At 51.3% G+C, this 57,671-nt stretch carries 48 protein-coding genes and 1 tRNA gene (1 of these 49 running past the window's edge); 23 read left to right on the plus strand and 26 right to left on the minus strand.

The features are described from left to right. The 7 genes from SH678x_RS08300 to SH678x_RS08330 form a co-directional block, all read left to right on the plus strand. Window positions 1–441 carry the 3' portion of a MotA/TolQ/ExbB proton channel family protein gene (locus SH678x_RS08300; protein WP_496922429.1) on the plus strand. Its footprint begins 369 nt before the window's first position, so only the last 441 of its 810 coding nucleotides appear in the window; its start codon lies beyond the left edge, outside the window; its stop codon occupies window positions 439–441. 17 nt (window positions 442–458) lie between these two features. After that, entirely contained in the window at window positions 459–890 is a 432-nt protein-coding gene (locus tag SH678x_RS08305; protein ID WP_496922430.1) for an ExbD/TolR family protein, read from the plus strand. 15 nt (window positions 891–905) lie between these two features. Continuing rightward, window positions 906–2,753 (plus strand): hypothetical protein, encoded by a 1,848-nt coding sequence (locus SH678x_RS08310; protein WP_496922431.1) that lies wholly within the window; start codon window positions 906–908, stop codon window positions 2,751–2,753. Window positions 2,754–2,930: 177 nt separating this feature from the next. After that, window positions 2,931–3,116 (plus strand): twin-arginine translocase TatA/TatE family subunit, encoded by a 186-nt coding sequence (locus SH678x_RS08315; protein ID WP_496922432.1) that lies wholly within the window; start codon window positions 2,931–2,933, stop codon window positions 3,114–3,116. A gap of 53 nt (window positions 3,117–3,169) precedes the next feature. Continuing rightward, complete coding sequence (locus tag SH678x_RS08320) at window positions 3,170–3,562, plus strand: Sec-independent protein translocase subunit TatA/TatB (RefSeq protein WP_496922433.1); 393 nt, start codon at window positions 3,170–3,172, stop codon at window positions 3,560–3,562. A gap of 37 nt (window positions 3,563–3,599) precedes the next feature. After that, a tRNA-Val gene (locus tag SH678x_RS08325) sits at window positions 3,600–3,673 on the plus strand. Window positions 3,674–3,752: 79 nt separating this feature from the next. Next, entirely contained in the window at window positions 3,753–3,908 is a 156-nt protein-coding gene (locus SH678x_RS08330; protein WP_496922434.1) for a hypothetical protein, read from the plus strand. A 771-nt stretch (window positions 3,909–4,679) separates the two neighbouring features. Here SH678x_RS08330 and SH678x_RS08335 read toward each other — a convergent pair. The 4 genes from SH678x_RS08335 to SH678x_RS08350 form a co-directional block, all read right to left on the minus strand. Continuing rightward, the gene (locus SH678x_RS08335) at window positions 4,680–5,039 is read right to left on the minus strand and encodes a hypothetical protein (RefSeq protein WP_496922435.1); all 360 of its coding nucleotides are present in this window, start codon (window positions 5,037–5,039) and stop codon (window positions 4,680–4,682) included. A 560-nt stretch (window positions 5,040–5,599) separates the two neighbouring features. Beyond that, window positions 5,600–8,722 (minus strand): error-prone DNA polymerase, encoded by a 3,123-nt coding sequence (locus tag SH678x_RS08340; RefSeq protein WP_496922436.1) that lies wholly within the window; start codon window positions 8,720–8,722, stop codon window positions 5,600–5,602. After that, complete coding sequence (locus SH678x_RS08345; protein ID WP_496922437.1) at window positions 8,723–10,240, minus strand: Y-family DNA polymerase; 1,518 nt, start codon at window positions 10,238–10,240, stop codon at window positions 8,723–8,725. Beyond that, the gene (locus SH678x_RS08350; protein ID WP_496922438.1) at window positions 10,149–10,859 is read right to left on the minus strand and encodes an ImuA family protein; all 711 of its coding nucleotides are present in this window, start codon (window positions 10,857–10,859) and stop codon (window positions 10,149–10,151) included. Before SH678x_RS08350 ends, SH678x_RS08345 begins: the two co-directional genes overlap by 92 nt. Window positions 10,860–11,000: 141 nt before the next feature. Here SH678x_RS08350 and SH678x_RS08355 point away from each other — a divergent pair, with 141 nt between their 5' ends. Continuing rightward, a complete protein-coding gene (locus SH678x_RS08355; RefSeq protein ID WP_496922439.1) occupies window positions 11,001–11,720 on the plus strand; it encodes an SOS response-associated peptidase in 720 nt (239 codons plus the stop codon). Window positions 11,721–12,678: 958 nt separating this feature from the next. Here the strand turns inward: SH678x_RS08355 and SH678x_RS08360 are convergent. Together SH678x_RS08360 and SH678x_RS08365 are read right to left on the minus strand one after the other, a co-directional pair. After that, window positions 12,679–13,119 (minus strand): hypothetical protein, encoded by a 441-nt coding sequence (locus SH678x_RS08360; RefSeq protein ID WP_496922440.1) that lies wholly within the window; start codon window positions 13,117–13,119, stop codon window positions 12,679–12,681. Between the two features lie 12 nt (window positions 13,120–13,131). After that, the gene (locus tag SH678x_RS08365) at window positions 13,132–14,292 is read right to left on the minus strand and encodes a DUF1559 family PulG-like putative transporter (protein ID WP_496922441.1); all 1,161 of its coding nucleotides are present in this window, start codon (window positions 14,290–14,292) and stop codon (window positions 13,132–13,134) included. Between the two features lie 361 nt (window positions 14,293–14,653). Between SH678x_RS08365 and SH678x_RS08370 the strand changes: the two genes are divergently transcribed. The 11 genes from SH678x_RS08370 (at window position 14,654) to SH678x_RS08420 (ending at window position 28,076) form a co-directional block, all read left to right on the plus strand. Then, window positions 14,654–15,460 carry a PEP-CTERM sorting domain-containing protein gene (locus SH678x_RS08370; RefSeq protein ID WP_496922442.1) on the plus strand — a complete coding sequence of 269 codons (807 nt, stop codon included), beginning with the start codon at window positions 14,654–14,656 and terminating at the stop codon, window positions 15,458–15,460. Between the two features lie 73 nt (window positions 15,461–15,533). Next, on the plus strand, window positions 15,534–17,216 hold the full coding sequence (locus SH678x_RS08375; RefSeq protein ID WP_496922443.1) for a gamma-glutamyltransferase family protein: 1,683 nt from the start codon (window positions 15,534–15,536) through the stop codon (window positions 17,214–17,216). Between the two features lie 59 nt (window positions 17,217–17,275). Then, a complete protein-coding gene (locus SH678x_RS08380; protein WP_496922444.1) occupies window positions 17,276–18,811 on the plus strand; it encodes a M14-type cytosolic carboxypeptidase in 1,536 nt (511 codons plus the stop codon). Beyond that, the gene (locus SH678x_RS08385) at window positions 18,808–21,720 is read left to right on the plus strand and encodes a PEP-CTERM sorting domain-containing protein (protein WP_496922445.1); all 2,913 of its coding nucleotides are present in this window, start codon (window positions 18,808–18,810) and stop codon (window positions 21,718–21,720) included. The genes SH678x_RS08380 and SH678x_RS08385 overlap by 4 nt, the downstream gene beginning before the upstream one ends. 411 nt (window positions 21,721–22,131) lie before the next feature. Next, entirely contained in the window at window positions 22,132–22,551 is a 420-nt protein-coding gene (locus tag SH678x_RS08390) for a cobalamin B12-binding domain-containing protein (RefSeq protein WP_496922446.1), read from the plus strand. 8 nt (window positions 22,552–22,559) lie between these two features. Continuing rightward, window positions 22,560–23,636 (plus strand): methylmalonyl Co-A mutase-associated GTPase MeaB, encoded by a 1,077-nt coding sequence (meaB, locus tag SH678x_RS08395; protein WP_496922447.1) that lies wholly within the window; start codon window positions 22,560–22,562, stop codon window positions 23,634–23,636. Then, window positions 23,614–25,287: an acyl-CoA mutase large subunit family protein gene (locus SH678x_RS08400; protein WP_496922448.1), complete on the plus strand. Its 1,674-nt coding sequence runs from the start codon at window positions 23,614–23,616 to the stop codon at window positions 25,285–25,287. The genes meaB (SH678x_RS08395) and SH678x_RS08400 overlap by 23 nt, the downstream gene beginning before the upstream one ends. 15 nt (window positions 25,288–25,302) lie before the next feature. Beyond that, entirely contained in the window at window positions 25,303–25,722 is a 420-nt protein-coding gene (gene mce, locus SH678x_RS08405; RefSeq protein ID WP_496922449.1) for a methylmalonyl-CoA epimerase, read from the plus strand. 14 nt (window positions 25,723–25,736) lie between these two features. Beyond that, on the plus strand, window positions 25,737–27,338 hold the full coding sequence (locus SH678x_RS08410) for an acyl-CoA carboxylase subunit beta (RefSeq protein ID WP_496922450.1): 1,602 nt from the start codon (window positions 25,737–25,739) through the stop codon (window positions 27,336–27,338). A 7-nt stretch (window positions 27,339–27,345) separates the two neighbouring features. Then, complete coding sequence (locus SH678x_RS08415; RefSeq protein ID WP_496922451.1) at window positions 27,346–27,690, plus strand: hypothetical protein; 345 nt, start codon at window positions 27,346–27,348, stop codon at window positions 27,688–27,690. 2 nt (window positions 27,691–27,692) lie between these two features. Continuing rightward, window positions 27,693–28,076, plus strand: coding sequence for a biotin/lipoyl-containing protein (locus tag SH678x_RS08420; protein ID WP_496922452.1), 384 nt, complete (start codon window positions 27,693–27,695; stop codon window positions 28,074–28,076). A gap of 201 nt (window positions 28,077–28,277) precedes the next feature. On the opposite strand, the gene SH678x_RS08425 is transcribed toward SH678x_RS08420, so the two are convergent. The 3 genes from SH678x_RS08425 to SH678x_RS08435 form a co-directional block, all read right to left on the minus strand. Further along, on the minus strand, window positions 28,278–28,823 hold the full coding sequence (locus SH678x_RS08425) for a polyhydroxyalkanoate synthesis regulator DNA-binding domain-containing protein (RefSeq protein WP_496922453.1): 546 nt from the start codon (window positions 28,821–28,823) through the stop codon (window positions 28,278–28,280). A gap of 167 nt (window positions 28,824–28,990) precedes the next feature. Beyond that, a complete protein-coding gene (locus tag SH678x_RS08430) occupies window positions 28,991–29,851 on the minus strand; it encodes an SDR family NAD(P)-dependent oxidoreductase (protein ID WP_496922454.1) in 861 nt (286 codons plus the stop codon). 63 nt (window positions 29,852–29,914) lie between these two features. After that, complete coding sequence (locus SH678x_RS08435) at window positions 29,915–30,349, minus strand: hypothetical protein (RefSeq protein ID WP_496922455.1); 435 nt, start codon at window positions 30,347–30,349, stop codon at window positions 29,915–29,917. A 485-nt stretch (window positions 30,350–30,834) separates the two neighbouring features. Between SH678x_RS08435 and SH678x_RS08440 the strand changes: the two genes are divergently transcribed. Together SH678x_RS08440 and SH678x_RS08445 are read left to right on the plus strand one after the other, a co-directional pair. Continuing rightward, entirely contained in the window at window positions 30,835–32,367 is a 1,533-nt protein-coding gene (locus SH678x_RS08440) for an acyl-CoA carboxylase subunit beta (RefSeq protein ID WP_496922456.1), read from the plus strand. A gap of 104 nt (window positions 32,368–32,471) precedes the next feature. Further along, window positions 32,472–34,457: an acetyl-CoA carboxylase biotin carboxylase subunit gene (locus SH678x_RS08445; RefSeq protein ID WP_496922457.1), complete on the plus strand. Its 1,986-nt coding sequence runs from the start codon at window positions 32,472–32,474 to the stop codon at window positions 34,455–34,457. A 49-nt stretch (window positions 34,458–34,506) separates the two neighbouring features. On the opposite strand, the gene meaB (SH678x_RS08450) is transcribed toward SH678x_RS08445, so the two are convergent. The 10 genes from meaB (SH678x_RS08450) to SH678x_RS08495 all read right to left on the minus strand — a co-directional run bounded on the left by meaB (SH678x_RS08450) (window position 34,507) and on the right by SH678x_RS08495 (window position 47,040). Continuing rightward, window positions 34,507–35,502 carry a methylmalonyl Co-A mutase-associated GTPase MeaB gene (gene meaB, locus SH678x_RS08450; protein WP_496922458.1) on the minus strand — a complete coding sequence of 332 codons (996 nt, stop codon included), beginning with the start codon at window positions 35,500–35,502 and terminating at the stop codon, window positions 34,507–34,509. 40 nt (window positions 35,503–35,542) lie between these two features. Next, on the minus strand, window positions 35,543–37,744 hold the full coding sequence (scpA, locus tag SH678x_RS08455) for a methylmalonyl-CoA mutase (protein ID WP_496922459.1): 2,202 nt from the start codon (window positions 37,742–37,744) through the stop codon (window positions 35,543–35,545). Beyond that, the gene (locus SH678x_RS08460; RefSeq protein ID WP_496922460.1) at window positions 37,741–39,852 is read right to left on the minus strand and encodes a methylmalonyl-CoA mutase family protein; all 2,112 of its coding nucleotides are present in this window, start codon (window positions 39,850–39,852) and stop codon (window positions 37,741–37,743) included. The genes scpA and SH678x_RS08460 overlap by 4 nt, the downstream gene beginning before the upstream one ends. Before the next feature lie 18 nt (window positions 39,853–39,870). After that, on the minus strand, window positions 39,871–41,358 hold the full coding sequence (gene scpC / locus SH678x_RS08465) for a succinyl-CoA:acetate CoA-transferase ScpC (RefSeq protein WP_496922461.1): 1,488 nt from the start codon (window positions 41,356–41,358) through the stop codon (window positions 39,871–39,873). A 73-nt stretch (window positions 41,359–41,431) separates the two neighbouring features. Next, a complete protein-coding gene (gene mce, locus SH678x_RS08470; protein ID WP_496922462.1) occupies window positions 41,432–41,857 on the minus strand; it encodes a methylmalonyl-CoA epimerase in 426 nt (141 codons plus the stop codon). A 31-nt stretch (window positions 41,858–41,888) separates the two neighbouring features. Beyond that, window positions 41,889–43,391, minus strand: coding sequence for an AarF/UbiB family protein (locus SH678x_RS08475; protein ID WP_496922463.1), 1,503 nt, complete (start codon window positions 43,389–43,391; stop codon window positions 41,889–41,891). A 113-nt stretch (window positions 43,392–43,504) separates the two neighbouring features. Beyond that, window positions 43,505–44,614: an alpha/beta fold hydrolase gene (locus SH678x_RS08480; protein WP_496922464.1), complete on the minus strand. Its 1,110-nt coding sequence runs from the start codon at window positions 44,612–44,614 to the stop codon at window positions 43,505–43,507. 5 nt (window positions 44,615–44,619) lie between these two features. Further along, the gene (locus SH678x_RS08485; RefSeq protein ID WP_496922465.1) at window positions 44,620–44,970 is read right to left on the minus strand and encodes an SNARE domain-containing protein; all 351 of its coding nucleotides are present in this window, start codon (window positions 44,968–44,970) and stop codon (window positions 44,620–44,622) included. A 100-nt stretch (window positions 44,971–45,070) separates the two neighbouring features. Then, the gene (locus SH678x_RS08490; RefSeq protein ID WP_496922466.1) at window positions 45,071–45,814 is read right to left on the minus strand and encodes a 3-oxoacyl-ACP reductase family protein; all 744 of its coding nucleotides are present in this window, start codon (window positions 45,812–45,814) and stop codon (window positions 45,071–45,073) included. A gap of 44 nt (window positions 45,815–45,858) precedes the next feature. Beyond that, the gene (locus tag SH678x_RS08495; protein WP_496922467.1) at window positions 45,859–47,040 is read right to left on the minus strand and encodes an acetyl-CoA C-acyltransferase family protein; all 1,182 of its coding nucleotides are present in this window, start codon (window positions 47,038–47,040) and stop codon (window positions 45,859–45,861) included. Window positions 47,041–47,497: 457 nt separating this feature from the next. On the opposite strand from SH678x_RS08495, the gene SH678x_RS08500 reads away from it, so the two are divergent. Both SH678x_RS08500 and glpX read left to right on the plus strand, forming a co-directional pair. After that, window positions 47,498–47,731: a hypothetical protein gene (locus tag SH678x_RS08500; RefSeq protein WP_496922468.1), complete on the plus strand. Its 234-nt coding sequence runs from the start codon at window positions 47,498–47,500 to the stop codon at window positions 47,729–47,731. Window positions 47,732–48,484: 753 nt separating this feature from the next. Continuing rightward, complete coding sequence (gene glpX, locus SH678x_RS08505) at window positions 48,485–49,591, plus strand: class II fructose-bisphosphatase (protein WP_496922469.1); 1,107 nt, start codon at window positions 48,485–48,487, stop codon at window positions 49,589–49,591. 192 nt (window positions 49,592–49,783) lie between these two features. Here glpX and SH678x_RS08510 read toward each other — a convergent pair whose 3' ends face one another. The 7 genes from SH678x_RS08510 to SH678x_RS08540 all read right to left on the minus strand — a co-directional run bounded on the left by SH678x_RS08510 (window position 49,784) and on the right by SH678x_RS08540 (window position 57,644). Next, a complete protein-coding gene (locus tag SH678x_RS08510) occupies window positions 49,784–50,281 on the minus strand; it encodes a Crp/Fnr family transcriptional regulator (protein ID WP_496922470.1) in 498 nt (165 codons plus the stop codon). A gap of 74 nt (window positions 50,282–50,355) precedes the next feature. Continuing rightward, window positions 50,356–50,844: a CBS domain-containing protein gene (locus SH678x_RS08515; protein ID WP_496922471.1), complete on the minus strand. Its 489-nt coding sequence runs from the start codon at window positions 50,842–50,844 to the stop codon at window positions 50,356–50,358. A 2-nt stretch (window positions 50,845–50,846) separates the two neighbouring features. Then, window positions 50,847–51,317 carry a CBS domain-containing protein gene (locus tag SH678x_RS08520; RefSeq protein ID WP_496922472.1) on the minus strand — a complete coding sequence of 157 codons (471 nt, stop codon included), beginning with the start codon at window positions 51,315–51,317 and terminating at the stop codon, window positions 50,847–50,849. Between the two features lie 51 nt (window positions 51,318–51,368). Beyond that, the gene (locus SH678x_RS08525; protein ID WP_496922473.1) at window positions 51,369–52,382 is read right to left on the minus strand and encodes a dihydroorotate dehydrogenase-like protein; all 1,014 of its coding nucleotides are present in this window, start codon (window positions 52,380–52,382) and stop codon (window positions 51,369–51,371) included. A gap of 48 nt (window positions 52,383–52,430) precedes the next feature. After that, a complete protein-coding gene (gene nifJ / locus SH678x_RS08530) occupies window positions 52,431–56,003 on the minus strand; it encodes a pyruvate:ferredoxin (flavodoxin) oxidoreductase (protein WP_496922474.1) in 3,573 nt (1,190 codons plus the stop codon). 802 nt (window positions 56,004–56,805) lie between these two features. Continuing rightward, window positions 56,806–57,252, minus strand: a complete 447-nt coding sequence (locus tag SH678x_RS08535; RefSeq protein ID WP_496922475.1) for a DUF4405 domain-containing protein — start codon at window positions 57,250–57,252, stop codon at window positions 56,806–56,808. Between the two features lie 20 nt (window positions 57,253–57,272). Continuing rightward, the gene (locus SH678x_RS08540) at window positions 57,273–57,644 is read right to left on the minus strand and encodes a hypothetical protein (protein WP_496922476.1); all 372 of its coding nucleotides are present in this window, start codon (window positions 57,642–57,644) and stop codon (window positions 57,273–57,275) included. Between the last annotated feature and the right edge of the window lie 27 nt (window positions 57,645–57,671).

Genomic DNA, 57,671 nt, shown 5'->3' on the forward strand with positions numbered 1-57,671 from the left:
GAAGCGGCCGTATGGAAGTGGGGCAAGCCGGCCGTGGAAATCGAGCAGGCCGTGCTTGATGAAGGAGAACGCGTTGCCAGCGAAATGCGGCGTTATTTGCGCGTGATCAACGGCGTATCAACCGTTTGTCCTTTGTTCGGATTGTTGGGCACGGTGCTCGGCATGATGGAATCGTTTGAAGTGATTTCCAAAAGTGCCGCGATGGGGCGTGCGGAATTATTGGCGGGAGGGATTGGGCATGCCCTGATGTCGACCGCGGCCGGACTCACCGTAGCGATTCCCGCTTTGATTCTTTATTTGTGGCTCACGGGGCGTGTCGACAGCTTGGTCATGGAAATCGACCGCCTGGGCCAGAATGTTGTTCACCTGATTTCCGCCGAAGGGATCGAAGAACGCCGTAATCGACCGAAACCAACACCCAAGCCCAAAAAGGTGGCATAGCATTGCCGTGAGAAATCATGCCACTCAAAACGCAAACCGATGAACTTCCAGCGTTGAATCTTACGCCGATGATCGACGTTGTGTTCTTGTTGATCATCTTCTTCATGGCGGCAAGCAAGTTCGCCGAAGTCGAAGCCGACATCGATCTGCAGCTTCCCGAAGTCGCTGCCGCGACGCCTCTGACCTCAGCGCCCAAGCAACGCACTGTCAGTGTTGAAAAAGATGGCCAGGTGCAACTCGACGGCGAAGCAGTGTCACTTGCCGAACTAACCAGCAAGCTGGCCGTCGCGCAGCGCGAGTTTGCGCATCTGAGCGTCGTGATCCGTGGTGATGCCGCCTGTGCGTTCCAACACGTCGCCGCGGCACTTTCAGCATGTAAAGATGCCAACATCTCGGAACTGGGCATCACCGTCAAACTCGCGCAGGGCAACGCGAATGTAACCCGTTAGCGAGTCCTCAAGGCCATGCAAAATCAGCTGCTCATTCTGCTGGCCTTTTGGGGGCTTACGACTCCGACTTGGATCGCCATGTGGTCGGTCCTGATAGTGCTCACGATCGCACTTGTCGTTTTACTGCGAGCCCGTTGGTCGAGAGAGCGCACTTGGCGAATGTGTGCGGTGCTTTCGTTATGGGTGCATGTGTTGATTGTGGTGTTCTCCATGACCGTGCGAATCGTTACGGGACCACCTGGACCTGGCAGCGGCGGACCCATCCGCGTGGCGGTCCTTCCTGCTGAACCAATCACAGCCAGTGAGTCCAACAGTGAAGCGAAAAAAATTCAACCCATTCTGGACGAGTTAGCCGCTCCTTCGCTGGTCGCTCCCACTGCTGAGCCGCTTGTGGAAGCGAAAGCTAAGACCGATGAGCAGCCCACGCCGGATGCCTTCGTCATGGAAGAGCTCACCGAGAGCTTGGCGGCAGCGGAACCCTTGCCCCCTGCCCCACTGGAAGCGCCGTCATTGATGCCGGCTCCCGTTGTTGAAGAACCAAAGCCCAAGGAAAAATCCAAAACCAAGGGGGCAGACAAGCTCGCCAGCGAAGACAAACCTCTGCCCAAGAAAGCTGAAAAGGAAACCGAGGCACCTACTCCGACAGACAAGTTGGCGGAAAGTGCTGAAACCACCCGAGAAACTTCGGCGCCAAAAATTGCTTCGAATGCTGAGACATTGCCAAGCATTGACGCCGCAATTCCTAATCTCTATGCGGATCGTTTTGCCGATGATCTGACGGAATTGGCGAGCGAACGTGGTGGCAGTTCACAAACTCAGGCGGCAGTCAATGCCGCGCTGGCATGGCTCGCGGCCAACCAATCGGCCAACGGCGGTTGGGATGCTTCTAAATTCGGTGCCGGTGTTGAACGTGCGGTGATGGGACACAATCGACAAGGCGCCGGTGCGAACGCGGATACTGGAGTGACTGGACTCGCGATCTTGGCGTTTCTAGGGGCGGGGCATTCACACACGCACGGGGACTATCGCAACGAAGTAGCCAGGGCTCTCGAATATTTGCGGCAACGCCAACGCTCCGACGGCTCGCTTTTTGGCGAAGCGGAATTGTTTGCTCGCACCTATTGTCATTCAATGGCGACTCTTGCCGTGTGTGAAACCTATGCCATGACACGCGACAAGCGGCTCGACCCTCTCTGCCGAGCGGCCGTATCCTATTCTCTGGCGATGCAGCATCCGACTGATGGCGGTTGGCGTTATCGCCGTGGCGACATGGGCGACACCAGCCAACATGGTTGGCAATTGATGGCACTCAAGAGCGCTCAACTCGCGGGGATCGAAGTTCCCGATATGACTTGGGCTCGCGCCGAGCGCTTTTTGCGTCGTGTGAAACGCGGCAATCACGGTGGCCTCGCGGCTTATCGTCCCGACGGCCCACCGTCGCGCACGATGACAGCCGAAGCCTGGTTCTGTCATCAGCTTTTGCAGGCGGATCGTGGTGGTTCGCTCAATCCGTCGGCGATCCGCGAGGCGGTCGAGTCGCTTGAGCAGGAACTGCCAAGTCCGTCCAACCGCAATTTGTATTACTGGTATTACGCGACTTTGGCTTTGCAACAGAATCATCACCACTCGCCGGAAGACAGCTCAAGCTGGGAGGCCTGGAATCACGCTCTCACGACGGCGTTGATTGCCACTCAAGAAAGCGACGGCAGCTGGGATGCCGACTCCGTCTGGGGCGGCTACGGCGGCAAAGTCTACACAACGTCGCTCTCCGCCCTTTGTTTGGAAGTGTATTACCGCTACAACCCGGCGCAAGGACCGAGCGAACTTGCGGATCGCGAGGGTTGGCAGTCGCTCCAGCGGTAAATTTGACATTGCATTTCCGACAGCCAGTCACGCGCAAAGTGGCAATTTTACGGGGTAAACTTGAGGGGGCCGAGCTTGGCGGTTTGACTTACCCTTGCACCCCTGTAAAATTAGAGTCATCTGGGCCGGGAGTTTGTAACCTCTGGCCGGTCCCTCTTTTATGGTGGCATGTATACAATGTTCGCATTTTTTCCGACGACCAGTGGAATGCTTATTTTGGGGTTAGTGGTCTTGTTGCTGTTTGGCAATCGGCTCCCCTCGGTCATGCGCTCCTTGGGCGAAGGGATCACCGAGTTTAAGAAAGGGATGAACGGCGAAGGTGCCTCCGATCCCAATCACCGAATCGAAGATCGCCGCGATTGATCGCAACTGCTTGATCGAATCCCTAGGCGAGACCTTTTCTGGAGTTTGTGACAGTGACGGGCCCCGATCTTTTAGTTGGCTACGATTTTTTTGTAGGCTACTTTGGCATTAGCCCGACCGAAATGCTGCTCGTTATGTTCGTGGCACTCATGCTCTATGGCGGTGAGTTGCCCAAGGTTGCCCGTTCGTGGGGCAAGAGCCTCGCTGAGTTTAAGAAGGGCATCAACGGAATTCAAAACGAATTCAACACGGTTTTCCAAGACGAGCCACCACGAATTCCCTACCATGATCCTGTTTACAGCCATAATGCCGGTACGATCGACGGCCATCTGGCTGATGAATCGCACCACTCTTCCGAAGAGGTGCATGAAGCCGAGATTTCTACTCAAGCTTCAGTTGCACCTCAGCCCGAGAGTCCCGTGGCATCCGAGCGTGAGAGCATCTAGGCAATGGCCCTTTCGGCCATTAAAATGCCAAATCCCCGGGCGGCTAGCTCAGTTGGTTAGAGCGCTACGTTCACACCGTAGAGGTCACAAGTTCGAGTCTTGTGTCGCCCACTCGATTTCTTCGCACTATCACGCAATCAGCGGTAATTTCAGCCGTTTCAGCGTCTTTGATTGCACGAGTTACAACGTCTTGCAACTGGTTGCCGGTCTTTTCTGCATCACTTTTTGGGGCTTCGACCGCTGCGGCGAAATGTTCGTTGGTCGTTTGCAGATAGTGCATGCGGGCGACGGCGGCGGAGTTGCCGATCCACTCACAAACAACGTGGATAGGGAAGCGATCCGCTAATTCAGTCTCGCGTGTCGATCTTAAGTTTTGGAATAGCTTAGGCCACGGCTTTACGCCTGCCCTTTCGATGATCCGCGTCAGTTGCGTTCCAAGATTCGCGGCACCGTGGCGATAGCGACCGATTGCGAATTCATCACCCTCCCCGGCCTGTTGGAATGCTTCGGAGAGAACGGACTGTAGCTCGGGGAAGATCGGGACGAATCGAGTCTCATGGACCGCGTGGTGTTCGGTCTTCACACAGCGAACTTTGAATTTCTGTTGTTCCCAAAGCACGTCTGACCAACGCAATGCGAAAAGCTCACTCGGAATTCGCAATCCGCCCCATCGGGCTAGTGCGAAAATCAATCACCATCCCGCGTCGGGACAAGCGGCTAACACTTTACCGGATACTACCGGCGAATCGTGTATCAATCGACGTTTCGTTGAACCGCCTAGACGAACATGGGCAAAAGTTTGTGGGAGCGATTCGAGACGCGGTGGAAACGATCAAAGGTAGCCGATCCAAAGGCGCTGTCTCTCCGTTCGCAAAACTTGAGGCCGAACCTACATCGTTTTCGTTTGGTCGTTCCCCTTAGACGGTGTTTCGGGAATGCGAGAAGGCTTCGGGCTAATCGTCCAACTTGTCCGGGGAATTTATTTTCTAGGTGTTTTTTTGGGGGCATTACTATGGAGAAATGTCTAATCCCTCACAAAGCGACACCGCGAAATCATTCGGCTTGCTTCTCTTGGCTGCACGATATATATGAAATCGGTGCAATTCTGAGCCTGTCGTCATCTACGGTTGATAATCATAAATTTGATGCGAGCGACACCTGCGAGACCGATGATCGCGGCGGCGAGCAAGATCGAGGGTGGCTCCGGAATAAATGTGAACTGAGTTATTAGACCGATGCCATCCAAGCCCTTTGGCAAGCTTCGATCTTCTCTATACACCCGATTCACCGAGCCGCTGGCTATATCGGCATCCATTACGGCTATATCTGTATAAACGAGCGACATCGAAAAATCGACCAGTAAGTTGCCGCCACTGTAAAAGAATGGAGATTCAAACCCAAAGCGAAGATCAAAAGGATTCAAGGGCAACGAAGTGCCTTCAAGGGCCCGAACGACGTACTCTCCAGCGCGGACCATTGTACGATTCAAACCGTGGTTAGCTTCAAAATCGCTAGTTATTGAATCGACCTCGTGAGGCGTCACTGACATTGAGATATCCAACTTAGGGTAGACGTAACTCCACACAAGGTCTTCGCCATATTGTTCGTCAAGACGAAATGCGATAGCAGTTATCTGTTTCCCGACTAATCAAAAAAGATCAGTAGCATTATAGATTTGCTGATACCGGGAAGTCTTGAATCTAAATGGAATGGCGTTGTTGACTGGGCCAGGCGCTTTGTCAAACCCGGCCGGAGCAACAAGCGTTCCAGCCGACAAGAATAACGATGAAAGAGCCCAAATGGACATACTCAGACAGATCAAGCACTTTCTTTGCACAACACCACTCCATCCGAAGTTGCGAATCCCACCTTGCGTCTTATAGGGGATCGGTTGCGAGCCTGTAAATACACGTTTGCCTAGATGCGAACAGCTTCGCCAACAGGGCCGTGACATACGGGGGCTATCAGCCACATCCAATTTGCCTCCATTGCTCGCTTTTCCGGAAAATCCGTGCAGGCAAAATGCGACGCTTGAGGTCAGTGGAAGTCCCGCGAATGTAACTGGACAAAGCTAATCGCGTGAGGTAAATCCTCCAACTTTGAAACGAGCACATGGATAACGCCTTTATGATTTTGCAAGCGACCGTGGGCAACGTATCCCGATGCGGTTCGTGCAATCTTGTAGAACTTGTTCCAAACATCCATTTTGATAATGAGATTGATTGGCCCGGTTTCATCTTCAATTGTGACGAACGTGATGCCCTTGGCGGTTCCGGGACGTTGACGAACCAGCACGATACCCGCCACCCGAACATACTTGCCGTTTGGTATATCTGGCAGTTGGTTGGCGGGAACAACCTTCAACTTGTCTAGCTGATCGCGAAAGAACTTAATCGGATGATCTTTGAGGGATAGCCCTGCCGCACGGTAATCGGCAAACACTTCCTGCTGGGGCGACATAGTTGGCAAGGCCGTTGTGTTGATTGGCTCATCCAAGCCGTCGAATAATGGACGTGCTTTGCCCGACTTCTCCTGTTGCAGCGTCTGCCAAAGCGAAGCACGGCGGCTGAGTTGCAACGAACCGAACGCATCGGCCCTAGCGAGTCGTGTCAGAGTTGCAGCAGCTACGCAGCTACGGCGAGTGAAATCGTCAATTGATTGGTAATGCTCTGCTTTGCGGTTAGCAACGATCAATTCGGCTTCGCTTGCTCGCAAGCCGCCGATCATTCTCATGCCGAGTCTCACAGCACCGCCTTCGATGGTTGAATCCCAATTGCTATGGTTTACATCCACGGGTCGAACTTCTACAAAGTGTTGCCGAGCATCCCAGACAAGTTGTGCAGGTGCATAAAAGCCCATCGGCTGGCTATTCAACAAAGCAACACAGAACTCTGCCGGATAATAATGCTTTAGCCATGCCGACACGTAGGCGATCAGAGCGAACGACGCGGCGTGCGATTCTGGAAAGCCGTATTCACCGAAGCCGCGAATCTGTTTGAACACTTGCTCCGCAAACTCCGTGGAGTAACCAGTCCGTTGCATTCCAGCAATCAACTTATTGCGGAACTCATCGATGATGCCGGGGGCACGCCAAGCGGTCATTGCTCGCCGAAGTTGATCGGCCTCGCCGGGAGTAAAGCCAGCGGCCACAATCGCCAGTTTCATGGCCTGCTCTTGAAATAGCGGAACACCCATAGTTCTTTCAAGCACCCCCTTTATCTCATCGTTGGGGTAGTCCGGCTGTTCTTCACCGCAGCGACGTTTCAAATACGGGTGAACCATTTCGCCTTGGATTGGCCCCGGTCGAACGATGGCAATTTCGATAGCTAGATCGTAGAAGCAACGCGGCTTGAGGCGTGGCAACATGCTGAGTTGGGCACGCGACTCGATTTGAAATACGCCCAAGCAATCAGCGGCGCAGATCATGTCATAAACTTTCTCATCACCTTCCGGGATATTGGCCGTCGTGAGCAATTTGCCGTGATGCTTCTCGACAAGGTCAAAGCACTTGTGAATCGCCGTGAGCATGCCCAGTGCGAGACAATCGACTTTCAGAATTCCTAATTCATCTAGGTCGTCCTTGTTCCATTCAATCACCGTGCGATCTTCCATCGCGGCGTTCTCGATGGGGACTAATTCGCAGAGTGGGCCTTGGGTTATCACCATGCCGCCAACGTGCTGGCCCAAATGTCGTGGAAAGCCGAGTAGCTGATCGACCAACAGAATTAGCTCTTTGGTTTGGCGAGCGTCGGAATTGATGCCTACCATTTTGCAATGCTCACCCATTTGTTTGGGATGACGGTCGATTGTCTTTGCGAGCGCATCGATCTTATCAAGTGAGAATCCCAACGCCTTGCCCACGTCACGAATCGCGGAGCGTGGCCGATAGGTGATGACTTCGGCTGTCATAGCCGAACGTTCTCTACCGTATTTGTCATAGATGTATTGCAGCACTTCCTCACGGCGTTCGTGCTCGAAATCCACGTCAATGTCAGGCGGTTCGTTGCGTTCCTTGGAAATGAACCGTTCAAAGAGCATGTCCAGGCGGTCGGGATCGACGGCAGTAATACCCAGGCAATAGCAAACGACGGAATTGGCCGACGAACCACGACCTTGGCAAAGTATGTTGCGTGATCGAGCGAAGCGTACCAAATCCCAAACCGTGAGAAAGTAGGCTTCGTATCCAAGTTCGCCGATCAATGCGAGTTCGTGTTCAATCAGAGAGTAAACTTCATCAGGTACGCCATCGGGATAACGTGTCGCTGCACCCTGCCACGTCAGTTGAATCAGATACGCCAGTGGCGTCATCCCGCGTGGGGCGAGTTCTTCGGGATAGTCGTACCGCAGTTCGTCTAAATTGAAATGACAACGATCTGCGATTTCGACTGTTCGACGTATGGCATCAGGACACTCAGCGAATAGCTCACGCATTGAATCCGGTGATTTCAAATATCGTTCGGCATTGGGCAATAGCAAATCACCCGCCTCTGAAACTGTGCAACCTTCACGGATTGCCGTGAGCACGTCGGCCAGCGGCTTACGCGCAGGATGATGAAAGCGAACGTGATTGCTGGCGACGAGCGGGACGAGAGTTCGTTTGGCAAGTTGCTTTAGTGATTCCAATTCGCTCACGTCGTCAGGACCGTAGAACATCTTTCCAAACAGGTAACAGCGTTCTCGAAACACTTCGCGGTATCGGCACAGTTCGTCGGCTGTAGCAGGACCGACAACGGCGGCAATCAAACCTTCCGAGTGGCCTGCTACGTCTTCCAACAAAATGTGGCACTCGCCCTTGGGGGCTTTGATCTTGCCAGCGGTGAGCAGTCGTGACAAACGGCCATAGGCTTTGCGATCCGTGGCTAGCAACACGAGAGGCGGTGCATCTTGCGGGGTAATCTCAGTACCGATGAGAAGTTTGAGGCCCGTTTTCTTTGCTTGACCGTGAGCACGGACAACACCGGCTAAGCTGTTGTGATCTGTAATCGCTAAGGCACGATAGCCGAGCTTCCCTGCCCTGTTGACCAATTCGTCGGGGTGCGATGCCCCTTGTAAGAAAGAGAAGTTGGTTTTGCAATTGAGTTCGGCATACGCAACCGTGGCTTGCTGTGCCATCGATATGGCCGGAATGTCGCGTGGCTTGTAAACGGGTGGATCGGGCATTTAATCAAATATTCCATGTAAGAACCAAGCACCGTCGCCACGCCGAAAGAGCCAGAAGCGGTTGCCGTTATCTGTTTCAACTTGGTAATAATCCCGACGCTCATAGCGAACACGCCACCAACCCGCCTGGATGCGTTCTGGCCCCCACGATTCTTTCACATCGAACTTTTCACCACGCCAATGAAAGATCTTGGGCGGACCTTCAACCACGCCTAGCACTTGAAGCGGGACGATCTTGGGTAGCAGATAAGTCGGTCGCTGCAACGGGCCACAAGACTTTGCCAGCTTCCGGCTAGAGGCTCCTTGTCGATCCGTTAGTGGCACATAACGAAAGGAAAACTCAGCCTGCGAGTCAGCCACCAGATACGGGCGAACTACCGCCGATTGCCCCAGGCGGCTACTGAGTCGATTGATGAGCGATGCCAGTTGGCGGTTCTGTTCCGCTACGTTGCCCTCACTGAAGAATTCGAGTTGAGACGTCTGCGTTCTTGCCGTTCCACAAATGAGCAATCGAACCTTGCTGATCGGTCCCGTGAATCGAAGGGTTTCCAATTGCAGCAAGGTAAGTTCGCTCAAGTGTTTGAGACTTGTAGTCGGTTGAAATAGCGCAACGATCATGCGAACGGTCGTTTCATGCTCGCAAGCGTAGTCACAGACAAACTTGGTTATTCCCCTTTGTTGGTGCTGCACCAGGGGCATGAGTCGCGTAAGAAGTTCGATTGTTACCGTGCCGATGGCTTCACGATTTGACAACGGGGCTTCAAATTCCAACGCTCGTGTGAGTTCTGGCGGTGCGTAGTACGGCTCAATGTGCTCGGGCTGAATGCCCGTTGCTTGGTCGAGGCGATTGATTAGCGTGGCGTCGAATCCTGATGCGAGTTCATCGCGCGGAATAGCCGCGAGTTGTCCAATCGTTTCAACTCCCAATTCGTTCAGCGTCGTTTCGATCTGTTCGCCGAGATTCAGGCCAGCAACAGACAGTGGCGATATTGCTTCGCACACCTTGCCGGGAGGAACGATGGCAACATGCTCTCCGCTGCAATGCGACAAGGCCCACGCCCCAACGTAGGTATCTGTGATCGCCAATTGCATGATTAAACTTCGTTCATGGAATGCCCGTCGCATTTGAGTGGCGAGTGCCTGTTCACTGCCGAATATTGGAACCAGCCCCGATACATCCATGTACAGGCAATCCGGTTCTTCGACGGCAATGGCCGGGCTGAATTGCTCGCACCACGCGGCGAGCTTTAGTAAAGCGTTACGATCCGACTGCGGATTAAACTTCTCAAGGTGGGGGTTAGCTAACGCCGTCGCTTCGGTGAGCGGCATCAAGGGTCGCACGCCTTGCCGCAGCGCGAGCGGGCAACAATCAACAACGCGGAACGTACCGGGTCGGTATTCTTCATAGACGACCAACGGCGAACGCCTAAGCTCCGGTTGAACGCTGTAGAGTCGCTGAATCGACCAATGTGGAAGCCAGAGGCAGAGGGCACGCTTTTTGAAGTCTGCCGTTATCATCGTTCATTTCCAACTCAATGCTGTCGTTACGGAGCGATCCCAAGATTGTCATTTTCCAGCGGCGTGTTTTGACGTCTGTGCGTTGTGCTTCAATCAGTAGCCTGACCTGCGCCCACGTCGGTTCCTGCAAAGCCGTGGGTGGTCGTATTAGAAACCCCATAGTTTTGCCGTGTTCTGCGGCAAGCTGCCATCGACGTAGCATCTTTTCGTTCGCCTTGTCGGGCCAGCACACAACCGCAGAGATCCCGCCTGACCGAAGGATTTGCAACAAGGTCCATTGATAGTCTCGGGTATTGACGGATTGGACGACGATTGTTCGATCTAAAGCGATGCCAAGCGCGTCGGCAGCCGGGGGATAGAACTTGCAACCACTATCGAGCACGACAAGTATGCGGTTTTCACATACGGCTTGAGCAGTCTTTAAGGCAATGGTGGTTGCTCCGCTGCCTGCTGATCCGATCCATTCCACAAGCGAGCCACGTTCAATCCCCCGCTTGCCTAGCAAGCCGTCGAGCTCATCGCACCCGGTTGAAACCACGTCACCCCGTGTGTGGCAATCTGTTTCCAGTTCGCGCACACGCCTGCGAAGTGTTTCGAGAGTTTGATTTCGATTTGACATGCTAGCACCACCGAGATAATATACTAACGTACACTATATCGTCAACTGAATGCATCTAAATTGAGTTGCTAATTGTTGCAAGCTCCACAAAATGAGGGGAGTTCACAACATCAACCTGAAAATTATGGAACAGTAATCTCAATGTGCGGAAGGTACACTCTCCATGCGCGGCTGAATGCGTTGCTTCAACAATTTGGCGCTGAAATGGCTCAGGAATGGGCGGTCGTACCGCGATACAACATCGCCCCGACTCAGCAAGTGCCAATAATTCGTTTTGTCGATGGGCACCGCGAGTTGAGTATGGTGAGATGGGGACTAGTCCCACCGTGGGCCGATCCCCAAAAGCCACTGCCGATGATGAACAACGCCCGCTCGGAAGAAGTCACCGAGAAGCCCACCTTCAAGTCAATCATCAGAACGAAACGCTGTTTGGTTCTTGCCGATGGCTTCTATGAATGGGAAAGAATCGGCAAGAAGAAACAACCCCACTATTTCGGAATCAAAGATTTCCGACCGTTCGCGTTTGCAGGACTCTGGCAAACCTGGAAGGGCGACAGTAAGCCTGTCGATTCCTGTACGATCATGACCACAAGCGCCAATGAACTCGTCGGCGAAATCCATGATCGAATGCCTGTGATCTTGTCACCTGAAAATTACGATCTGTGGCTCGATCCCGAGATGCAGGATCCTATCAAACTGAAACGACTTTACACTCCATTCCCTGCCCATGAGATGGAGAGCTATCTCGTGGATCCCGAAGTCAACAAAGCCAGCAACGAAGGGGCTGATTTAATTGAGAGGGTGGAAGCACCTGCAAGACAAAGTGACTTGTTTGGCGATAATCCGCCGAACTCCAAATAAATGCAAGTTTGGTTTTGATTACAGTGACGGAATCCAGAGGGTTTCAGTCATCGGCATATATCCATACAGTTTAGTCCCGCGCGAATCGAACATTTAGGAAAGGGTGGGAGTGGCGAACCTTCGCAATATATTGGAAATTCTTCTTCCACTGTCCTTGGTAAGACGCTGAACTTCATGGGTAAATACTTGGTTGGTAGCGTAAGGAATGACGATCACACTCCCATCACTAGCGGCAAAATCCTGGTAACCTTGCCTTCCAAGGGCGCATGCGGAACGTTCGAGTACTATCCCGCGAGATCGTGACAATCGGTCAATCTTGCTCCATATTTTTCTTGCTATCGCGGTGCTTGCCAAATGTTTGCTACTGACGGTTTTCAACGAGGAAATAATCTTTTGGTCTAAGATGTTATTCTTTTCAGCTATTCTTAAACAATCTTTGAGAAGATTACCGAGGCGGCATTAAGAATACTTTCCGACAGCCTGGGTGAATTGGAGGCGGCAGATAATTTTTAAAAGATCTGCGGAGAATATCTTCGTTATATTGCCATATATGGCGCGACTATCCGTTCGCTTTCATCAAGCGTAGCTTCCGCACTCGTGCGGTGGTAGAGTTTTGCCGTGAGGGGTGACTCATGTCCACTGAGGCAACAAGCTTATGCGAAGGTTGCAGTCAATTGGTTTATTTGCTCTGAACCAGTGCTGGATTTTTGAACTCCGACTTTTGCGAAAAAAAACATGTCTTGCAATAGTTGAAACTTGTGACTCACTGGTGTTTATCGCGTTAGGCGGTTTCGGTAAAATGTCACAGTACTTGCATACCATAGAGGTCACAAGTTCGATTCTTGTTGCCCTCACTAGAAAAACAAGTGGTTTTGAGCTTGTGGAATCTGTATTGACGATCACGTGACATGTTTGGGATCGTCGATTTTCTTACACGACCTCGGCCCTGCTTCCAGGTTCAAAGTTTGCCACTCACAGGTGGAATCCTTTCTAAGGAGAAATCGAGATTGTGTTTATCGTCGCCGATTTCAACTTCAAATTTACTGTCGTCATTGTAGGCCGAGGGAATATATTGCTCCATCAAGTCAGCGGGTGGGGTCGTACCCTCCCCGGCATTCTTCTTGCCGCTGGGACGCATCGCGATGATCTCGACGCGATATTTTCCTGCGGTGGGTCCTTCGTGGCTGGCAATGGAATAGCGGCCAGCAACGATTGGTCCACCCGAAGCTTTACCCGTGGCCGAATCGAGCGGTGAGAAAATGATGTCGCCGTTTTCGACAGGCTGGCCGTCGTACGAGATCGCGCCACTCAGTTCATAGCGTTCAGGTCCGCCCCTGCCGCAACCGAGCAGGGTTAAAAACATGAGCGCAGACCAGCATCGAAACTTCTGAAAGTTCATGCGATAAATCTTTTAGAGCGTCGATGAGTTCACGACTTCACCACCGTCAGCAGTACCCATCGCTCGCCAGATGATAACGTCCACGTCGTCAGAAACAAACCGAACGGCTGCATCGGCCATTGCGACATTCACACCAGCCGTATGATAACCGCGAGCGAATTGCTGCCATTTCCCTTCCCAGGTTCCGGGCGATGATGCATTGCATGGCGAGATCTCACGAGGCAGGCCGAGTCGATCACACCAACGGGTGTAATCAATGATTAGGCGATCGCCGTTATCAGGGTTGCGTGCGTCGAAAGCCACGTTGGGTTGCCAATCGTGCATGTAGAGGGCAGCCGGGCCAAAGTGCATGGCTCCGCGAGTATCGGGTTGTGCGCCGTTGGGTACCAGTCTTAGCTCACTGACCGCTGCGGTGTTGCTCGTGCCATCGGTGATCGATTCAAAGCGGCGACCCTCAAAGCTGCCTTTTACAGGCACATTATCGGGCAGGTTCGTACGCGGGATGCTGCCAACTACAAATGTTCCCAGCGCAGTCATGTTGACTGGGTCACCGATTCGAAGTGATAAAGGGTTCGCATTGGGATTACTATTGCGGTAGTTTTCCCAATCTTTAAGAGCAAGATTAGGCGTCAGATCCTCCGCCCAATAAAATCCCATTCCTGCGTTGCCTACGTAGTTGCCGCGTGCTCCATAGAAACTATTGACGATTCCAATTGAAGAAGGCTGATTGATTTCTGAGGGGCATGTAAACAATGAAAGTGGTTGATGGTGCGAGGTATCGCCATTGGCGTCGCGTGCTTCAAGACGTATGTTCCAATTGGTCTGGCCGAAAGCATTATTCTCTTCGATATAGGGCATGATGAGCGTCACCCAGCTAAACAAAGTTTTGATCTGTTGGCTGGTAGGCGGGATTGAGGGATCTCCTTCGCGAACCTCGGCAGGGGGCAGAGTCTTCCGCGCACTGGCATAATTATGAATCGCCAAGCCGATATTGTGCAGGTTATTCACGCACTGGCTGCGGCGGGCAGCTTCGCGGGCTGCTTGGATGGCCGGTAGCAACAACGCGACCAGCACGCCGATAATGGCGATCACGACCAGCAGTTCGACCAGAGTAAATGCTCGCCCAGAGGAAAATGAGCTACAGGAAAACGAGCCAATAGACCGACGGCGCATCACATGTCTCCTGAGAAACTGTGGAGGGATGTTTAGACGAATTGTTGTCTCCCTCTGACCGCCAGGAGTCGATTGTAGACAGTGGACAGGCTCCCTGCCAAGCCGATTTCAATGTTGTTCTTAAGTTCTGATGTCTTTGCTGCTGGCTAAGAATCGCTAGCGACGGCCAATTGCGGAAAATGGCAGAAAAAATTTCCTTAAATGTTGGGAGATTCCTTCGCGGTTCTGGCGTCCTTTGGCTACACTGCATGGTGATTCAGAGAGCGGCACTCGGAGAATCCACAGGGATTCTCTACTCCCGGGCAAGAGTTGTAAGAGAAGAAGGCATCGATCTTTCTCGTACATCTGTGGAGAGTGTCTAATGAAGTACAGCATGTTTTGTCTCGCACTCGCGACTGCGCTCGCGAGCGCTTCTTTGTCCCCGGCGGGGATTCTCGAAGATTTTCAATTTGAAGATGCCGACGGCACGTTGCTCAAAGATGCTGCCAACAGTATCAATTTTGCGAACAAATGGGCCGCCACGGATGCCGACATCACTCAGTCGTCGGTCCAAAGTGGCAGTTACTACATCCAGAAGCAGAACCAGGAACTTGGCGATGCCTTCTTGCAGATCGCCAATGTCACCAGCGGCAAGGCTTGGATCGTGACCGAGTTTGGCGGTTGGAATTTTAGCTCCGTTGTCGGAACCCACGACTACAACTCCGCGGAGCCTGAAGAAATTCGTCTCGCCTTTTTGGACAACGACACCGGCACGAGCGGCAGCACGATCACCGGGCAGGCTCAAATCCAGCGTAACGCCGCAGGGGGCATCGAATTGGTAGGCCAATTGCTGACCTCGGGCATTGATATTGGTCCCTTGGCATTGCCTTTGTCGCATCCTGATCCGTTCAAGATGATCTTGGAAATTGACGAAGACGCCAATACGTTTTCGGTGTGGTACAAGGACGCGGCAGGGCCTTACACGCTGTTAGGCACCGCACCCCACGTGGCAACACGCAACGGCAATTCGGTTCGCTTCCGCATGAACAATAGCTTCGGCGGTAGTGGCGAGTACGTCGATATCGATCGAATCTATATCAGCAACACTAGCCCAATTCCTGAGCCGTCGACAGTATCTCTGGTTCTCTTGTCGTTGGTGGCGATGAGTGCCACGCGACGTCGCGGTTAATCTTGCCCCCTTCAGTTTGTTTTCGGAACCTCGCCCGCGCGGCGAGGTTCCGCTTTGATTTTCCGAGCTGTTCATGATCACGCGAGCAATCATTGGGCTGGTGCTGTTGGCATTGTTTCAGACGCTGTCAGTTGTCGGACAGCAGCAGATTGAAGCCAGCAAGTACGCCGTGGCGAGTGGCCATCCCACCGCGACGACGATTGGGCTCGAAGTTTTGCGCGACGGCGGCAACGTGATCGACGCGGCGATTGCCACCTCGCTTGCCGTGGGTGTGGCGGAACCTTACGGCTCGGGCCTCGGTGGCAAGATTATCTTGCTCTATCGCGAGGCATCGACCGGCAAAGTGTATTCCATCGTCGGATTATGCACTTCGCCCGCGGAGATGGATGCTGAAGAGTTTGCCGACCTGCCGACTTCGCAGCGTGAATTGGGTTACATGGCCGTGGGAATTCCCGGGCTTGTGGCGGGCTTGGATGAAGCCTACCAGCGGTGGGGTTCCAAACCTTGGAAGGAACTGGTCGAACCCGCCGCGGAACTGGCCGAGGCGGGGATCATCATCGATGAGACGATGCAAGGTCTCTACAAAAGCCACGTTCGCGATTTGCAGGCCGATGAAGAAGCGGCAGCGTTATATCTTTACCAAAACGCACTCCCCCCAGTTGGCGCTCGACTGAAAAATGCTGACTTGGCGGCGACGCTGCTTGATATCGCCGAGAACGGAGCGCGTTCGTTTTACACGGGTCCCACTGCACGACAAATAGTCAAGGCGGCTCGCGCTGATGGTTCAGCGATGACGATGGCGGATTGGGAATCGTATAAAGCGGAAGTCGGTGAGGCGCTCGCCATCGATTACCGAGGAAATCGTGTTTATTCGTGCCCGCCACCGCTCACGGGTGGCACCACTGTACTCGCGACGCTTAAAGCCTTCGAGCAAATGCCTCGCCTTGATGCTTCGGCCACACCCGTGCAATATGCCAACCAAATGGGGCGCGTGATGCTCGGTTTGTATCCGCTGGTCCAGGCCAGGATTGGCGACGGGCCCAATTCGCTCACCGATGCACAAGAAATGATCGGCCAAGGCGCAGCCAAGCAGATGGTGGCTGTTGCTGAAAAGATTGATCCTCGAAAACCCTATCCTCGCAAGCAAGTTGAAGCTGCTGCCGATGGACTGCCCACCGCAAGCACGACCCATTTAGTAGTTGCCGACGCGGCAGGGAACATGGTCAGCCTCACGCAGTCGTTGAGTTTGCATTTTGGCGCTGCGGTGGTCGCACCCGGTACGGGATTTTTGCTGAACGATAGCTTGAGTAACTTCTCGGTCCACGATCCTGAGAATATCAATTACGTGGCGCCTAACAAACGGGCTCGCAGCACGATCGCGCCGATTATCGTCACGCGTGACGAAAAGCCATTGCTGACGCTCGGCATTCCCGGTGGGCAGCGGATCCCTACGACAACGATTCAATTACTATGGCAGCTTTTCGATCAAGAGAAGAGTTTGCACGATACGTTCGCTGCGTCGCGATTCCATTTGATGCGCCCGGTGACTTCCAAGCAGCCGTTCAATCGCCTGGAATTTGAAGCCGACGCCCCCGCGGCGTGGGATGACGAACTGAAATCTCTCAATTGGCGAGTGAAACGCTATCCGCGCAACGGCACCTATTTTGGCGGCGGGAATGGCATTCAGTATTCCGCCGACGGATCGTTGATTGGCGTGGCCGACCCCCGCCGTACCAACTTTGTTGCTGGTGACTAGCAGGATTGATAACAATAAGATTTGACACCACGATGCTAAGTTTGTGTTTTATTTTTAAGATGACGAAAAGTCTGCAAATCGCGGTCGTGGTTTGCTGCGCTTACGTGCTATGCATTTCCAGTACTTGGGGCGCGATCGTCCTCGACGGCGATTTCGATTCCGGCAGTCTCGACGAAGCCAATTCTTCGGTGTCCGGCAATTTGGTGATGCTTGCCGGCCGCGATAACTACAACACGGGCGATTGGAAGTGGCTTTACTTCAGCGCGGATGGCGTGAGTGGTCAGCAAGTCACTTTCCGTATCGGCGATAACTTCGATACCGGTGGGGCGAGTTTGCTGGGCCACAAGATGGTTTACAGCTACGATCAAGAGAATTGGTTTTTCTTCGAGAATAACGCCCGCAATGCCGCGCTCGATCGCTTCACGTTTTCTAACAACAATCCCTTTGCTCAAGATCGCGTGTATGTGGCGTATGGCTTGCCGTATCCGGAAAGCCGTGTTGATTCGCACACCGCGAGTTTGGTAGGCAGCCCCTGGGTCAGCCCAACTTTATCGGGTGATGCCAATCTGGTGATTGGTCAATCGCCAGGGGGTGTGGATGATCTGGGGCGCGTGATTGCTCCCCAAGATATGTATGGCTACAAAATCACCGATCCCAACGGCGGTGCCATCGAGAAAAAGAAAGTTGTGCTCTTAGGCGGCGTCCACGCGAACGAAACTTTGGGCAACTTCACTCTCGAAGGTTTGGTCGACTTTCTTGTCAGCGATGATGCTGAAGCTGCGATCTTGCGCAAGTATGCTGAATTCTATGTCTACCCAATGGCCAATCCCGATGGACGTCTCGCGGGTTACAATCGCAGCACGGTGCAACACGAGGATCTCGACCCTAACCGGTATTGGATTCCTCCCAATTACAACAACTTAGACGATATTGAGGTCGTGGGTGACTCGGTTCGCGCGGATACAGGTGTGGACGTGGATTATTTGGTCGACTTTCATTCGACCGTCAACGGCAAGACGGGTCACTACGGCTTTATCCTGCCGGAGTATCAGGCCGATCCGTTTTGGCAGAATGTTATTCAAGTGGAACCAAGCATTGATACCAATAATGCGTCGCTCGTAGACGATACGGGGGCAAAATTTGGGAGGGATTATCTCAATGCTGAGTTCTCCGCGACATTTGAAACGCAGTTTTTGCCTGACGAGAATATCGACCGCTTTTTGACGTTGGGACGAAACTTCGGCTTGGCGTTTCAACAAACTTTCTATGAATTCTCCGACTTGAATTTTGACGGCGTGCTCGATCCTTTGGATTGGCAAGCATTTCTTCTCGGAGCGGAAGCCGATTTGTCGGCACTTTCGCCCATCGATGCCTACGAAGCTGGTGACCTCAACGGCGACGGCACGAATGACCTGGAAGACTTTGGATTGTTCAAAGACAACTACATCCAAGTCAACGGCTTGCTAGCCTTTCAATCGCTCTTTGTTGCCGTGCCCGAGCCAAGTTCAGCCACATTGCTGTTGGTCACAGGTATTTTGATTTCCACACGCTATTATCGCTCAACATCTAATTGTTTGACGGGGACTTACTCATGACAAGGAACATTTCCTATTTGGCGGTCGTTTTGGCGATGCTCGCCCAAGTTGTATTCGATAAGCAATCATCCTTTGGCGTTGATTTTCATGCGTTTGAATTTAACGAAGGGAGCGGTTTGTTCCTCTCGGAAACTTTCGACACGGGTAATCCCGGTGGACAGGCGTGGGTGGAATCTAATCTGCTAACCGACTCAGAAACCAACGGCAGCGGTAGCTTCCGTATCACCAAATTTAACGACGACCAAGCCGACAACTATTTGCAGATTGATAATATCACTTCTTCAACCGTAGGTAGCCGCTATATCGTCGTTCGCATGTCGGGCTGGAATTTTGTGGATAGCGTCGTTGGCCAGGGGGAAGAAATCCGCTTTGACTTCTTGGACAGCGACACGGGTACGAGTGGTACCGCCGTCACTTCACAAGTTCGCATCGACCGCAATACTGACAACGGCAATATCGAACTACGCGGCACGGCCATCGGCGTAGGATCGACCGATATCGCAAGTCGAGCAACACTCAATACAACACAATCCGCCCCGTTTACGATGGTGCTCGAACTCGATAAGAAGTCGAACACGTACGAAATCTTTTACAAAGATGGAACAAATCCAGCACAAGCCTTGGGTGCCGCGCCGATTTCAGCGGCTCGCAATGGCAACAGCATTCGCTTTACGGTCAACAATAACTTTGGCAGCGATATCACCGAGTTTTTTGCCATCGACCGCTTCGCCTTGACCGACACGAATCCGCTGACCGATTTGATGACTCTTGAAGTGAATCGGATCACTGGCGAGATGAAGCTCAAGAATACGACCGGTTCCGCTTTAAGTGGTTTGCGTTCTTACTCACTGACTTCCGCATCAGGGGCGCTCACGGCTGCGAACTGGCGGTCGGTGACAGATTTCTACGATCAAGCTCCCGGCAATGGCAGCGTCGACGTTGATGGTGCGTGGTCTAAGACTTCGACCACCGCAACCGATTTAAGTGAAGGCGTGGTGGGTGGCAATGGCGGCAATCTGGCCATCAATCAAGAAGTCGTTCTTAGTTCGGGCACGGGTCCCTGGCTGCGTGGCATCTACGAAGATTTAGAAATGGTGCTCAACTTCGACGGCGGCATCACTCGCAAAGCCAATGTCAACTTTGTCGGCAACGGTGGGGAGCGTCTCGATGTGGGCGATCTCAACTTCGATGGCTCGCTCACGGCTGCCGACTGGACAGCCTTCATTGCCGGGGCAGAAATGGATCTGTCGGGTCTGACGTTAGCCCAGCAATACCAAGCCGGTGACCTTAACGGCGACGGTCTCAACGACATTTTTGATTTTGCAATTTTCAAAGATTCTTACGACGCTGTGAACGGATTTGGTGCCTTCAACACGATGTTCGCCGCGATTCCCGAGCCAACAAGTCTTGTTCTTCTATCGTTGGGCTGCGTGCTTGGTGGCATGCGCCGTTGCCGTCCTAAGTTTGTCGCACCACGTTTAATCTCTGAGGTGTCTTCCATGAAATCATTGGCTTCGTTTGTTGTGGTGTTAGCAGCTTGTATCGGCGTCAGCTTGAATAACTCCGGAACTGCTAACGCTGCTGTTCTCGAAGATTTTCCGTTTGGGGATTCGAATGGTACGCTCATCGGCGCTGCTGCCAACACCGCTAATCCGGGTAACTTTTGGGACGAAGATCCCACGGATTCGATTAATTCATCTGTTCAAAACGGTGTTTATCGAATTCAACGAAATGATGAGGAGGCTGCCACCAATTATTTGGATATCGAAAATATCACTTCGGGCAAGGCTTGGCTTGTTGCGGATATTGCTGGTTGGAATTTTACTCCGACACTAGGTGTTGGTGAGGTGTTTGAAGAGTTTCGACTTGCTTTTCTACAAAACGATCCTCCAGCGCAGGGCAATTCGACGCTGACAGCTCAGTTTGCTATCCAGAGAAACTCAACAACTAATGTTATTGAGCTCATCGGCAATCGCGCCGGTGGGGGTGCAAATATTGCTCAGACCCTTAACTTAACACACAGCAGAAATACACCATTTAGCGTTGCCCTGGAAATCGACGAAGATAATAACAGTTATTCGATCTATTACAAGGATAATACCAATCCTTACACGTTCTTGGGTTCGGCTGCGCACGATAGCGCCCGTGATGGTAATTCAATTCGTATGTTCATCAACAACAACTTTGGCGGAACAGGCGAGTTTTTTGATCTCGACCGTGTTTATCTTACCGACACCGACCCCACGAATGTTTCCAATGATCGTATGACGTTGCAGGTCAATACCGTGACGGGTGAGTTGAAGTTAATCAACGATACTGCATCTACGTTCGACATCGATGCCTATACGATCACCAGCGCAACACTCGCTGGCGATCTCAAGCCGTTGACTTGGAACAGCCTGAGCGACCAAGTCCCACTGATTGATCCCGTGGATGGACCCGATGGTGACTCGACCTTGGGCAACGGCACGGGCGAAACTTGGGACGAGGCTCCCGGCAGTAGCAGCAAAGTGTTGGCCGAACGCTTTTTGCTGGGAAGTTCCGTGTTCACGCCGGGGCGTGACGAAACTCTCGGCTTGGCGTTTCAAGTCGGTGGCGACACAAATGCTCTGACCTTCCAATATCGCAACGCCGACACCGGAGCTATACAAACCGGCCTCATTGAATTGATCGCCACGGGACCCAATGGCGATTTCGACGGCGATGGCGATGTCGATGGCCGCGATTTTCTGCGTTGGCAACGAGGTGTCTCGCCTTCGCCATTTAGTTCAACAGACCTTGCCGCCTGGCAGAATGCTTATGGCATGGGACCATTGTCGTCGCTTGAAGCAGTCCCAGAGCCAGCGGGGATTTTAGGAATCTTTATTGGGATCAACGTGCTTGCTACATTGAGAATTCGCCAGAAATGACGTTGGCACGCGAAGCACTTCTTATATCACTATTACAGATGAATCTGCCTTCAAGCGGTCCGCGTAACAGGCTGCCTAGTTGGGGGAACTTCGTGAAAGTTCTTGGTTACGATTTATAGCATTGCGTAGAAATGCGCGATGCCGACTAGTAATGTTGTTTATTCAAGTCTAGCTTCGCTTATAATTTTAGTTACAGGCAAAATAGATACTTTTTGGAGTGCCACTTTGTCGGTAACGTTCAAAACACGTGCTGAACCGCACATCGTGCACAGTTCCAGCCTCTCGCACGATCTGACTATCTAAAATAGTTACGATTTTTGCGGGAATTTTGCCAGCTGACATTTCTGATGTATGGCACGCGAATCGCTTCTTTAAACATGGGAATATCAAACCCATTTTTAGAGTACTGCCGTGAACACCTCGCCAAAACACCGAATCTTAATCGCCAAACCAGGCCTTGATGGCCATGATCGAGGCGCGAAATACGTCGCCCATATTCTCCGCGATGCCGGATTTGAAGTGATTTATACGGGCATTCGCCGTACCCCCGAGCAGATCGTCGACGCGGCAATTCAGGAAGATGTTCAAGGCATTGGGCTGTCGCTACTGTCGGGCGCGCACAACGTTCTCTTTCAACGAGTTCTTGAACTGCTACGCGATCAGCAAGCCGAAGATATCGTGGTGTTTGGCGGTGGTACGATTCCGCCGAGCGACATTGCCAAACTCAAGGAAATGGGCGTTGCGGAAATCTTTACTCCTGGTACGCCGGCGCGCGAAATCGTCGAGACGCTTCATACCTTATTGGATGAAAGGGCAGCAGTTTTTGCTTAGGCGCTGCCATGTCAGTTTCGATTGAAAAGTTGGTGAAGCAGATCCAAGAAGGTGGCCCCTTGTCATGTCGTGCTGCTGCACGCTTGATGACAATCCTCACCGACGAGCCGCAGCGCCTTGTCGAACTTTTGGCGGGGAGCCAGCATTGGCCGCAACCAAGTCTTGTACTAGGAGTCACCGGCGCACCTGGCTCGGGCAAATCCACACTCGTCGACCATTTGGCCATCGACTACCGCTTACGTTATCCGGACAAAAAACTTGGAATCATCGCCGTCGATCCTTCATCACCTTTCACCGGTGGAGCAATTCTGGGTGATCGCGTTCGCATGATGCGACACAGCACGGACCCGAACATTTTTATTCGCTCCTTGGCCTCACGAGGTCATCTTGGTGGCCTCACGCTCGGCGTCAGGGGAATCGTGCGAGTGATGGGACTGCTCGGCTGCGATGTGGTGTTCATTGAAACGGTTGGCGTGGGCCAGAGTGAAGTAGAAATTGCCAAGAGTGCAGACATCGTGCTGATTGTGCTCGCCCCGGGTCAAGGCGATTCCGTGCAGTTATTAAAGGCGGGCCTCATGGAGGCGGGCGACCTTTTTGTCGTGAACAAAGGGGACCGTCCTGAAGCTTTGCAATTAAGGCAACAGCTGTTGATGACATTGAGAACGGCTTCGCTAGCAACCAGCGACCATCACTGGGGACATCAAGATCCAGCAAATCAGAGCAGTGAGCTTCCCAATGTCTATGTTTGCAGCGCAGCTCACCATGAAGGTATCGAGGCGATCGCCGGTGAATTGCAACGACTGACAGAGCTCAAGTCAAGCGAATGGCAGAATAAGCGACAAGCTCACGCACTTGCGGAAATTAGACAAGCGGTTTTTGAAGAAGTCCAGCGGCGAGTGGAAGGCATAATCGGCAGCAACGGAACGGGCGAGGTAAATTTGCGCACGATTCTGGATGGCTCGAAATCATTGAAGTGTTTTGTTGACGACCTGTTGCAGCGGTCGAACACCACTTCCCAAGCGAACATTGGTAACACCGAGTTCTCGGTAACGGCAGAAGATCATGGATACATTATTAAGCAGTAATCGAATCGATACGGCTCACAAATGCTGGAATGATGGCTTGCTGGCGAAGACGTTGGCCAAGTTTCCTGAACAGCGTCAGCAATTCGTGACAGCTTCGGGGCGTCCTGTTGAGCGGTTATACACACCCCTAGAAAGTTCGGAAGGAAATTACGTCGAGCAACTTGGTTTTCCAGGTGAGTATCCATTCACGCGGGGTGTGCAACCTACGATGTACCGCGGGCGCTATTGGACGATGCGTCAGTACGCGGGCTTTGCCACGGCGGAAGAATCGAATCAGCGCTATAAGTATTTGCTCGAACAAGGAACGACCGGTTTGAGCGTAGCGTTCGATTTGCCGACGCAAATCGGCTATGACTCCGATGATCCCATCTCGGCGGGCGAGGTGGGAAAAGTTGGCGTTGCCATTGATTCGCTCGCCGACATGGAAGCCTTGTTCGCAGGCATACCGTTGGACAAAGTCTCCACCAGCATGACGATCAATTCCACGGCGGCCATCTTACTGGCCATGTATATTGTCGTCGCTGAGAAGCAAGGCGTTACGCCGGATAAACTCAATGGAACAATTCAGAACGACATTCTTAAGGAATATATCGCCCGCGGCACGTATCGGTTTCCGCCCGGACCATCGTTGCGATTAACCAGCGACATCTTTGCATACTGCACGCAGCACGTACCAAACTGGAACACGATCAGCATTAGTGGCTATCACATCCGCGAGGCTGGCTCGACGGCGGCGCAAGAGATTGGCTTCACGTTGGCCAATGCCATTTGCTACATCAACACGGCCTTGAACGCCGGTCTCAAGATCGACGATTTCGCGCCGCGGCTGGCGTTTTTCTTTGCGGCTCATAGCGATCTGTTTGAAGAAGTTGCCAAGTTTCGCGCGGCACGTCGACTTTATGCCGACATCGTGAAAAATCGTTTCCAGGCAACGAACCCCAAGAGTCAGATGTTGCGATTCCACACTCAAACCGGAGGAGTGACTCTCACCGCGCAGCAACCAGACAATAATGTCGTGCGCGTAACATTGCAGGCACTCGCCGCGGTTTTGGGTGGCACGCAATCATTGCACACAAATTCGAAGGATGAAGCCCTAGCTTTGCCGACCGAAGAGTCGGTGACCGTCGCTTTGCGGACACAGCAGGTGATTGCCTATGAATCAGGGGTGACCAATACGATCGATCCCCTTGCCGGGAGTTATTTTGTGGAACAACTCACGGATGACATCGAACGCGAGGCGAATGAAATCATTCTTGAGATTGAAAATCGCGGTGGCATGGTCGCAGCGATTGAACAAGGTTATGTCCAAGACCAAATCGAACAATCGGCGTATCGATTTGGGCAATCGATCGATGGTGGCGAGCGGACGATCGTGGGGGTCAATAAATTTGTCTCGAAAGAACCCCTCGCGATGAATTTATTCCAAGTCTCAGACACGATTGCCCAACGTCAGATCGAAAGCGTCCAGCGAGTTCGCGCCGAGCGTGACCAAGCTCGCACAACCGCAGCCCTAGAGGCACTTCGGCAAGCCGCGGCAGGACACGACACCCTCATGCCACTAATTCTTGAGGCTGTACGAGCCTACGCCACGGTGGGTGAAATTTGCAGTACGTTGGGCGCGCTGTTCGGCGACTACACGGAATCCAATTAACGAAGGTCTACTGTCATGATAGTTGCCAAAGCGATTAACCACATCGGGATTGCGGTCCGTTCAATCGAATCGCAGCGCGACTTTTATGAGAACATCCTTGGGGCGGAGTTTGAGATGATTGAGGATGTGCCCAGTCAAAAAGTACGCGTTGCGTTTTATAAAGTCGGCGATGTACGCCTGGAGTTGCTGGAACCCACCGATCCTGCGAGCAGCGTCGCTACGTTTTTGGATAAGCGGGGCGAGGGATTGCATCACGTCGCCTACACGGTCGACGATATCGAACAGCGATTGGCTGAATTGAAAGCAGAGCAGATTCGTCTGATTGATGAAACACCGCGCTCAGGCGCTCACCGTACACAAATCGCGTTTCTCCACCCCAAAAGTTCCGGCGGCGTGCTCACGGAATTGTGCCAGATAATAGACGGCCAAAAGTAAAGGCTTTGAAGAACATGTCAAATTCAGCATTGGAAGATGGTTATGTTTCGGGAAAGCCGAATCCAAGCGTGTCGTTGATGACAACGCTGCTTCGCGAACTTGAGGAACGTCGTGAGGCACTGGCACTTGGGGGTGGGGCCGAGCGGATTGCCAAACAAAAAGCGGCTGGCAAATTGTCGGCTCGCGAGCGTGTGCAAACATTCCTCGACGCCGACAGTTTTCAGGAGCAATTTGGTTTTGCCAGCCATCGCTGCACACATTTTGGCATGGAAAAGAAAGTCTTGCCGGCCGATGGCGTTGTGACGGGTTGCGGCACGGTCGACGGCAGGCTCGTTCATTTGGCGAGTCAGGACTTTACCGTGGCCGGAGGAGCCGCAGGCGAAGTGCATAGCGATAAGATCGTCGCGATGATGGAAGCCTCTTTAAAAACGGGCAGCCCATTTGTTTTCATCAACGATTCCGGTGGGGCACGCATTCAAGAAGGTATCGATAGTCTGGCTGCCTACGCGCGAGTGTTTTTTCACAACACGCTGCTTTCTGGCGTGGTGCCACAAATCAGTTTGATCTGCGGGCCTTGTGCGGGTGGTGCGGCCTACAGCCCTGCGCTCACCGATTTCATTATTCAAACGAAACACGCCCAGATGTTCATCACAGGGCCAAGCGTCATCAAGCAGGTAACAGGACAAACGGTTACCGCCGAAGAGTTGGGTGGAGCTCAAGCACACATGCACTATTCCGGCGTCGTTCACTTTGTGGCCGAGGACGACCGTGAGGCGATCAGCTTGTGCCGTAGATTGCTCAGCTTTCTTCCCTCGAACAATATGGAAGACGCACCTACGATTCCCGCGAAACCTGTGGTGTCGCTCGATCCCGAAATGCGCAATATCTTGCCGGAGAATTCGCGGTTAGGATACGACATGCACGAGGCCATCAAACGCATCGTCGATAATGAAGACTTTTTGGAGATCCAAGCTCACTTTGCGGAAAATCTTCTCATTGGCTTTGGGCGCATCCTCGGTCAAACCGTGGCCATCATTGCCAACCAACCTCAGTTCAAAGCTGGCTGTTTGGACATCGACGCGTCGGATAAGGGATCGCGATTTATTCGTTTCTGCAATGCGTTCAACATCCCGTTGATAACACTTGTTGACGTGCCAGGATTCATGCCTGGCGTGGAGCAAGAATATGGCGGCATCATTCGCCACGGTGCGAAGTTGCTATTCGCTTATTCGGCGGCAACGGTTCCCAAGATCACCATTATCATGCGCAAAGCTTATGGGGGGGCCTATGTCGCGATGTGTGCCAAGGATTTGGGAGCCGACCGTTGTGCCGCGTGGCCCACTGCCGAGATCGCGGTCATGGGGGCAGACGGCGCGGTAGAAGTCGTTTTTCGCAATGAGATTGAGAAAGCCGAAGACAAAACGGCCAAACGCGCAGAACTGATCAAGTTGTATCAGAATACGTTTTCGACGCCCTACGTGGCGGCTGGGCGCAGAATGGTGGATGATGTTATTGATCCCGCCGAGACGCGGCGGTACATTGCTCTCGCCCTGGCAAGTCTCAAGACCAAGCGTGATATACGTCCCGCGAAGAAACACGGTTTGATCCCGCTGTAAGTGAATCATGGTTGCATTTGAAAGTTTAATGATTGCTAAAAATGTCGATGGAAATAACTCCATGGGCTGGTTGCCGTTGTTGATTATGATCGTTGCTGCCCTCGCTTTGGCTTGGGTGAGCAAGATACTACGCACGAACCCTACAAAAATCACAGCATCGGAAGTTGTTTCATCTTCGGAAGGCATTAATCCTGAACTTCTTGTAGTCCTAACCGCGGCAGCAACTGCCGCTCTCGGGACACCTGTCATAGTTCACCGGATCACGTTTTTGAATCAAAATACCGTCTCGGGATGGGCCGAGGCGGGTCGAACTTCGTTACACTGGTCGCACAACGTGCGAAGGAATAATTAAGCATGAAACTTCGCATCACGGTGGAAGGAAAAAGTTACGAAGTCGACGTGGAGGTGCTCGACGACAGCGTGTCGCACGGCACGAGCCAGCCCAGCGAACCCGTGAGCATGGCTGCACCGCCGAGTTCCAAGCCGAAACCACCGGCGCCCAGCTCGGCACCAGCGGTGACCGGCGATCGAATCGTGAAAGCGCCAATCGTGGGGACAATTTTGAACCTCAAGGTTTCGCCGGGCGACGTGGTCACGACCAATCAAGTGCTGCTCGTCATGGAAGCGATGAAGATGGAAACCAACGTCGCTTCTCCCCTCGAAGGAAAAGTGAAGGCCATTCATGTATCTGCTGGCGATGCTGTTAAGACTGGCCAGTTACTTATGGAACTTGAATAAAGGCGTTATACGCTAATGTCAGGAGGGTTGCTTATGTGAGGACTGGACACAACATTAAGACTCGCAAAGCACTTCCTCGCGATGCCTTCAATAAGGTTTGATTTTATTTAAACGCGCAGTAATCCAGTGGAAAATTCACGGAAAAAAATCCAAGAACTCAAAAAGCCGATCACTAGGTTTCCATACTTCTTTGAGAGCCTGCTATCGTTCTTTAGCTTCCATCGCGAGAATGCGTTCCTCGAGTTTGTGAATTCTTTGCATCAAGATTTCTTCTTGATCTGTGAGCTCCTTGGCAGCTCCATTGAAAGGCTTAAAGCCATCCATCCAAACCTTGGCCCAATGCATAGGATTGACCAGTGCTTTCGCGCTCGCGCCATGCCGTTGCAGATAGTCGAGATACGTTAAAGAGTGCAAAAAATAATCTCGCAAAAAATCCGTTACCATCTCATTCGAGCGGACGATACCATGCAACATATCAACTGGGAACAGCAGAATCTTATCGGGTTGGCGATCAATGATGATCTGCGCAAGCACGGCTGCCGTTAGTGATTCTCCCGTCTGGCTGTCAGTCACCTCGACTGTTTTTCCTTGCTGCACAAACTCTTCAATTTCTTTCAGGGAGACATACTTGCTGGAATTGCGCGCATAAAACCGTCGATTCGGGTATCGCTTGATTTGAATAACTTCGCCTGACATGGGCATGATTCTTAAAAAGACTCTTATCCAGACTTCATGAATATGATGCAACGTCTAAGCTGCGCAACGAATTAGTTCACCAATCGTCATACAAAGGTAACTAGCCCACAAAATCTTGTTTTATGGTTAACCGTCAGCGCATCTATTTGAAGATTGTATTTGATTTAAACGGACTTTTAATAGTATTTTTTGCTGCTCACTCCGCAAAGAAGTACTCATTAAGCAGGCGGATGCCAACCAGCATCTGCCCAGAGCTCTCCACTCACAGCTGAATTGGAAATCATGAAACAAATTGCGTCGGCAATTTCCTCGGGACGAATCAAACGACGCAACTGGGTATAGGGTAAGACATTTTTGGCGACATATTCGTCCCCAAGACTACGCAGCATGGGGGTATCAGTGAATCCAGGATGGATAATCCCACATCGAACTCCGTAATACATGGCCTCTTTGGTGAGCGTAGCCGCAGCACCTTGCAAGCCTGCTTTGGTAGAGGCATAAGAAATCTGCCCCTTGTTCCCCTGCGAAGAAACCGAGCCTATGAACATAATGGTCCCCTGAATTTCCTCATGAGGCTCCCATTGCTTTCGACCTAGTTGCCAGCGGTGTTCTGCGATTCTGGCTACCATTTCAATAGCCCAGTAAACTGGTGCAATCAAATTCACTTCGGTAACTTCCCTAAAGGCGGTAATGGAATACTGATCCACACGACCTGTTTCTTTATTCAGCTTAACAGCTAAAGCATCGCGAGTGATGCCAGCTGCGGGCACACAAATCGAAACGACACCGTGTCTAGAAATTACATCGTCATATACTTGAGTTCGAAATGTATCGTTAATCGTATCGCCAACTTTTGCCTCGGCGACTTGTCTGCCTAACTGTGAATTGATGGAATCGACCAACTCGAACACGTGATCTCGCTTATCGACGAGTATGACCGCACGCGCACCCCGCTTTGCTAATTCAAGCGACACCGCAGCTCCGATTCCGCTGCCAGCACCTGTAACTATTGCCACGCTGTTATTGATTTTCATGACGGCACCTAATCCTGGAAAGCGTTGAACTGTATAAAAACACATGGGAACTTTTTAGAATTCCCATGGGCGAACGCTCGAGCGAACTTCCTACGGACCTTTTAATCCTCACGTACCGACTTTTGCAAATAGATCAGTCCACTTGGTGATTGCTTCTTGAAATTCCCTAACTTGAGTCTCGGTCATCTCTTTCATGCAATCGAGTGTTTTGCGGCAAAGCTGCTCGGATCGACGCCGAAATTCCTCTGGGGTGCCGGCATCAGAAATACTTAAGGCAGCATCCAACGACTCCACAGCAGCCTGATACTGCCGTTCGATCACATCCCGATGCTTGTGGGCCAAGGACGAAACGGTATCCACCCATTGCTTGCGGAATCCCTGCATGTGATTAAGCCAAGCCGTTTGTGGAGTGGGCATTCCAGGCCACAAGCTCGCCCATTGGCTGTAAATCTCTTGCTGCATTTTCAGATTGGCTTCTGCAGCCTTGCGAAGATTCTGAAAAACTTCCTCAAACACAGGGCTTCCTGTCATGGTCTTTGTCATGATTAGATCCTCCTCATAGAAGGGTTTACGGAAAAGCTTTTCCAAAAGAATGCGATGTGCATCCTTCTATTCCAATTATTCGCCTCGATCGAGACAAAGTCAACACCAAATGCTGCAAATGCAGCATTTCTGGAAAAGCTATAAATATAGATTAAATAGCTGTCATAATGCCCAATATTTTGGAAAAATAGATGCTTCTATAGCATTTTGTCTCGCAAACGCGACATAGTAAGTGTAAAATGCCTGATAGAGCCTATGAAACGGCGATTTTGATTGATTCGCCTGAATGAAACCCCGACTAACTTCTCTACACCTCTAGACTAAGACTTGTAGAAAGTGGCTAAAGATAATGGGAGCTATTCACTTTGTGATAAGAAAGCTTCATAAGAAATCACTGTAAAGAACACATCAAGCTAGTCGCTTACTTGGCAGGGATATATCTTGGGCATCATATGAGCTAGTCGGCTTACCTAGAGCACACTCCAATGCAAGAAATTGTTCGAAAATTAGCTGAAAAGCGAGCCGCCGCAGAGTTGGGGGGTGGACAGCATCGCATCGAAACTCAGCACTCCAAGGGTAAATTAACAGCCCGCGAGCGTATTGAATTGTTGATGGACCCAGGCTCTTTTGAAGAGTGGGATATGTTTGTCGAACACCGGTGTAATGATTTTGGCATGCAAGATCAAAGCATTCCTGGCGATGGAGTCGTAACCGGATATGGAACCATCAACGGAAGGATGGTATTTGTCTTCAGCCAAGACTTTACAGTTTTTGGCGGCTCGCTGTCGGAATCGCACGCCGAAAAAATTTGCAAGATCATGGATCACGCGATGAAAGTGGGCGCACCGGTAATTGGGATGAATGATTCTGGAGGTGCACGAATTCAAGAGGGAGTCGCCTCACTGGCCGGTTATGCAGAAGTTTTTCAACGCAATGTTCTTGCTTCGGGAGTCATTCCGCAAATCTCCCTAATTATGGGCCCCTGCGCTGGTGGTGCTGTCTATTCACCTGCTATGACTGATTTCATTTTAATGGTGAAAGATAGTTCGTATATGTACGTCACCGGTCCAGACGTAGTAAAAACTGTTACCCATGAAGTGGTCACGCACGAAGAACTTGGCGGAGCCATCACCCATACGACAAAATCGGGGGTCGCAGACCGAGCATTTGAGGACGATATTGATGCCTTGCTCATGATACGTCGTTTGATGAATTACTTGCCATCGAATAATCGTATGGCTGCTCCCTATCGACCAACTCCTGATAGTGCAGACAGGGCCGAGCCATCTCTTGATACACTGGTCCCCGACAGTACGACGAAGCCATACGACATGAAAGAGTTGATCTTAAAAATTGTCGATGACACTGATTTTTTTGAAATCCAACCCGAATTTGCCAAAAACATCCTGGTCGGTTTTGCCCGCATGGAAGGCCATCCGGTTGGTATCGTTGCCAATCAGCCAATCGTCTTAGCAGGCTGCTTAGACATCAAATCATCAATTAAGGCAGCACGCTTTGTGAGATTCTGTGATTGTTTCAATATCCCCATCATCACGTTGGTGGATGTGCCTGGATTCATGCCCGGAACTTCTCAAGAGTATGCAGGAATCATCAAGCACGGCGCGAAATTATTGTATGCCTATGCTGAGGCTACCGTTCCCAAGATCACCCTCATCACGCGCAAAGCCTATGGGGGTGCCTATGATGTCATGGCATCCAAACATTTACGAGGAGATGTCAATCTCGCCTGGCCAAGCGCGGAAATCGCGGTGATGGGCCCCAAAGCTGCGGTGGAAATCATCTTTCGCAAAGAGCGGGAGAATGAAATTCGCCTCGAACAACTCACCAACGAATATCGCGAACGATTTGCTAATCCCTTTATTGCCAGCCGGAGAGGATACATCGACGATGTCATTTTACCGCGTTATACGCGAAAGCGAATCTGTCGATCACTCGCTCTATTGAGAAACAAGAAACTCGAGAATCCGTGGAGAAAGCATGGGAATATCCCTCTTTAGTACCTATCTGTAATCCATTTTTACAGTCATCGTGGCGAGGGTTCTGGGTAGCGCTACCTGATTGTTAATTTCGGTTCTCAGACCTTGTCGAATAAGGATTTAACTTGTTCAAGAAAATACTCATTGCCAACCGAGGCGAAATTGCTTGTCGAGTGATAAAGACAGCCCAACGGATGGGGATTGCCACGGTCGCCGTCTACTCTGAGGCCGACAAAGACTCACTTCATGTTTCACTTGCCGATGAAGCAGTACTTATTGGCCCCGCAGCGGCCGCGAAAAGCTACCTTCTTATCGACAATGTTCTGGAAGCATGCCGTACGAGTGGAGCAGATGCGGTTCACCCAGGGTATGGATTCCTTTCGGAAAACAGCGAGTTTGCCAAACAACTATATCAGTCGGGGATTGCTTTTATTGGCCCTGGCGTGCAAGCAATTCATTCGATGGGAGACAAAATTGCCTCCAAACAACTGGCTCGTCAAGCTGGAGTGAACACAGTCCCTGGCTCCACGGAAGTCATTCGTGACCCTTCCATGGCAGCCCAAATTGCTCAAGAAATTGGTTTCCCGGTGATGCTCAAGGCGAGCGCTGGAGGCGGTGGCAAGGGAATGCGAATCGCATACAACGAAAGTGAGTGTCGTGAAGGATTTGAAAGAGCTAGTAATGAAGCACGCTCCAGTTTTGGAGACGACCGTGTGTTTATCGAGAAATATATCGAGTTACCAAGACACATCGAAATCCAGATTCTGGGAGACATTCACGGGAACATTGTTTATTTGGGCGAGCGTGAATGCTCGATACAGCGCCGTCATCAAAAAATCATCGAAGAAGCTCCTTCCCCCTTCCTTGATGAAGAAACTCGCACGCGGATGGGCGAGCAGGCCGTGGCACTGGCCCGAGCAGTAAACTACCATTCCGCTGGCACTGTGGAATTTATTGTCGATGCGGATCACAATTTCTACTTCCTAGAGATGAATACGCGTTTGCAGGTAGAGCATCCAGTCACGGAGTATATTACTGGACTTGATCTAGTAGAGTTAATGATCCGAATTGCTGCTGGAGAGCCTCTGCCTTTCGCGCAGCCCGACGTGAATCTTTCGGGGTGGGCGATTGAATGCCGCGTTTATGCCGAGGATCCCTTTCGTAACTTCTTGCCATCCGCGGGCCGCTTGGTCCGTTATTCTCCCCCAGCCGAATCGCAACACGTGCGGGTTGATACTGGGGTCTACGAGGGCGGAGATGTTTCCATCCATTACGACCCGATGATCGCCAAGTTGATTACATATGGCGAAAACCGACAGCAAAGCATCTCGCGAATGCGTACTGCGTTGAACGAATTCTATGTTCGGGGAGTTTCCCATAATATCAGCTTTTTGGGAGCTCTAATAAATCATCCTCGCTTTTCGGAGGGGCGCTTAAGCACGAACCTAATTGTCGAAGAGTATCCAAGTGGATTTGATGCTACTAATGTAGTGCATGATGACCCTTGGCTTTTGATCGTCACTTGTGGCGTAATCCACAGACGCTATCGGGAGCGCGCAGCTCAAATTAGTGGTCAGTTGCCTGGTTATGAACCCGAAGTGGATGAACATTGGGTGGTTATTCTCGGTGGTGAAAAACACTCCATACAAGTTTGTCCCGTCGAGAGTGGATATAACGTCGCGTATGCTGGCACTGTTTATCGAGTTCAAAGTCTCTGGGAATTTGGTCAACCCTTGTTCAAAGGTCGAATCAATGGAATTGAATTTTGTATTCAAGTAGAACGTCGTAATCTCGTCTATCGCCTATTCCATTGGGGTACTCAAGTTGACATGAGGGTGCTCTCCTCAAGGGCAGCAGAGTTGCTGTCTCTTATGCCTGACAAGCAACCTCCTGACCTTAGTAAGTACCTTGTTTCTCCAATGCCGGGCCTTCTTACTAAGCTCTCGGTCTCGGTGGGCGATGGCGTGAAGGCAGGTCAAGACCTCGCTATCATTGAGGCGATGAAGATGGAGAATGTACTGCGCGCTGAACACGACGGAATGGTAGCACAGGTAATGGCTTCCGTGGGCGAAACGCTCGCCGTCGATCAGACGATTCTTGAATTCGAGTAGTTCAAAAATTGCCTACACGAAGCTCTTCAGCAAGGGGGGGGTACTGGACCTATTCTAACCCAAAGACATCCATAATTTTCCGCGCGGCACTCTCCACGGAAATTGTCCCGGCGAGGACTTGTTGCTCCAGATCATAGCGAACTGCTGCAACAGCTGGATGAGCATACAGGGATTGTCGAAGTCTCTCTTCCACGATCGCCCAGAGCCAATGACGATTTTGGGTCTGCCTGCGTGTTATCAAGGTGCCGTTGGACTTCATGGAAGAATATCTCTTCAGCACTGACTGCCAGACTGCGTCGACCCCTTCATTATTCATCGCGCTGGCCGAGAAGACTTTGGATTCGTGAATAGCCTTGCTGCCGGAAATTGTCTCCAAGGCATTGCGATACTGCTGGGCCGCAACCTCGCATGCGTTACGCAGTTCGCCGTCCGCTTTATTGACTACCAGAAAATCCACAAATTCCAGCAGCCCTCGCTTGATTCCTTGAAGCTCATCTCCAGCCGCGGGCAAGACAAGCGCTACCAGACAGTCGGTCATGTAGGACACATAGGATTCAGACTGCCCCACGCCCACAGTTTCGATCAAGATGACATCGTAACCCGCTGCTTCGCACACGAGCATGCTCTCGCGGGTCCGCCGTGCTGCTCCTCCCAGCGTCCCTGCGGAGGCTGTAGGGCGAATATAAGCCTGGGGCTCGGCTGCCAAGTTCGGCATGCGGGTCTTATCGCCCAAGATGCTTCCGCCTGTAATACCGCTGGAAGGATCAATGGCGAGCACAGCCACCTTGTGCCCCGATCGTACGAGTTGTAGCCCGAGCGCTTCGATAAATGTACTTTTTCCCGCGCCTGGCGTTCCAGTGATGCCAACCCGAATCGACTCACCAGCGAAAGGCATAAGACGTGTGAGCAGATCCTCCGCTTGTAACTGATGCTGTGGGTTGTTCGATTCAACAAGCGTGAGCGCCCGCGCAAGCACCGCAGTCTGACCGGCCCGAACACCCTTGAAGTATTCTTCCGTCGAAAGTGTACTGCGGCGAGGATGCAATTGGGCGTTTCCTTGAGACCCGTTTCAGGTTCTCTTAGCTCTAGTTCGATTTGAAGGATGCATCTCCATCGAGGGATATCTCCAGGCGCTCTGCCAAAACCCGGATTAACTCCGCGGCGGCTTGTCCAATAACGGTCCCAGGGCCGAAAACCGCCACAGCACCACCATCGTAGAGCTCCGCATAGTCTTCGGGAGGAATCACACCACCGGCCACGATCAGAATGTCGTCCCGCCCCAACTTCGCTAATTCTTCGCGCAATTGTGGCACTAGCGTCAAATGTCCCGCTGCTAGGGAACTGACACCTACAATATGCACGTCGTTCTCCACGGCTTGGCGTGCCGTCTCAGCTGGGGTGCGAAAGAGCGGACCGATGTCGACATCGAAGCCGAGATCGGCGAAGGCTGAAGCGATTACTTTTTGTCCCCGATCATGGCCATCTTGGCCCATCTTGGCCACCAAGATCCGGGGCCGACGGCCTTCATGTTGTTCGAATCGCTCCAAGAGGTGCCGTATTTCTTGCACTGTTTCGTCCCCCCCGATTTCAGCAGCGTAGATCCCGCGAACGGCGCTTGTCGGAGCTTCGTAACGTCCATAGATTTGCTCGAGTGCTGCACTCATTTCCCCAACGGTGGCTTTAACACGTGCCGCCTTCACTGCCAATTCCAACAAGTTGCCTGTCTTGTTGCGAGCCGCCTCGGTCAGCGCGTCGAGAGACCGATCCACCTCGGTCTGATTTCGATCAGCACGTAGCCTGAGGAGATTTTCGATCTGCGATTGCCGGACCGTTGTATTATCGACGTGTAGTACCTTGATGTTATCTTCCTCCGCCAAGCGATACTTATTCACTCCAATGACCGTCTGTTGAGCAGAATCGATGTGCGCCTGAGTGCGAGCCGAGGCTTCCTCGATCCGCATTTTCGGTATGCCAGCCTGGATCGCTTTGGTCATCCCTCCGAGTTGTTCCACCTCGCAGATATGTTGCCAGGCTCGGCAGGCCAGATCGTGCGTTAACCGCTCGACATAATAACTGCCCCCCCAAGGATCTACGACATCGCAAGTATCGGTCTCCTGCTGCAAGAAGAGCTGCGTATTGCGAGCGATTCGAGCCGAAAAATCTGAGGGCAGGGCCAGTGCTTCGTCGAGCGCGTTCGTATGAAGTGATTGCGTGTGCCCATGTGATGCTGCCATTGCCTCAAGACACGTCCGCACGACATTATTGTAAACATCTTGTGCCGTCAGGCTCCACCCACTCGTTTGGCTATGAGTTCTTAGCGACAAACTTTTGGGATTGTTCGGTTTAAATTGCTTGATGAGCTTGGCCCAAATCATTCGCGCCGCCCTGAGCTTGGCAACTTCCATGAAGTAATTCATGCCAATCGCCCAGAAAAAAGAGAGCCGCGGACAGAACTCGTCAACTTTTAATCCGGCCATCATGCCGGTTCGCACATATTCCAGTCCATCGGCCAAAGTATATGCCAACTCCAAATCTGCAGTGGCTCCCGCTTCTTGCATGTGATAGCCACTGATGCTGATGCTGTTGAACTTGGGCATCCGTCGACTCGTGTACTCGAAAATGTCCGCGATGATCCGCATGCTCGGTTCTGGCGGATAAATATATGTATTACGGACCATGAACTCTTTGAGGATGTCATTTTGAATGGTACCCGCGAGTTGCTCGGGCTGCACGCCTTGTTCTTCAGCGGCCAAAATGTAGAGAGCCATGATCGGTAGCACGGCTCCATTCATCGTCATCGACACGCTCATGCGATCGAGCGGAATGCCGTCAAAAAGCATGCGCATGTCGTAGATACTATCAATGGCCACCCCAGCCATGCCAACGTCTCCGCTGACGCGGGGGTGGTCGGAATCGTAACCTCGGTGCGTAGCCAGATCAAAAGCAATGCTGAGCCCTATCTGCCCGGCTGCCAAGTTTCGTCGATAAAAGGCGTTCGATTCCTTGGCAGTTGAAAAGCCCGCGTATTGTCGCACGGTCCAGGGTCGCAACACGTACATAGTGGCGTAGGGACCACGCACATAAGGAGGAAATCCTGGCATCGTTGCCAAATGGTCCACGCCGTTCAAATCGCTCGATGTGTAGAGTGGCGACACGGGAATTTGCTCAGGCGTCATCCAAATCGGAACATCGGACCCGGCTAAGCCATTCATATTGCAAGTCGCTGTCGAGGCATTGTTCGCCTCGGCAGTTTCTAACGGAATATCGAAAAAGTTGGGGATTGTCACGATTCTATCACCCCTTCCTCACGAAGCATTTCATTCAGCGTCTCAAGCACATTGCATTTGATGTAAATGAATCGATCAACTCCTGCGTCGCGCCATTTCACTTCATTGCTTCCTGGATTTCCCGCCACCACGACCGATTTGGCCCCCGCCCGCTTTAGTTTTGATGCAATCTCAGGCACGATTTCGTCATACAACTTGTCCGAAGAACAAACAACCACAATTGACGCTCCGGACTCGGCAAAAGACTTCACAGCGGCATCGGCATTCGCGAATCCATCGTTGGTCAAGATATTGAATCCGCCCGCCTCGAAAAAATTCGTCGCATAGCTTGCGCGTGCCGTATGATGGGCAACCGATCCAATATTGGCAAGAAAAACCGCCGGACGCCGACCGTTCACAGATTCCCAGGCATCGACTGCGTCGCGTAGTTCTTCATAGGGCTGAGCAAAACTCCGGGCTTCGATCGCCTTCACGGTAACAGCGGACGTATGGAAGCCTACCATGCGAGCCAATTGCCCAATCGTGGCCCCCGTCTTGGCTTTGTGTACAGCTATCGACGTTTTAGAATCCATCGCTGATGCAGTTTGCACCGTTTCGAATTCTTTGCGTTCGTTCTGAACGCGATCAACTGCCGCCTGTCGAATTGCAGAGAGATTCGGAGCAATTTTATCAAGAGGAAGTTCGGCAACATTCGGAAATTCGCTGACCCCTGTAATGCCTTCCTTTCTTCGCGCTATATCTGTAGCACGAGGAATGTGAGCGGCTTCGATCTGGTCGGCTACCCACCCCGATTGCAACACTTCGCTCATGCCACCAAGCTGCTCGATCTGTTGAAAGATTTCCCAAGCTTCGTGGGAAAGCTGACTAGTGATCGAGTCGAGGAACCAGCTACCTCCGCCAGGATCAATTACTCGATTCAAGTGCGATTCTTCTTGGATAATCAACAGCGTATTGCGGGCCAACCGTCGGCTGAAGTCATCTGGTAAGCGAATGAGGCTGTCAAATGGGACCGAGGTAACAATGTTGGCCCCGCCGATGCTGGCGGCAAACATGGCAACGGTGTTACGCAGGATGTTGACGTAAGGATCTCGACGGGTAAGGACACGATCGCTTGTCCGCGCGTGAATAGTCATGGCCCCAGCTGCAGGTGAGCCACCGCTCACTTCTACCAGGCGTGACCACAGACGCCGGGCAGCTCGCAATTTGGAAATTGCCAAGAAATGATGTGTGCCTAATTCCACTTGAAACAAAATCTGTTTCGCTGCCTCGTCGATGCTCATTCCAATGGCTGTCATCGCACGTAGATAAGTTACGGCGGTTCCCATTTGAAAGGCGAGGTCCTGCGCAGCCGTTGCTCCCGCATTATGATAGGGAGACGTGCTGACCTTCACGGCCGTCACATAGGGACAATTCCGTGCGGTCCACTTGGCTAAATCTCCAAGCAACGTCAGAGAAGCTTCCAGCGACAGTGGCAGCTGACCGTTGCGAGCAAGTACTGCCAGGGGATCGCCGTTGAATGCGCCGCGGACTTCCCCAAGTTCAATTCCTCTCTTTTGCCAAATCGACATCAGCAGCGCCGCTGCTGGTAGGAATGCTGCACCCCCTTCCAAGGAAATACCGACTTGGTCCAGTGGCACGTTTCGGAGGGCGACATCCATGTCACCGTGCGAATAAACCATCACACCGTTCGAAGTGTGCGATTCGCCGAAAGCCATTTCATCAGGGTCGAAACCATGACAAGCGGCATAATCCAGATGAAGCTGGGTCGAGGTCACTCCTCCTGCAAGATCTGCAAGTATCTGTCTGTTGGTTTCGGCCGTGTCGGGATGAAAGTATTCTTGGCGAAGATCAGCACCGCGCTGCGCAAACTTCGTTGACAGAGAACCCCGCACAAAGGGTGGCTGGCCGGGAACGCCATAGTAGTCGGGCTCTTTCAATCCCTCTGTCCGAGTATAAACGGGCTGAATATTGATTCCCTCGTACGTATGAGTCACGAGCTTCTTGTCAAAGGGCGCACCCTTCAAGTCTTCCTCGACAAGTTCCCGCCACTGTTCATAGCTGACGGGGGGAAAGTCATCTTCAATCGTGAATTCAACAGGTAACTCCATTTGTCGCTCACTCTCTAACTATTCTCTAAGCATTTTTCCATCTCGTAACAAATTTTGATGAAGCTCAAAGCATTTCTTCAAATCGTGTCGAACATGCCCCGCGCCAGCCTTGCGCAAATAATCATGCAAATAGTCGCGATAGCGGGGGTGCGCGCAATTATTAATGATCAAGGGGGCCCGGTCCTCTGGAGACAGCCCGCGGAGATCGGCGATGCCCTGTTCCGTGACAACGACATTTACGGAATGCTCGTTATGGTCAATATGTGTGCACATAGGCACAACCGTGCTAATAATGCCATCCTTCGCAATCGAGGGACACATGAAGATCGAGAGATACGCATTGCGGGCGAAATCGCCACTCCCACCAATCCCGTTTACCACGGTACGGCCGAGCAGATGCGTGGAATTGACATTGCCACTAATATCGATTTCCAGGGCCGTGTTGAGTGCTATGACGCCGACCTGTCTTACCAGAGCAGGGTTATTGGAGATCTCCTGCGGTCGCAACACCAATCGCGGAATATAAAACTCGAGTTCTCCTACCAAGTCGAGCATCTGAGGGGGGGTTAGGGTCAAAGCACATGTGCTTGCCCCCAAAATTAACTCCCGCTTCATCAATTCAAAACCCGACGACTGAAACACCTCGGTAAACATCACGAATTTAGGGATATCCGGATGCTCACCAAGTCCGGCCAGCACGGAGTTGGCAATGTTTCCCACTCCTACTTGCAAAGGCAACATTTCCTCCGGCAGCCGCTTCTTGGCCATTTCTTCCAAAAGAAAATGCACGACATGTCGAGCGATCGTGTTGCTGAAATAGTTGGGGGGCGTGAACTTGATCTCATCATCAGGTCTATTTGTTTCTACAACTCCCACGATCTTCTCGGGATCGACGCGGGCAAACGTCTTGCCAATGCGTTGCAGTGGGTAATCGAGGTCCAACGCAGGTCGATGGGGAGGCGCCTTCGGAAGAACGATGTCCGCCATATCACTGATCTGTCCAGGGACATAATGATTCAATTCGATGATGACTTTTTCCGCCGCATGCAAAAAGGACGGAGACGCGCCAATCGACGAGGTTAAAAAGACTCGGCCGTCGGAAGTAAGCCGTGTGGCTTCAATGACCGCTACATCTATTTTTCCAAAGAATCCGAACAGCACCGATTGCGGCACGTGCGAAAGGTGCATGTCGACAAAGTCAACACGACCGTCATTGATACGCTGTCGGAGGGGCGGCGACGCCTGATAGGGTGCGCGCCAACTTATCGCATCCGCCTCTGCCAAGGCATCGTCGAGGCTTGCTCCCGTCGACGCTCCTGTGAGAACTCGAATTTGAAAGGGCTCCCCCGCTTCATGCAATGCACGTGCCCTTTTGGCAAGAGCCATTGGCACGTCCTTGGCAGACCCGGCGGGCGTGAAACCACTGAAGGCTACAAGCGCCCCATTGTGAATGATTTCGGCGGCCTCTTCGGCCGTCAATCTGGGGAACGAATCTTCAACTGACATAGACAAAACGCTTTCTGAAAAAGTCGGTCTTCTTGTCCGTAATACGTGCGTCGCTCGACTTGGCTAAGCTCCTTTAATTTAGCGGCGCCTCATGGGGGGGTTGGCACAGCTCGGTGAGTACACCATGCGTACTCTTGGGATGAATAAAAGCAATTTGCATATGGTGGGCACCTGGTCGTGGCGTCTGGTCGATCATCCTCAGGCCTGCTTGTTGCAGTTCGGCAATACGTTCTTCAAGATTCTCCACGGTGAAGGCGAGATGATGCAAACCTTCTCCACGATTTTCCAGAAACTTGGCGACTGAGCTGGCCGAATCCGTAGGTTCTAACAATTCTAGCCGTATGTTGTTAATTTTGAAAAACGCTACTCGGACTTTCTGGCTCTCTACTTCTTCACACCCTTCGAATTGGGCACCCAGAGTATGTTCGTAGTAAGGACGTTGCTCATCAATACTTTTCACCGCGATACCTATATGATTAATCGCTTTAACCGGAGTCATTTCATCACCTTATGGTATTTGAATCAATATCCTACGAGAATTTTTGGGAAAGATTTGGGGCTGAGCGCAAATCAATACAGTCTCGCCACAAAGCCTGCCAATAGCGTCCAACGATCATGGGAGAGCTCACCGCAGCTTCCGTGATATCCAAGTTCGAAAGTCTCGTTGCAAACGAACGAGAACTCGGGTCCGAAAACCACCGAATCGGCCACTCCCGTAGGAAGCTGCGCAGGAACTCATACATTAGAAGCTGATCGAGGTCAAAACTCCAGGCACCGATCTCACTAATAACTCCCGACAATGTCAACAGCGATTTGCGAAACATCACCAAATCGTCTGGCATACTCAGCCGAGCCGTTTGCACGGCCTCGTCCAGGAATCCTACAAGCCAAGAGAGGCCCGGCAATTCCCCATGACGAATCCTTCGCAACCAACGACCCACGCAGGTTCTCAGAGCCGTGGTATTGCATTGCTTCCGAATGTCGAGTCCCAGAATTATCGCCACCATCTTATCAGGTCTCATACTGATTGCAGCGAGCATAACTTGCACGAATGCAGTCCGTTCACTCACACCTAAAAAGCCTGCCAGGCTCCAATCGAGGATTGCCAATCGCCCATCGCGCGTGCTGAATAAATTACCGGCATGTGGATCACAATGAAACAGGGCCTGGTCATCCGCACACAAGATAGGCCGAACAATCAAAGCCCGCGCTGCCAGTTCCGCGAGCCCGTGTTTCTCTGTAGAAAGTTCAAATCGGTGGTCGGTTATCTTCTCCCCGAAAACCCGTTCCATGGCAGTAACTCGCCGAGTACAGTGGTCGAACAGAGTCGGGATCTGAATTTTAGGCTGATCAGAGTAGAATTTGGCTGCAAGTCCCAAGTGCCGTTGTTCCTCGTCGAGCCGCAATTCCCAACGTAACTTACTGCGCACTTGATCAAAAGTGTCTTGATAATTGAGCGGCGGGATTCCCAATTCGATCAAGCGATTGTCGAGATACCCACCTACTTGCGACAGGATTTCCAACTCAATATTCAGCCGTTCCTCGATACCAGGTTTCAGAATCTTAAAAACCCCTTCCGGTTGGTCGGGTTGACTCTTGTCTCTGTAAGGAATCACGACGGCAACGCTCGCTTCGGCGATTGCTGGAGGAAGTAGTTCGAGTGCTTTTATTTCGAGTCGACCCAGCTCCTTCACCAAGATGGACTCAATCACATCCTCAGAGACCGAGGACGACGTTGATTCGAGCTTGTTGAGTTCAAATCGCAATTGGGGGGCTAAACGCTGGTCGCGAGATAGAATTTGTCCGAGTTTTTGCAGGACCGGGCAACCATGAGCCAAACGACCCAATCGTTGAGAGAGTGATACTCCAACGGGTAGGTTAATCTGCTCCGCTAAAATACGCTCTTGAGCGTTTGCTGGCAGACTGCTTAAGAATACCTCTAGAGCTTGTTTGAAGGGGAGTGCAAAGCGGGAATATTCTGCCGGAAGCAGCTGAATGAGAGATTCCTCGTCAATAAATGATTCCCAGTTCACGATAGCGTTCCATTAAGGCATTCAAGCCGGCTCGATGGCAATGGTGACGTAGCGTTGCGCGCTTCTCATTCAGCCGACATTACTTCTGAACCGCCTATGGAAACACTGCGCTGTCAATCAGAACGTGCCGCCAACCAAGTATCGATATGAGGCCACGTTGATTTCTCGGCCCCACGACCAGCCATAATTCCTATATGACCTCCCCGAACACGAAACACTTCCTTGTCCTGACTGCCTACCAAATCCATCACCCCTTCTGATTGACAGGGAGGCGTAATGTGATCGGCCTCGGCAATCACATTAAAGAGATTCGCCTTCAGTTTACCGAGATCAACGTGCTCACCACGGATTTCGAGTGTGCCTTCGATCAAGCGATTCTCTTTGTAAAACTCCGTGATCAACTGTCGATAGCTGGCTCCAGACATAGGGATTAGGTCTCGTACCCACGTGTTCATGGCATGCCACGCCTCGACACGGCCTGCGTCGTCGATATTCTCCCATAAATTCACGTAGTTGCTCACGTAGTTCTCTACCGGCTTAAGCATCTTGGCGCCGGCGTCGATCATCTCTCCGGGCACATTGCCCAATGCCTCGACGATCCTATCGGGATCGAATGCCGGATGATTTACCCACCGAGAAAATCCCCCCGCTTCTTTGTTCGAGAAATCAAGTGGTGCGGTCAGCAACACCAAATTCTTTAAGCCGTCATCGGGGCGTAAGCACGCGTAGAGTGTGCTAATGAGAGCCCCCAGACACCAGCCCAACGTGCTGAACTCACCTGAGCGGCTCTCGGACTTAAGTTTACGAATGACGCGGGGCAAATATTCGAGCGTATAGTCATCGTATTTCAAATCACGATCTTCCAGCCCAGGAATTCCCCAATCGAGCAAATAAACATCATAGCCGTGGTCGAGCATGAACTCCACGAAACTGTGACCAGGACGCAAGTCCAATACGTAGGGGCGATTCATGACGGCAAAGACCAACAACAATGGTATATGATGTCGTTGCTCGTCGGAAACGCGAGGGATATAGCGATACAGCTTGGCCTTGTTCAAAGTCCAAATGAGTCGCTTGGGAGTCTGCGCGATCTTGGCATCTCTCGTTAACAACTCGTTGTACACATTGAGGTCCTTCGCCGCCTTATGCCACTGCTCGAACATTTCGATAAATGGAGAGATCATCGCCTTGGGATTCGCATTTAACATTTCGTTGACACTCATTTGACCTATCCTCCATTCGTTCGGTGCTGCGACTGCAAAGTCTGATCCAGCTTGGCATCCATATCGTCCAGGCGCATTTCGATGTTGGTCAAGCGTTCCGCGAGCCGAACGATGTCTTCGCTGGTGGGCAGTTGCAGGGCTCGCATCGATTGGCTAAGCGTGCTTTCCAGCAGCTTGCGAAACGGTGTCGAAGTTGCCAGCCAGGCATTGAGCATTTCTGCTTGTGCACTGGTGTACGAATCGCTGTTGACGAAATCGGTCATCGTCTTGGCCCAGTTCTCCATGCTGGCATCCCGCATGTTCTTCATAATCCCAAAGGGATCAAAAACGTTGACTGGTTCAGTTTTTTCGCTCATTGTCGTTACCGCTTCCTACCTGCAAAAAATTTCTACGTCGGAAACAAAGATTTAAAGATTTATTGTCTCTGTCACCAATTATTACGTGCACTAAAGTTTACTACATGAATGCACCACCATTGACATTGATTTGTTGGCCTGTGATATAGTCGCCGTCAACCGCCAGGAACAGCACCGCTTTGGCAATTTCTTCGGGCTTTCCAAATCTGCCGAGAGGTATTTTTTCTTTGATCTGATCTTGAATCTTCTCCGGGACGTTGGCAAACATATCCGTCTCGGTGAAACCGGGAGCGACTGTATTGACGGTGATGCCGCTTCTGGCGAGTTCCAAGGCAGCCGTCTTGGTGAACGCAATGATGCCGCCCTTGCTCGCGCTGTAATTCGCTTGACCAAAGGCTGCTATCTGGCCGTTCATCGAACTAATATTGATGATCCGTCCCGACTTTTGTTCGCTCATGATGGGAATCGCAGCCGACGTGCAATAAAAATACCCGTTCATGTTTGTCTGTATGACGTCCTGCCATTGCTCGTCGGTCATCTTCTTTAGCGATGTGTCCCTGGTGATCCCCGCGTTGTTCACGAGAATATCCAATCGACCGAACTCCTCTGCCACGCGCTTCACCATCGCCCGTGCTTCAGCAGAAATCCCCACATCAGCTCTAACCAGTAAAGCGATTCCGGGCAGTGCGGCAATCTCGTCGGCAACCTTTTGGGCTCTCTCTTCGTTTTTCTGATAATTCAGAGCCACTTTTGCTCCGGCACGGGCCAACTCAAGGGCAATACTCCGGCCGATCCCGCGTGAAGCACCTGTCACAATCGCAACTTTTCCATCCAACTTAGACATGACTTTATCCCTTTTTTCAATCAAGCATTGCCCCAGCAATAAACTTAGTCACGAGCAAACAAGGCCGCGATCCCCTGACCGCCTCCAATGCACATCGTCACCAACGCGCGATGGCCGCCAGTCCGCTTCAACTCATAAAGCGCCTTGATCGCAAGAATACATCCCGTGGCACCGATGGGATGCCCCAGCGAGATGCCACTGCCATTCGGATTGGTACGGTCCGCTGGCAACTTCAATTCTCGGGCAACGGCAAGAGCCTGCGCCGCAAATGCTTCATTCACCTCGAATAGATCAATGTCATCAAGCGAGATCCCAGTCTTTTCAAAAAGAGACCTCACGGCTGGCACGGGGCCGATGCCCATGTGCTTAGGCTCGACGCCCGCATAGCTATAGGCTACGAGTCGACCCAATGGCCTCAAACCACGTTTGTTGGCCATTTCTCGATCCATAAGCACAACAGCTGCCGCAGCATCATTTATACTTGACGCGTTGCCCGCCGTAACTGAACCTTCCTTGTCGAAAATCGGCTTGAGCGAGCCAAGTTTCTCAACCGTCGTCTCGGGACGAACGGTTTCGTCAGTGTCAAAGAACAAAGTATCGCGTTTGACCTTGATCTCTACGGGTAAGATCTGTTCCTTGAAGTATCCTTTCTCGATTGCCACTGCAGCTCGACGATGGCTTTCCGCAGCCAATTTGTCTTGGTCTTCACGCGAAATGTTCCATTTTTTGGCAACATTCTCCGCAGTCACCCCCATGTGACAATCATCAAACGGATCGGAAAGCGCCCCCACCATCACATCGAGCAATGGAGTGTCATTCATACGGGCACCCCATCGCATTGCTTGCGAGAGATACGGACTTCGACTCATGTTCTCAGCACCACCTGCTACGGCAATATCAACTTCGCCTAGCATGATAGATTGTGCCGCTGTAATAATCGCCTGCAAGCCGCTGCCGCACAAACGATTCAGTGTGAGGGCGGGGGTTTCAACAGGGAGCCCCCCGTTGATTCCAGCCACACGTGCAAGATAGTGGTCGTGGGCATCTGTATGGATGATATTCCCAAAGACGATGTGGCCAACCGACTTCGGCTCAATGCCGGCACGTGTAACCGCTTCTCTTACACACCTTGCAGCCAACTCGCTAGGAGCAATATCCTTCAAACTACCGCCATAACCACCGATAGGGGTTCTTACCCCACTCACCACGACTACTTCCCTTGTCATTTTGAACTCCCGAACATGATTTCACTAACAAGTTATTTCGCGACAACTCTTTCTGCATTGTTTGTGCCAGACTGGGTGCCCAAGAAGGGCCAGACGGCAGCTCGCGGTGAAAGCCAGGCAACAAGAAAGCGTCTCGACTAGCCATGCCAGAAACGCCGGGACTTATGTGAAGATTTACCTAAATGAATTGAGGTTCAGATCAGTGAGAAATTTGCTGAGAAACTATCCAAACCAAGCTCGAGAGCGTTGTGACTGCATCCATTCGTCCTAGAGATGAGCGAAATCGCACAGATGCACTCCTAACCCCCTATTTGCGAACTGCCTTTGGTCGATGCAATTCAGTTTGACCGATTGGAATCGTCTTTGCAGTTAGCTTATGTGTGCATGTGCTGCGATACTGCAGCCAAAAATAATATTCGTGCCAACGAGGCGCTAGGCTTTCAATAAGAGACTACACATGAAAACAATTAAAGCTACTTGGACACTACATTATGCACCTATCCGTGATTCGGATACTCACCCTTGGCACTGGTCTTACGGTGAGTCACTTGATGCATTGCAGCGATCATCGTCGCATGTTTCTGAAGAAGATGCGATGAAATATCTTGCCACACACCTATCCAAAGTGGTTGACGAGGGGCAAGAGATCCCTGTTGGCTCTTCGATCGATCGGAACTCGCATATTATCTGAATACAGGAGTATAGATCCGTTGGAAAGTGAGATTGCAAGGCGAGGGCAGTCAAACTTAACGCCTATACATACGTTCTAAAACGTGCTGTGAGACTCCGTGGTTTGAGGGAAAACATGAATAATTCCGAAGTTATCTGGAGAATTTATTACGCTCCGGAGCACGAAGCTGACAACCATCCTTGGCATTGCTGCTACGGTAATTCTCTCAGTGATCAACAGGGCTTATCACAGCATGCCTCTAGGGAAGAGGCGTTGGAATATCTAGCGACTCATATTGCTCAAGTGGCAAGAGAGCAGCGAGCACTTTCAATACGTCGGGTGTGAGAGCTTCCTTCGTAGTGGGAAAAATCGAGAAACTCGTTGTAATAGTCCACTAATTTTGAATCAATACAAAACAAGAGGCCGAGAATATATAAGGCCTGACCGTGGCGCAAGTTTTGCGATTAATCTCTCGATTATAGACGACTTATTGCCAAGGAAACGAAAGTCTACTTGTAATACGAATTGGCTTTTTTGATTGGTGCGGTACTTCTCTTCGATAAGTGTGATTGGTCGATGACTTAAACCTCCACTGACCATGGAGAATTAAGACTCGTAACATAGCAGGCGTCAAAAATATTAGTAATCGCTTCGAAGTCGCACAACTGAATGGAAGGAACTAATCAAGATCAAGAGTGATCGACGCGATTGAGATATGCACACGTCGCACTGCCGAAATCGTCTTTTTAAATCAGCTACAAGGCGAATTCAGCCATGGAAGTATCAAATAGCACAAAATCAGAAACACTAATTTCCTGCAGGTCGGGCATCTTGGATCGCTACGATCGAGAACGCTTAATCGAATTTGACTTTTTGAGAGCGACGGAAATGGCGGCGCTGAATTCCATGCAGTGGCTTGGAAAAGGCGACAAGATTAGTGCCGACGAGGCGGCGAGTGATGCTATTCGCGGAATGTTTGACATTATGGACATTCGTGGCGAGGTGGTGATCGGGGAGGGAATCAAAGACGAAGCACCAGGACTGTTCAAAGGAGAGAAAGTGGGCATGTGGCGCGAAGGGGCGCCGATGTACGATATTGCACTCGATCCGATCGACGGAACAACGAACTTGAGTAAAGGCTTGCCTAACGCCATTAGCTGTATAGCTGCTGCCTCAAGAGACGACGGACAAGATAACTGTCTGCAAGACATTCCCGCGTTCTATTTAAAGAAACTGGCTTACCCACCTGCGGTGCGACATCAGTTTATGGCCGATCCAATGCTACCGATAAATATCAACGCTCCCTTAAGTGAAGTCATCAAAGTCACCGCTCGAATTCTCAATAAGGAAATTCGCGATGTGGTGGTAATGGTTCTTGACCGACCAAGAAACAACGATCTCGTGGAGGAGATCCGTCGCGTCGGCGCATCGCTCCGCATGATAGGAGATGGGGATATTGCTGCGGCGCTCGCCCCAGCACTGTCGTCCTCGAATATTGACCTATATGCAGGCGTCGGTGGGGCTCCCGAAGGCGTATTGTCAGCGGCTGCGTTACGTTGCTTGGGGGGCGGCATGCAAGCCCAAATCTGGCCACGAGATGAAACGGAAAAGCAAAGCCTTATTGAACAAGGTTGGGAAGATCGTCTGCACAAAGTTTTCTTGTCGCGCGATCTGGCTCATGGCCAAGGCTTGTTATTTTGTGCGACTGGAATCAGTGATAGCCCACTCCTCAAGGGTGTTCAAGTCAACGGTTCAACCGCAGTCACACATTCGATCTTGATGCGAGTGAAAACGGGTACAATCCGCTTCATCCAAGCACATCACAATCTTAAGACCAAGACTCTGCGGCTTCGCTCCAAGCGCTCGGAAGTTGAGCTTTAGAATTCGTGAAGCAGACTTAAGACTCGATCTTATCGATAGGCCTTTACTGAAGGGCTCTCAGCCTCTTTCGGCGAACGTCGGGCTGCTATCGTTTTGGAAGGAAACATATTCGCCGTAGCGATTTTTTCAGGCTGGGTTTAAGTTGGATGCGCAAAATCAAGGATTGTAGTCAAGCATGCTAGACAATGAATATCAATCGCTTTCGAGTTGCGGTCCTTCGAGCGGAAAGTGGTTACCACACATTTGCAAAAGTTGCAATCGAGTTCCACTCAATCGCAGTGCCATGGCACATGCAGCCTGTCGCATGAACTCGACGCCAAAGACTGGGTGATCGGTGCAAAACTTAGACAACTCGGCACCATTGAATTTCATTGCTTTGACTGGCGTCAAAGTAGAGGCAGTATCAGAAAGTCGCGTTTTCCCTAGCAATGCAGACCAACCGACGAGTTCACCCTCGCCCACGATCGCTATCTGTCGGCAGCCTTGTTTGGGTTCACAGATAGCTAAAGAAACCTGCCCGCTTATGATCACATAGACATCTTTGGCAAGATCATACTCTTCAAAGATTACCATACGTGCCGTTAATTCAACCTCTTGACAGATTCTGGATAGCTTTTGTAATTCCTCCAACTGCATATTGCAGAAAAAGCAACTCTTTCTCAATCGCGCTACCGTGTCTTCAGTACTCATTGAACACCTCATTCCCTACGAATTATTGAATCTGACATCTGTTTGGCTGGGGTGAGAACAAACTCAAAATGCAATTAACTTAATTGCTTTCGCAGGAAGGCAGTCACTCGTTGGGGACTAATAACTCCCAATACATTTTGTTTGATATCGGTTACGGGGACATGGCGAAAGCCATTCACTGCCATGACACAGATTGCCGCCGCCGCCGAATCGGATTCATAAACGAAAACAGGATCACCTGTCATAACTTCACAAACAGGTTCATCCTTAATGCGCTCAAATTCTAAAGCAACTTTATCCAACACATCACGATCCGAGAAGACTCCCACGAGGTGTCCTTTGTCCTCGATCAATAGACACGCGACCTGTAGGCCAGATAATTGACTGATAGCATCCCTAATGGATGTATTAGCCGCAGCGATAGCTATAGGTTGATGCTGAATTGCCAGAACACTTTCTTCAGCAAGTGCTTTCTCCAAAACGCACGTATAGACTTTGGGATCATAATTCTGTAGCGGATCTTGAAACTCTTCTGGGTTGCCTTGGGCGTGATTATAGGACATGCTTATGCTCCTTCACGTTCGAGCAGATAGGGATTACCACCAATCCGTTGCACTAAAACTTGCTCGGGAAAATGTTCCGCAACATATTCCATGAGGCCCTTCTGGCCGGTTAAACCGACTAGCTGACCTTGTTCGTCAACAACAATCAGAAATCGCACATTATGGGATTCCAAAGCATCGAGAACTTTTGCAATCGGATTAGAGATATTCACCGTTGGCCAATCTCGCTTGTAAAATTTGGCCAACGGTTCACTGACAACAGCGGGGTTTTCGTTCAGCAATCTCGTCAGCTCCGATTCAGAAAATAAACCCAAGGGTCTCTTCTGTTTGTCGACAACAATTGCACACCCTAACTTTCTCTGACGCATCGCGATGATTGCGTCATAGATCATGCAATCCACCATGACAGTAACGGGGTCGCGAAGCGACAATCTCGCCACTTTTTCAGAATGCATATTCTCATAGATACCCATTCGTAATCCCCCGTATCTCAGGAATGTAAATCGAATAGCTTTACTCAAAACTCAAGGAAACCAATACTCCTTCGTATAGCTTGTCAGCGCCTTCATATAATTTCCGCGCTCAAAAGCGCTAGGATCTGGGCAGTTTGCACGACTCATGCTCCCCATCAACTGCTCCACCGACCGATATTCATTATTCTCAAGCCAACTTGCCAGTTCCGCAAGAATTGTCTCGATGTGACGCGGTCCTTTTTTCAGTAACACCGTGGTAAGCATCGCTACATTTGCGCCAACCAAGAGAACTCTAAGCACATCCGCGGCATGGTGTATTCCGCTTGTGGCGGCCAAGGAACAATACAGTTGATCTCGAAGAATTGCGATCCAGCGCAGTGGTAAACGCATTTCATAAGGCTGGCTGAGAACCAAGTCGGGAACAACCTCCAGTGTCTCGAGGTCAAGATCCGGTTCTAAGAATCGATTGAATAGCACAAGTCCGTCCACCCCAACGGTCATCAGGCGGAAAGCTATATTTGGAATGCTTGTGAACTGAGAGCCGATCTTGACCGCCAGAGGTATATTTATCGATTGCCGAACGCTTGCCACGAGGTCTACATATCTCTGCTCAACTTCAAGCGAATCCATGCCGCAGTCCGTTGGCACAAAGTAGATATTCAGCTCCAAGGCATCCGCACCCGCTTCTTGTAGCATCCGAGCATAGCGCGTCCAGCCACCTGGGGTATGGCCATTAAGGCTCGCGATGACTGGGATCGATAGCAACCTTTTCGCTTCCTCAAGCAGTTCAATATATTCTTGCGGACCCTTGCGAAAGTTTTCTGTCTCTGGAAAAAAGGACAAGGATTCCGCGTAAGAGTCGGCCTGATATTGATACAAACGATCGATTTGCGTGTCGTCATGCTCAATTTGCTCTTCAAAAAGTGACGGCATGACGACTGCAGCAATTCCGCTCTCCTCCAACTGGCGCAGAGCTTCTATTTTGCCAGTCAGTGGGCCTGCAGAGGCAACAAGAGGGTTCTTCAACTTCATGCCCAAATAAGTCGTCGAAAGATTTGCAAACATTGTTGTTCCAACCATCGTTAATAGATCACGATTACACAGTGGGAGGCTTCACTCCGACATGGTTCGATGGATACCTGCCATCTGCTCGTAATAGTGCCATTGATCATTGATGTCTTGCTGTGTCAATTTGAATAGTCGTTCAGCTTCTTCAGGATTCGAGCGGGCCAACATGCCAAAGCGTGCTTCCTGCATGGCAAAATCACGAAAAGTCATGCGTGGGGCCCGACTGTCAAGATGAAATGGCTGTCCCTCGGCACGCGCTTCTCGAGGATCGTACCGATAAAGTGGCCAGAATCCTGATTGCACCGCGTCCTTTTGATGGGACATGGAAGTTGTCATGTTAATGCCGTGGGCGATGCAGTGACTGTACGCCAATATAAGCGAGGGCCCTGGGTATGACTCTGCTTCGGCAATCGCACGTATTGTTTGCGCGGGGTTGGCTCCCATGGCTATCTGAGCAACATAGACATTGCCATAAGACACGGCGAGCATGCCAAGATCTTTTCTCCGAGACTGTTTTCCACCAGAGGCAAATTTGGCTACTGCGGCTCTAGGAGTTGATTTAGAAGCTTGCCCCCCCGTGTTGGAATAAACACCAGTATCCAATACCAATATGTTTACGTTTCTGCCAGTTGACAGAACATGATCGAGGCCACCGAAGCCAATGTCGAAAGCCCAACCATCACCACCCACGATCCAGACGCTACGTTTCACAAAAACATCTGCAAGGTACGAAAGCTTTTCCGCCTCTGGCTGATCGATGTGAGCTAGCTCTTTGCACAAGATCGCAACCCGCTGTCGTTGTTGCTCCAACTCCACTTCGCTGGTTTGAACGGAATCCAGCAATTCCTTGACGAGATTCTCATCCAAGCACCCCGCCAAATGAGCCAACAAGGCACTGGCATACTCGAGTTTGGCATCAAGGGCCAGTCGTAAACCAAGACCAAACTCGGCATTGTCCTCAAAGAGAGAGTTATTCCATGTAGGTCCGTGCCCCAGAGAGTTGGTTGTCCAGGGAGTCGTAGGCAAATTACCTCCATAGATCGATGAGCACCCTGTGGCGTTACCAATCAACATGCGGTCACCAAACATTTGACTTATCAACTTAAGATAAGGAGTCTCTCCGCAACCCGCGCATGCGCCTGAGAATTCGAACAAAGGTTCGAGTAACTGTGATCCTTTGACTGTGTCGACCTTGAGTTGCGTGCGATCGAACTGTTCAATGCCCAAGAAAAAGTCGAAACTCACTCGCTCTCTAAGAAGATGCTCATCCTTGGGTTCCATATTGATTGCCTTTTGACGTGCAACTTCCTTGCTTTTCGCAGGGCAAACATCGACACATACCCCACATCCAGTGCAGTCATCTGGAGCAACTTGGATCGTCATCTTTTGCTGCCCTATCTGCTTGTGATCTTGCCATGGTTTTGACAAAAACTCCGGTGGCGCGGATGCAAGCACTGATTCCGAAAAGACTTTCATTCGAATTGCGGCGTGTGGACAGACAAGAGAACACAGCCCGCAATCAATACATATCGAGGGATCCCAGATGGGAATCTCCGCAGCAATGCTTCGCTTTTCAATCTTGGCTGTGCCCGTGGGAAACGTTCCATCGACAGGAAGAGCACTCACAGGCAAGAGTTCTCCCCTACCAGCCAAAAGGACTGATGTAACTCGCTCCACGAAAGTCGAATGGCTCTTCTCGTAGACAACAGGCTCGACGGCAATATCGATAAGATTGACGTCTGGCACTTGGACTTCATGAAGAGCAGCCAATGCTCCGTCAACGGCCGAAAAATTTCGCTCCAACACAGCTTCGCCACGCCTTCCATAAGTTTTGAGAATCGCTTTCTTGATTTCCTCAATAGCTTGGCCGCGCGGCAATACATCGGATAAGGCAAAGAAGCAGGTTTGCATGATCGTGTTGATTCGCCCCCCCATGTCGGCCTCAGCGGCTACTCGCAGCGCATCGACAACGTAAAGCCTTAAACGCTTATTTATGATCTCCCGCTGCGCCCTCTGAGGCAGTTTGCTCCAGACTTCGCTCGGGCCGTAAGGGCTGTTCAATAGGACAATCGCGTTCGGGCCGGCAACCTGCAAAACGTCCATCTTTTCCAGAAAATGGAATTGATGGCAGGCGACAAAATTGGCTTTCTCGATGAGGTAGGTCGAATTAATCGGCCGCGGACTAAATCGCAAATGCGAGACGGTAATCGAGCCGGCTTTCTTGGAATCGTAAACAAAATACCCTTGAGCATACATGAGTGTATTTTCGCCGATGATTTTTACCGAGTTTTTGCTGGCGCCGACGGTGCCATCACTGCCTAAGCCATAAAAGACAGCGCGTTTCACATCGTCGGCCTCGGTTGAGACCTCCTTATCCCAGGGCAAACTGAGATGGGTTACGTCGTCGTAAATGCCAATGGTGAAATGTTGCTTCGGAGAGGCCTGAGCAAGCTCCTCATAAACAGTGACTGCCATTGAGGGTGTAAATTCTTTTGATGACAGTCCGTATCGACCTCCAATAATATGTGGAAATTCTTGTTGGCGACGATTTAGTTGGTCCCGACATTCAACAAAAGCGGTTAAGACATCTTGATATAGCGGTTCCCCCAAAGCGCCAGGTTCTTTCGTCCGATCCAAGACTGCGATCCGCCTAACTGTTGTTGGCAATGCGGACAAAAACGCATCCTTGTCGAATGGTCGATACAATCGCACCTTCAGCAGACCGACCTTTCCACCTGTTCGCAAAATACTTTCCAGAGCTTCTTCTGCGGCTCCTGCTCCAGAACCCATCATCACGATGACTCGCTCGGCGTCTTCGGCCCCAACGTAATCAAACAACTGATATTGGCGACCAGTAAGCTCGGCAAATCGATTCATCGTGGCCTGCACGATGTTGGGCACTGCCAAATAGTACGGATTACATGCTTCACGAGCTTGAAAAAAAACATCGGGATTTTGCGCCGAACCACGCAAAATCGGTCTCGTTGGATCCATCGCGCGATCGCGGTGTGCTTGGACGAATCTCTCGTCTTGCATCACCCGTATATGTTCTTCAGAGATGCGATCAATTTTATTAATCTCATGCGAAGTACGAAATCCATCGAAGAAATGCAAGAAAGGTACACGTGCTTCAAAAGTTGCCGATTGAGCGACCAGAGCAAAGTCATGGGCCTCTTGCACGGTGCTGGCTGCCAACATCGCCCAGCCCGTGCTCCGCACTGCCATCACATCACTGTGATCGCCGAAGATAGATAGTGCATGCGTTGCCACGGTGCGTGCCGAGACATGAATGACTGTAGAGGTTAGCTCTCCCGCAATCTTGAACATGTTCGGAATCATCAGCAACAATCCCTGCGAGGCAGTGAATGTTGTGCTCAATGCGCCTGCCTGCAAAGCTCCATGGACGGCACCTGCGGCACCGCCTTCACTTTGCATCTCTATGACTTGGGGAACTGTACCGTAAATATTGCGTTTGCCCAGAGAAGACCATGTGTCGCAGCATTCACCCATCGGAGAAGCCGGAGTGATCGGATAGATTGCTATGACCTCATTTGTGGCGTGTGCAATCAGGGCTGCAGCTTCGTTGCCGTCAATGGTGCAAAATTGCGGATTGCTCACGAGTTTTCCTCGAATTCTGAGAAGTTTTCCCGGGCTGATCACCTAAAGAGTTGGCGATTGACTAGTGGCCCAAGCTGACATACTAGATGCCAATTCCGTTGCGTCTTTTAAGCTTCGTTTTGCGGAATCTACCAGTCCATAAGCAAATGTCATTCCGCCAGAAAGTTAGATTAAAAAATTATCCAGTAACACTTTCCCTGGTTGAAGTTTCCCCGCACGTGCAATTTAAAAACTGGGCATGGCTAGACTCTGGAAACTTCTATCGCGTGTCTCTTAATCTAACGACATTTGTCGCGACGTTGTGTGTCAGATTCGCACGCGACTGTGCAAAAAATTTTCGCATTTTCAGTAATTCTTTTGAAGCGCAAATTTATGGACATTAAATAAAATACAAAACAACGGTATTCATCTCTCAAATTGTTGCGACTTGAACAGCTCCCCCAATGAGGCATTCACAGGGATGTTCGTGTTGGAGTCATATCATCCTGCAGTCATGGATGCTGCCTTGCAGGTAGGATAGGCAATCTCTTGCCCATAAGTCGAGTCAAGTCCCTCTGGGACTGAATGACAATCGAACTGTTCGGACGATAATTTGACCCGCCCCCTTCACCCGTTCCCACGTTTTGAGCGAGAACCTGGATGTTTGGCGACATTCGAAGGAGGTTATTCGATGCCACGCTCACAAGAGTGTACAACAGCGGAGCAGTTAATTCCGAAGCTGCGTGAAGTGGAGGTGGAATTAGCACGGGGCGAGAAGGTGACCGAAGCTGCGAAACAGATTGGCATCATAGAACAGACGTACTTACCGGGTATTGCTGGCCGACACTTGCTGCAATGCTTGTTGCTCACGCTGCGTGGTCTGTTGCAATGACGCGAGCCAGGGATATGTCACAATTGCAAGTGAGATTGCTACGACAACCAACACCACCAGAAATTGCAGTTTGGAGCAGTTCGAGGCGAGATTCTTGAACATCGCGACAATCCACTTCCAGTGCAGCGCAAGATGAAAGACTAGCACCGCCAGGAATGCATAGGCGATCCACAAATGGATTTCTCCCCAGTCGTGGCGGGTCAATCCACCGACCAAGTCGATGGGCCGATCCAACGCACCTAGACCACGCCCGAACGGCAAATGTCCGCCGCTCCCCGGCGGCAATCGAAAGGTGATTAATAGCCCCGTCGATAGCAACAGGAGCATCAAAAACATGGCTGCGCCATCCACAACAAAATTCAGGTTCACGCGTTTCATGGCGGATACCTTTCAAGGCACTAGTCTGTCTCTTGCACGTCATTAAACCTTCGTGCGAGACGTTCACCGAGGATATGCCGGCGGCGTTCGACGGTTTCCACGGCCGCGACCGCCATTGGTAACAGGTACTTCAACGGACAGGGACAGTTCGAAGTTTCCTTGTTAGCACAATCCTCACAGATTTCGTCGTGCAGCCGATCGAGATAGGGATCGATCAACGCACTGTCGACCGACCGGCAAATGGCCACAAGTTTTTCGAGGTGCTGCTCAACCCCGCAGCCAATCCCCTTGGGCTGGCATGGCGGGGCATTCTTAACTCTCGCTACGCAACGACGGCAAACTTGCAGTTCAAGTTCTTTGGCATATTCCTTGAGTTCAAGATTGGCAATCATGTCACACACTTCCTTCTTAACTAAAGC

It is taken from the genome of Bythopirellula superficialaquae (genome assembly GCF_059632245.1).

Excerpts from the sequence above, each read along its gene's own strand:
- SH678x_RS08385 (WP_496922445.1), top strand. The coding sequence starts at position 18,808 with ATGACAAGGAACATTTCCTATTTGGCGGTCGTTTTGGCGATGCTCGCC.
- mce (WP_496922449.1), top strand. The coding sequence starts at position 25,303 with ATGATAGTTGCCAAAGCGATTAACCACATCGGGATTGCGGTCCGTTCA.
- SH678x_RS08305 (WP_496922430.1), top strand. The coding sequence starts at position 459 with ATGCCACTCAAAACGCAAACCGATGAACTTCCAGCGTTGAATCTTACG.
- SH678x_RS08345 (WP_496922437.1), bottom strand. The coding sequence starts at position 10,240 with ATGATAACGGCAGACTTCAAAAAGCGTGCCCTCTGCCTCTGGCTTCCA.
- SH678x_RS08430 (WP_496922454.1), bottom strand. The coding sequence starts at position 29,851 with ATGTGTTTTTATACAGTTCAACGCTTTCCAGGATTAGGTGCCGTCATG.
- SH678x_RS08400 (WP_496922448.1), top strand. The coding sequence starts at position 23,614 with ATGGATACATTATTAAGCAGTAATCGAATCGATACGGCTCACAAATGC.
- SH678x_RS08375 (WP_496922443.1), top strand. The coding sequence starts at position 15,534 with ATGATCACGCGAGCAATCATTGGGCTGGTGCTGTTGGCATTGTTTCAG.
- SH678x_RS08510 (WP_496922470.1), bottom strand. The coding sequence starts at position 50,281 with ATGAGTACTGAAGACACGGTAGCGCGATTGAGAAAGAGTTGCTTTTTC.
- SH678x_RS08435 (WP_496922455.1), bottom strand. The coding sequence starts at position 30,349 with ATGACAAAGACCATGACAGGAAGCCCTGTGTTTGAGGAAGTTTTTCAG.
- meaB (WP_496922447.1), top strand. The coding sequence starts at position 22,560 with ATGTCAGTTTCGATTGAAAAGTTGGTGAAGCAGATCCAAGAAGGTGGC.
- SH678x_RS08340 (WP_496922436.1), bottom strand. The coding sequence starts at position 8,722 with ATGCCCGATCCACCCGTTTACAAGCCACGCGACATTCCGGCCATATCG.
- SH678x_RS08415 (WP_496922451.1), top strand. The coding sequence starts at position 27,346 with ATGGTTGCATTTGAAAGTTTAATGATTGCTAAAAATGTCGATGGAAAT.
- SH678x_RS08440 (WP_496922456.1), top strand. The coding sequence starts at position 30,835 with ATGCAAGAAATTGTTCGAAAATTAGCTGAAAAGCGAGCCGCCGCAGAG.
- SH678x_RS08350 (WP_496922438.1), bottom strand. The coding sequence starts at position 10,859 with ATGTCAAATCGAAATCAAACTCTCGAAACACTTCGCAGGCGTGTGCGC.
- scpC (WP_496922461.1), bottom strand. The coding sequence starts at position 41,358 with ATGTCAGTTGAAGATTCGTTCCCCAGATTGACGGCCGAAGAGGCCGCC.
- SH678x_RS08315 (WP_496922432.1), top strand. The coding sequence starts at position 2,931 with ATGTTCGCATTTTTTCCGACGACCAGTGGAATGCTTATTTTGGGGTTA.
- SH678x_RS08495 (WP_496922467.1), bottom strand. The coding sequence starts at position 47,040 with ATGACAAGGGAAGTAGTCGTGGTGAGTGGGGTAAGAACCCCTATCGGT.
- SH678x_RS08480 (WP_496922464.1), bottom strand. The coding sequence starts at position 44,614 with ATGAGTGTCAACGAAATGTTAAATGCGAATCCCAAGGCGATGATCTCT.
- SH678x_RS08410 (WP_496922450.1), top strand. The coding sequence starts at position 25,737 with ATGTCAAATTCAGCATTGGAAGATGGTTATGTTTCGGGAAAGCCGAAT.
- SH678x_RS08335 (WP_496922435.1), bottom strand. The coding sequence starts at position 5,039 with ATGGTCCGCGCTGGAGAGTACGTCGTTCGGGCCCTTGAAGGCACTTCG.
- SH678x_RS08370 (WP_496922442.1), top strand. The coding sequence starts at position 14,654 with ATGAAGTACAGCATGTTTTGTCTCGCACTCGCGACTGCGCTCGCGAGC.
- mce (WP_496922462.1), bottom strand. The coding sequence starts at position 41,857 with ATGACTCCGGTTAAAGCGATTAATCATATAGGTATCGCGGTGAAAAGT.
- SH678x_RS08360 (WP_496922440.1), bottom strand. The coding sequence starts at position 13,119 with ATGAACTTTCAGAAGTTTCGATGCTGGTCTGCGCTCATGTTTTTAACC.
- SH678x_RS08460 (WP_496922460.1), bottom strand. The coding sequence starts at position 39,852 with ATGGAGTTACCTGTTGAATTCACGATTGAAGATGACTTTCCCCCCGTC.
- SH678x_RS08500 (WP_496922468.1), top strand. The coding sequence starts at position 47,498 with ATGAAAACAATTAAAGCTACTTGGACACTACATTATGCACCTATCCGT.
- glpX (WP_496922469.1), top strand. The coding sequence starts at position 48,485 with ATGGAAGTATCAAATAGCACAAAATCAGAAACACTAATTTCCTGCAGG.
- SH678x_RS08540 (WP_496922476.1), bottom strand. The coding sequence starts at position 57,644 with ATGATTGCCAATCTTGAACTCAAGGAATATGCCAAAGAACTTGAACTG.
- SH678x_RS08535 (WP_496922475.1), bottom strand. The coding sequence starts at position 57,252 with ATGAAACGCGTGAACCTGAATTTTGTTGTGGATGGCGCAGCCATGTTT.
- SH678x_RS08485 (WP_496922465.1), bottom strand. The coding sequence starts at position 44,970 with ATGAGCGAAAAAACTGAACCAGTCAACGTTTTTGATCCCTTTGGGATT.
- SH678x_RS08525 (WP_496922473.1), bottom strand. The coding sequence starts at position 52,382 with ATGTTTGCAAATCTTTCGACGACTTATTTGGGCATGAAGTTGAAGAAC.
- SH678x_RS08515 (WP_496922471.1), bottom strand. The coding sequence starts at position 50,844 with ATGTCCTATAATCACGCCCAAGGCAACCCAGAAGAGTTTCAAGATCCG.
- SH678x_RS08520 (WP_496922472.1), bottom strand. The coding sequence starts at position 51,317 with ATGGGTATCTATGAGAATATGCATTCTGAAAAAGTGGCGAGATTGTCG.
- SH678x_RS08380 (WP_496922444.1), top strand. The coding sequence starts at position 17,276 with ATGACGAAAAGTCTGCAAATCGCGGTCGTGGTTTGCTGCGCTTACGTG.
- SH678x_RS08420 (WP_496922452.1), top strand. The coding sequence starts at position 27,693 with ATGAAACTTCGCATCACGGTGGAAGGAAAAAGTTACGAAGTCGACGTG.
- SH678x_RS08365 (WP_496922441.1), bottom strand. The coding sequence starts at position 14,292 with ATGCGCCGTCGGTCTATTGGCTCGTTTTCCTGTAGCTCATTTTCCTCT.
- SH678x_RS08355 (WP_496922439.1), top strand. The coding sequence starts at position 11,001 with ATGTGCGGAAGGTACACTCTCCATGCGCGGCTGAATGCGTTGCTTCAA.
- SH678x_RS08310 (WP_496922431.1), top strand. The coding sequence starts at position 906 with ATGCAAAATCAGCTGCTCATTCTGCTGGCCTTTTGGGGGCTTACGACT.
- SH678x_RS08490 (WP_496922466.1), bottom strand. The coding sequence starts at position 45,814 with ATGTCTAAGTTGGATGGAAAAGTTGCGATTGTGACAGGTGCTTCACGC.